Below are 55678 nucleotides of genomic sequence, written 5' to 3'. Positions count from 1 at the left end.
TTGAACCTCGGCTGGCAGGAAGTCTCCAGCGCGGTAGTCCGCCAGTTCCCGGCGCAGGATGTCGGCCAGTTCGCGGTACACCGGTTCGTCTTGTCTAGACAACTGCATGCTTAAAAAAAGCGCCCTGGGGCACCCCTCCGAAGATCAGATGAACTGCTTGCGCAGGCGTTGCGACAGGATGTCGATCAGGCTGACGACGACGATGATCACCAGCAGCACGGCGCAGGTTTGAACGAACTGAAAGGCGCGGATGTTCTCCCAGAGAATCACGCCGATGCCGCCGGCACCCACCATCCCCACCACCGTCGCCGAACGCACGTTGGCTTCGAAGCGGTACAGCGCATACGAAACCCACAGCGGCATCACTTGTGGAATCACACCGTAGATCACCTCTTGCAAGGCGCTGGCACCGGTGGCGCGAACGCCTTCGACGGGACCTGGATCAATCGCTTCCACCGCTTCGGCGAACAGCTTGGCGAGTACGCCGGTGGTGCTGATCCACAGCGCCAGGACACCGGCGAACGGCCCGAGCCCCACCGCCACCACGAACAACATGGCAAAGACCATTTCGTTGATCGAACGGAAGGCGTCCATCACCCGGCGCAGCGGTTGGTGAATCCACCAGGGGGTGATGTTTTCCGAGCAGAGAATGCCCAGCGGCACCGAGCAGACAATCGCCAGCACCGTGCCCCAGAGGGCGATTTGTACGGTGACGATCATTTCCTTGAGGTAGGCGCGCCATTCATGGAAGTCCGGCGGGAAGAAATCCGCGGCGAAGGTCGCCATGTTTCCCGAATCGCGGTACAGCGCCATCGGGTTCATTTCGGCGCCGTGCCAGGCCCAGGCCAGCAGGACCAGGAACAGCCCCCAACCGGCGTATTGCGGCCAGGTACGCTTGCCGACAGCTTCAGCGTGCAGAGTGGTCATAAGGGTTCTCTAAAATTTTCCTGAAGCATTTGCTGATGCAAAACCTGCGGGGAAACCTGTGGGAGCGAGCCTGCTCGCGAAGGCGGCGGCACATGCACCATCGACTTCGTCTGACCCACCGCTTTCGCGAGCAGGCTCACTCCCACAGTTGAGTTGCGGTGGATCAGCCGGCAGTGGCGGCAGTCTTTTTGTCGGTCTTCTCGAGCAAGGTGATGCGCTCTTGCAGCTTGGCCAGTTCGGCGTCGATCTCAGCCAACTTCTTGGCCTTGTCCGCCGCTTCGAGCTTGGTGTCGGCATTGATCGTGGTGCGCTGCTTGAACAGCTCAAGCTGACGGATCGGCAGCAGTTGGTCGTCGCTGGATTTCAGGAACTTGCCCAGTTGCATGCCTGCGAGCACGGCTTTCTCGGAATCGGTGTCGCCGTAGCTGAAGATGAAATCGCGGATCTTCTGCTTCTCGCTGTCACTCAGGGCTTTGCTCCACACCAGCGGGTCGGCGGGGATCAGCGGCGATTTCCAGATCACCTTGAGCATCGCCGCCTTGTCCGGCTGGGTGACTTCCAGGCGATCCCAGCTTTCGGTGTTGAAGGTCGCCACGTCCAGTTGCCCCTTGGCCACGCTCAAGGCGTTGACCTCATGGCTGGAGTTGAGGGTGCGTTTGAACGCGGTGGCCGCATCGACGTTGTTCTTGGCGAACACGTAGTAGCCCGGCACCAGATAACCCGAGGTGGAGTTCGGGTCGCCGTTGCCGAAGGTCAGGTTCTTGGCGTTTTTCAGCATGTCGTCGACCGAGTTGATCGGGCTGTCCTTGCGCGCGATCAACACGCTCCAGTAGCCGGCGGCGCCACTGGCGGCCGCAGTCTGGGCGAAGACTTCGCCGTTGGAACGGTCCACCGCTTCGATGGCGGCCTTGTTGCCCAACCAGGCGACGTCAACTTTGTTGAAGCGCATGCCCTGGATCAGACCGGCATAGTCGGAGGCGAAGGTGGCGTTGATCTTCAAGCCGGTTTTTTTCTGCATGTCATCGAGAAACGGCTGCCAGATACTCTTGAGGTTCTGTGACGACTCGGTGGACATGATGCCGAAGTTGATGGCTTTTTCTTCTGCCTGGGCGGTACCCAGCACACAGCTGGCGAGCAGTGCTGCGCCAGCAAAAACGCGACCGATACGGTTCAACATGGAAAGGCTTCCTGAGGGTGAACGGTTGGGAATCGAGGGGTGTTTACGCGCGCGCCAATACCAGCCGGGGCGCGGCTTCGGCGGTGCGAATCTGGTCGGAACACATCAGGCTGGTGTCGATATCGGCACCGTACAAATCATTGAGGAACTGACTGCTCAGCTCGGCGGCGCGGCCATCGAAATGAATGCGTCCGCCCTTGAGCGCCACGGCACGCGGGCAATAGCGCGTGGCGTAGTCGACTTGATGCAAGGTGACGACCACGGTCTTGCCGTCCCGGCGGTTGATGTCAGCGAGGATCTCCATGACCTTGCGCGCCGACTCCGGGTCGAGGGAGGCAATCGGCTCATCCGCCAGAATCACTTCGGCACGCTGGGTCAACGCCCGGGCAATCGCCACGCGTTGCTGCTGGCCGCCGGACAGGGTCGAGGCGCGCTGCGCCGCCAGATCGGCCAGGCCGACGCGGTCCAGGGACTCCAGGGCGAACTGTTTTTCCTCGGCATTGAACAGGCACAAATTGCCGCGCCAGCGTGGCATGCGGCCCAGGCAACCGAGCAGTACGTTGTCGAGTACGCTCAGGCGATTGACCAGGTTGAACTGTTGGAAGATGTAGCCGATATCGGCCCGCAAGCGCCGCACCTTGCCATTGAGCCGTCCGCTGGCTTGCACTTCCCGCCCCAGCACCTTGACGCTTCCGCCGTTGTTGCGGTCGCAACAGGCCAGGCCCGCGAGGTGGCGCAGCAAGGTGGACTTGCCGGAGCCGGACGCGCCGATCAGCGCGACCATCTCACCGGACGCGATGGTCAGCTCGAGGTCGACCAGTGCGGTTTTACGCGCAAAGGTCTTGTTCAGATGATCGACATGGATAGCTGCGTTCATGGGCTTCTCTGTCTGGTTGCACGGCCGTCCATGGCCGTATTTGAGTTCAACCGACTTTAGGCACGGGGCATGTCAGCCCTATGACTCGCACATGTCGCTGGATTAACTATTTGATGAAGGTTTTGTGAAAGGTTGAGACTGTAGGAGCGAGCCTGCTCGCGATGAACGTCCGGACAACGCGGGCATTCAGGCAGCACGCGTCATCGTTGACCTCCATCGCGAGCAGGTTCGCTCCTACAGGGAAACGCGCGCTCGCAATCGCGGCGCTACAAAATCAAGAAATGCACGCAGCTTCAGTGGCAACGGGGTTTGCCCCTTGTGCACGAGGCTGACCGGCAATGGCAATGACTCGAAAGGTTGGAGTACCACCTGCAGAGCGTCTTTGCTCAGGGCGTCCGCGACCTGATAGGACAACACCCGTATCACGCCGACCCCGAGCATCGCCGCATCGATGGCCGCTTCCGCCGTATTGACGGCCAACCGCGAACGAACCCGCACGGACGTCTGCGATTTGCCCGCCTCGAACACCCAGGCGCCGACAGACTCAAGGACCTCGAAGGTAATGCAGGCGTGTTCGGCCAGATCCGCAGGCCGGGTGGGCACGCCATGGGTCGCCAGGTAGTCCGGGCTTGCGCAGACTACGCGGCGCACCGCTCCCACCTGCGTGGCCATGAGGGAGCTGTCGGGTAACTCGCCAATGCGCACCGCGGCGTCGCAGTGTTCTTCCATCAGATGCACCACGCGATCGGTGAGCATCAGGTTGATCTCGATCTCGGGATAGTGCGCGAGAAATTCGGCGACCACCGGCACCAGATGCAGGCGCCCGAACACCACCGGTGCCGTAATCACCAGCTCACCTTTGGGCGAGGCGTATTCGCCGGTCGCCATGCGCTCGGCTTCTCCGATGTCCTCAAGAATGCGCCGACACGCCGCCACATAAGAAGCGCCGGCTTCGGTCAGCGACAGTTGCCGGGTGGTGCGATGCAGCAAGCGGGTATTGAGGTGCGATTCCAGCTCCGCCACTTTGCGGCTGACGGTGGCCAGCGGCATGCCAAGCCTGCGCGCGGCGCCCGACAGACTGCCAGCATCGACCACCGCGATCAGGACAGACATGGATTCAAGACGGTTCATGGCGCTCTATCAAAATATGGAAGGATGATTCCCGATCCTAGGGGATTATCCCCATTTATGCGAATGCGTAAGGTGGGGCACTCCACTCCCGCGCGCGATATCCCGTCGCACCTGCCGGAAGCCAACCCTGAAGGAGAGTGCCGTGAGCGCCCTGCCCCTATCCTCCGAAAGCACAACAGCACCCGCGCTGGCGTCACGCGGCAAGATCATCATGATGGCGATCATCGCTGGCGCGGTGATCACCAACATTTACTGCACCCAACCGATCCTGCCGTTGATTGCGTCGGATCTGGGCCTGGACCTGACGACTGTCGATCTGGTGGCCGGCGCGGCGCTGCTGGGTTTCGCCACCGGGCTGGCGCTGCTGCTGCCCATGGGCGACCGTTTTGATCGGCGCAAACTGGTGCTCGGGCAGATTGCCCTGGCCTTCTGCTTCGCCATTGCCGCAGCCGTCTCGCCCAGTGTCGGTACGTTGATTGCCGCGTCCTTCGGCCTCGGCATCGTCAGTTGCGTGCCCCAGCAGTTGGTGCCTTTCGCTGCGGTCATGTCAAAGCCCAGCGAACGTGGGCGCAACGTCGGCACGGTGGTCAGCGGCATCATGGTCGGCATCCTGCTCGGGCGCACCATTGCCGGTGTGGTGGGTGAGACCTGGGGTTGGCGTGCGGTGTATGGCGTGGAAGCGGCGTTCATGATTCCGGTGTGGTTCGCTGCGGCTGCGCTGCTGCCACAAGGCGTGCCGAGTACCAACCTGTCCTACCCGCGCCTGCTCGCATCACTGTGGCCACTGATGCGTGACAATGCGCCGATTCGCCAGTCGATGATCGTTCAGGCGCTGTTGTGGGCCTGCTTCAATGCGTTTTGGGTGAACCTGGCGGCGCTGCTGGCCCACGGTCCCTGGCAGTTGAACAGTGCCTGGGCAGGCGGCTTCGGCATCATCGGCGCCGCCGGTGCGCTGGCTGCGTCGCTCGGCGGTCGCGCTACCGACCGGTTAGGCTCGCGCAGTGTTATCGGCGCCAGTATCGGTATTGTCACGCTGGCCTACCTGCTGCTTTCCGGTGCGCAAACCTCGATGGCATTGTTGGTGCTCGGCGTGATCGTGCTGGATATCGGTGTGCAGTCGGGACTGGTGTCTAATCAGACTCGCGCGTTTGCGGTTGATCCGAAAGCACAGGGCCGCATCAATAGCCTTTACATGACGGCGACGTTCTTTGGTGGGGCGGTGGGTGCGGCGGTCAGCGGTTGGTTGATGACGCGCTATGGTTGGTCGGGGATTGTGGTCTTTGGTGTGGTGCTGGGGCTCATTGCGCTGGCCATCCACTGGATCGGCGCGCCTCGCCAGGCAGCCGCAAAGTCGACCTGATTTTTGACCTGCCTGTGATCCCCTGTGGGAGCGAGCCTGCTCGCGATGGACGTCAACGATAACGCGCCCTATCTGAATGACCGCGTTGTCTGGACGTTTTTCGCGAGCAGGCTCGCTCCCACAATGGGATCGGAAACAGGTCCGAACTCAGGTCGGCTCATAGGCCGCCTCGCCAGCAAGCCGGCTCCTACAGACATCTGCTGCAAGCAAGGTTGAGCGGTGTTTCTGTGCCCACAAAAAAGGCGACCCTCGAAGGTCGCCTTTTGCGTTACTGCCCGAACTGTCGCCCCAGACCGCCCGGCACGCCGTGAATATCGGTCTCTTCCCACGGTCCTTTCGGGCTGATCGAACGGCTCCAGCCGTTATCCCAGCGGTAATAGGTACGCTGGCGATAGAAGGTGTTGGGCTGATCGTCGAGCACATAGACACCCAGTTTCGGGTCCCAATGGCTGTTGCCCCCCGGTGGCGGCGCAAAGCTGGCGGAGGTGCGCGGCAGCGGTTTAGCGGGCTTGGCCGGGATGCCCGGTTTGCTCGGACTGGGCGAGGTGGACGGCGTGGGTTTGGGCTGCGAAGGCGGAATCGGCGGCAGGTGCGTCGACTCGGGCTGTTGGACCGCACAAGCGCTCAGCCCCAAAACAACGCTGAGCAAAGTGATACGAGCAATGGCGGTCATGGTGGCGTTTCCTGTCATTTGTCCGGGCTGTCGATGGTCAGTGTTTGCGGCGCGGTGGTGCTGCTGGCCAGTGGCTGGCTGCGACCGATCCACTCACCTGCTGTCGGTTTGCCAGCACGGGAGATGCGCGCAACCAGTTGGACTTCAGGAAAGTTCGACAGTTTCAATTGCGGCATCATCGCATCGGCATCGCCCAGTTCGACGGTTGCCGGCAGATCGGCCACGGTCAGGCGCTTGGCCGCCAGGGGTGCAGGTGGGCCGGAAGTGGCGCGGGCGAAAATGAACACGCTGTCACCGGGCTGGACCTTGGCCTTGAGGTCGGCCGCCAGATCCACCTGGACCTTGAGCAACGCGCCCGCCTTGGCCACCGGTGCCGGGGCCACTTTGCCACCACTGGCCAACAGTTTTTCGGTAGCACGGGCTATACCGCCCTGCAGTGCGATGCGGGATTGGTCTTCCGGTGGCAATTGTTCCAGCAGGCGATTCCAGTAATCGATCGCCTCCTGATAACGCTGGCCTTCGAACGCTGCGATACCCAGCAGGCCGAGGCTGGTGACTTCCTTGGGATCGGCTTTCAACGCTTCATCGGTCAGTGCCTGAGTCTTTTCCGACCACTGCTTGCCATCGGCGAAGTACTGGGCCTGGGCCCATTGTCCCAACAGTTCAGGCTGGCGCCCGGCCAGGTTGACGGTTTTTTCGAAGACCTTCGCCGCGTCGGCGGGACGATCCTGAGTCATGTAGGTGCGTCCCAGGAAGTACAGGGCCTCGGCGGAATCCGGCTGCGCCGCGACCGCACGCTCCAGGCGCCGGGTCATCTCTTCCATCGACTGTGGCGCCTGGGCGAATTCCCGGGTCAACTCGACTTTGTCACTGGCACCAAAATGCAGGTACAACCCCAGGCCCAGCACCGGGACGAGGATCGCCGCCAGCAACGGCGCCGGCTTGCCCAGTCGCGATACCCTCGGCGCAGCAACGCCTTCGGTATCGGCAAGCAACTCACGGGCGGCTTCGGCGCGACCGGCGTCCATTTGCGCAGCATCGAGAACGCCTTCTTCCTGCTGAGTCTGCAACTCAGCCACGCGTTCCTGATACAGCGCCACGTTCAGGGCAGTACGATCCTCTTCGAGCTGGGCGCGACGACTGCGCAGAACAGGGATCAGCAGAAAACTCAGGGCCACCAGAAGCAGCAAACCTGCAGCGAGCCAGAAATCAATCATTCTTGGTTTTTATCCAACAGGTGGTCGAGGCGCTCGCGCTCCTCGGCAGAAAGCGAGCCCGGGGTGCTGGCGCGTTGTACGCGACGGCGGCGGACAATCACCGCGATGATCACAAAACCGCCCAGCAGCAGGCCGGCGGGACCGAACCAGAGCAATGCGGTCTTGGCATTGAGGGCCGGTTTGTAACGGACGAAATCACCGTAGCGATCGACCATGAAGTCGATGATCTGCTGGTTGTCCTTGCCCTCGCCGAGCATGCGGTAAATCTCTTTGCGCAGGTCGGCGGCAATGGGCGCATTGGAGTCGGCGATGTCCTGATTCTGACACTTGGGGCAACGCAGCTCCTTGGTCAATTCGCGAAAACGCTCGCGATCACCTTCCTTGGCAAACTCATAGGTATCGATGGCCGCATGCGCCACCCCGGCCATGCTCAAGCCCAGCACGACAGCAGCGAGCCAGCGCTTCATGGCTTGACCTCATCGACCAGTGCCTGATATTTGGCCGCCAGTTTTTCACGCCAGACCTGTTCGTCGATCACCCCGACGAACTTGTCGCGGATGATGCCCTTGGCGTCGATGAAGAAGGTTTCCGGTGCGCCGTACACGCCGAGGTTCAGGCCCAGGGTGCCTTGATCGTCGCGGATGTCCAGTTGATACGGGTTGTGAAATTCGTTCAGCCACTTCAAGGCGGCGGCGTTGACGTCCTTGTAGTTGATGCCGTAGATCAGCACGCCTCTTTCGGCCAGCTTGTTCAGTACCGGGTGCTCGACCCGGCAGGAAATGCACCAGGTCCCCCAGACGTTGACCAGCGCCGGTTTGCCGAGGATGTCGGCGCGGGCCAGGGTCTTGTCGCCCTGCACTGCCGGCAGGGAAAACTCGGGGAACGGTTTGCCGATCATCGCCGAAGGCAACTCGGACGGGTCCAGGTACAGACCGCGATACAGGAAAACAGCGACCACCAGAAAAATCGCCAGTGGCAACAGCATCAACCATCGTTTCATGCAGTGGCTCCACTCATGCCCAGTGCTTCACGCACACGGCTTTTCACCTTGACCCGATAGCGTCGATCCAGCGCCGCCAGCACCCCGCCCAGACCGGTGAGCAAGCCACCGAACCAGATCCAGCGCACGAACGGCTTGACGTGCACCCGCACCGCCCAGGCGCCATCGCCCAGCGGTTCGCCCAGGGCAACGTAGAGGTCACGGGTGAACCCGGCGTCGATCCCGGCCTCGGTCATCACCGAGTTTTGCACGGTATAGAGGCGTTTTTCCGGGTGCAGCACGCTGACTTCCTTGCCATCGCGGATCACCCGGATGGTGCCCTTGTCGGAGGTGAAGTTCGGGCCTTCGAAGTGCTTGGCGCCTTCGAACACGAAGTGGTAACCGGCCAGGTCCATGGACTCACCCGGTGCCAGGCGCAGATCGCGCTCCGCACTGTTCTGGCTCGACAGCACCACGCCCAGGGCGCAGACCGCGATGCCCAGGTGCGCGAGCTGCATGCCCCAGTAGCTGCGGGTCAGGGTCGGCAGACCTTTGATCAGGCCTTTGTGGCGAGTCTTGTCGAAGATGTCGCGCACGCCGGCCAGCAACACCCAGGCGGCGAGCAGGAAGGTAGCGAGCACCGCCCAGTTGAAATCGCCGTAAGCGACGCCGGCCACTACCGCCATGGCGACACTGCCCAGCAATACCGGGGTCAGCATGCTCGCCAGCCATTTCACCGGGGTGTCTTTCCAGCGCACGATCACGCCGACCGCCATCACCAGCATCAGCAACGCCATCAACGGAATGAACAGCGCGTTGAAGTATGGCGGGCCCACCGACAGCTTGGCGCCGGTCATCGCATCGAGAATCAGCGGGTACAAGGTGCCGAGCAGGATCATCGAAGCCGCCACCACCAGCACCAGGTTATTGCCCAGCAGCAGGGTTTCCCGGGACCAGAGGTTGAAGCCGACCTGGCTCTTGACCACCGGCGCGCGCAGGGCGAACAGCGTCAACGATCCGCCCACCACAAACAGCAGGAAAATCAGGATGAACACCCCGCGCTCGGGGTCGGAGGCGAAAGCGTGAACCGAGGTCAGCACGCCGGAACGCACGAGGAATGTGCCCAGCAGGCTCAACGAGAACGCGGCAATGGCCAGCAACACGGTCCAGCTCTTGAACACGCCACGTTTTTCCGTGACCGCCAGCGAGTGAATCAGCGCAGTGCCCACCAGCCATGGCATGAAGGAAGCGTTTTCCACCGGGTCCCAGAACCACCAGCCGCCCCAGCCGAGTTCGTAATAGGCCCACCATGAGCCAAGGGTGATACCGATGCCGAGGAAGGCCCAGGCGACGATGGTCCATGGGCGCGACCAGCGTGCCCATGCCGCATCCAGGCGTCCCCCCATCAGCGCGGCGATGGCGAAGGCGAATGCCACCGAGAAACCGACATACCCCATGTACAGCATCGGCGGGTGCACGATCAGGCCGATGTCTTGCAGCAGCGGATTGAGATCAGCGCCATCGCTGGGTATTTGCGGCAGGATACGTTTGAACGGGTTGGAAGTGAGAATCAGGAACAGCAGGAAACCGGTGCTGATCATGCCCATCACTGCCAGCACCCGTGCCAGCATCACCTGCGGCAACTGGCGGGAGAACACCGACACCGCAAAAGTCCAGCCACCGAGGATCAGAGCCCAGAGCAGCAGCGAACCTTCGTGGGCGCCCCACACGGCGCTGAACTTGTAGTACCACGGCAAGGCACTGTTGGAGTTGCTGGCCACATAAGCGACGGAGAAATCGTCGGTCATGAACGCATAAGTCAGAACACCGAAAGCGAACAGCAGAAAGGCAAACTGGCCCCAGGCTGCCGGCTGGGCCAGGCTCATCCACAAACGGTCACCGCGCCAGGCACCGAGCAACGGCACCACGGCCTGAACCAGCGCAAAGCACAGCGCCAGAATCATGGCCAGATGGCCAAGCTCTGGAATGAAAATGCCGGAAGTCATGGATCAACCCTCCTTAGCGGGTGTTGGGGCGGATTGACCACTGTCTTTCAACGCCTTGGTCACTTCCGGGGGCATGTACTTCTCGTCGTGCTTGGCCAGCACTTCATCGGCCACCACCACGCCATCGGCATTGAGCTTGCCCAGGGCGACGATGCCCTGCCCTTCGCGGAACAGGTCCGGAAGGATGCCGCGATAGGTGATGGTCACGGACTTGTTGAAGTCGGTGACAATGAACTTCACGTCCAGCGAATCACTGGAACGTTGCAACGAACCTTTCTCGACCATGCCGCCGGCGCGAATACGCGTGTCCTGCGGGGCCTCGCCGTTGGCGATCTGCGTCGGCGTGTAAAACAGATTGATGTTTTGCTGCAGGGCGCTCAGGGCCAGGCCAACGGCAGCGCCGACCCCGACCAGAATCGCAAGAATGATGGTAAGACGCTTTTTACGCAGCGGATTCACTTGCCGTTCTCCCGGCGCAGACGACGCGCCTCTTGTTGCAAATAACGCTTGCGGGCCAGGATCGGCGCCGCCACGTTGAGGGCCAGCACCACCAGGCAGATGCCGTAGGCCGACCAGACATACAGGCCGTGATGGCCCATGGCGATGAAGTCGCCGAATGACGCAAAACTCATCGAGCGACCTCCAGGCTGTTCTGTACTTCGGCCTTGACCCAGCTGGCTCGCGCCTCGCGCTTGAGCACTTCCAGGCGCATGCGCAATAGCAACACCGCGCCGAAGAAACAGTAGAAGCCCAGCGCCGTCAGCAGCAGCGGCAGCCACATTTCGGCAGGCATCGCCGGCTTTTCGGTGAGGGTGAAGGTCGCGCCCTGGTGCAGGGTGTTCCACCACTCCACCGAGTATTTGATGATCGGGATATTGATCACGCCGACAATCGCCAACACCGCGCAAGCCTTGGCCGCGCTGTCACGATTGCTGATGGCGTTGCCCAGCGCAATGAGACCGAAGTACAGGAACAGCAGGATCAGCATAGACGTGAGTCGTGCATCCCAGACCCACCACGAGCCCCAGGTCGGTTTGCCCCAGATCGCCCCGGTGACCAGCGCCACGGCGGTCATCCAGGCACCGATGGGGGCCGCGCATTGCAGGGCGACATCGGCCAGTTTCATTTTCCACACCAGCCCGACGACACCGCACACGGCCAGCATCACGTAGATGGACTGCGCCAGCATGGCCGCCGGAACGTGAATATAGATGATGCGAAAGCTGTTGCCCTGCTGGTAGTCGGGTGGCGCGAAGGCCAGACCCCAGACCACGCCAATGCCGATCAGCAGCAACGCCGCCATGCTCAGCCACGGCAACAGTTTGCCGCTGATGCCGTAGAACCACTTGGGTGAGCCGAGCTTATGAAACCAGGTCCAGTTCATTACTGTTTCCAATCACGGTTGCTGCCCGTTATCACGAGGCAGCCAAAGGGTCTTTACTGGTCAATTTTTAACCAGACCTCATTATTCGCCGACGCTGATCTTCAGGCCAGCGGCTATTGCAAAGGGTGTCAGGGTTATCGCCAGGGCGGTCAGGCTACCCAGCCACAACAGATAACCGGTCGCCGGCATGCCCTGCAAGGCCGCCTGCAAGGCGCCACTGCCAAGAATCAACACCGGGATGTACAACGGCAATATCAGCAGAGCAAGCAACAGGCCACCGCGCTTCAAACCGACGGTCAACGCCGCGCCCACCGCACCGAGCAGGCTCAGCACCGGTGTACCGAGCAATAAGGAAAGCAGCAACACCGGCAGACAGGCGGCAGGCAAACCGAGCATCAACGCCAGCAAGGGAGCGAGCAAAACCAGTGCCAGGCCGGAAAACGACCAGTGTGCCAGCACCTTGGCCAGAACCAGAAGAGGCAGGGGGTGCGGCGAAAGGACCCACTGTTCCAGCGATCCGTCTTCGAAATCACTGCGGAAAAGCCCGTCCAGCGAGAGTAAAACCGATAAAAGGGCCGCCACCCAGACCAGTCCCGGGGACAAGGTTTGCAACAATTGAGACTCGGGGCCCACCGCCAGCGGAAACAGCGAAACGACAATGGCAAAAAACACCAACGGGTTCGCCAGTTCCGCGGGGCGGCGGAACAACAGACGGGCCTCACGGGCGACCAACAGGCCGAACACACTCATACGGCCCATTTCCCCAGATCAATGTCGCGATAGCCAGCCGGCATGCGGCTCAGCGTGTGGTGAGTGGTCAATACCACCATGCCGCCGCGTTCGCAGTGGCCGGCCAGGTGCTCCTCCAACTGCGCCACGCCTTGCTTGTCCAGCGCGGTGAAGGGCTCATCGAGAATCCACAGCGGCGGGCTGTCCAGATATAAACGCGCCAAGGCGACACGGCGCTGCTGGCCAGCGGACAGGGTATGGCAGGGAACATCTTCGAAACCACGCAACCCGACCGCCGCCAGGGCCTGCCAGATCGCTTCATGGGAGGCCGGCTGATGCAGGGCACAGAGCCAGCTCAGGTTCTCCTCCGGCGTCAGCAAGTCCTTGATCCCCGCCGCATGGCCGATCCACAGCAGGTTGCGCGCCAGCTCCGTGCGCTGTTCGTTGAGTGGCTGACCATTGAGCAACACTTGACCGGCCGTCGGGTGCATCAGCCCCGAAAGCAGGCGCAACAGGCTGGTCTTGCCACTGCCATTGGGGCCGCTGATTTGTACCATTTCGCCACTGGCCAGTCTCAAATCGAGATTTTCGAAGAGCAGCCGGAGGTCTCGCTCACAGGCAAGGGCAACGGTTTGCAGGACAGGACTGGTCAAGGGTTCACGGGCCTTATCGGTTCAAGTCGGCTCTGGCGCGGCCGTTAAAGAGAAGCAGAATAGATGTATTGGCAACCCGAGCGAGAGACTTGCGTCAAATAATTGCAATGTTTCGGGCGCCCTGTATACAACCGCGCGGCATTATACATGCCATTTCCTACTCCAAAGAGCGCATTTTCCCAAGGTTGTGACCGCGTATGACAGGCGAAATCAACATCCTCCCGCTACCGCAGACCACCCCGGCGGCCACGCGCCCGCTGGCGATCAGTGGCGAGTTGCTGAAGCTGCTGACGCCCATCGAGGGCCTGATCACCACCGGCCAGACTGCCAGGGCCGAAGTGCTGTCGCTCAAGCAGGCGGATCAGACTTTTCAGCTATTGTTGAAGGTCACTCTGGAAAGCGGGCGCCAGACCACAGTCCAGGCCACCAGCAACCTGCCGTTGGCCCAGGGCACCAGCATCGCCGTCACCCAGCCTTCGGCGGGCAATCTGGCCATTACCGTGCAACAGGCCCTCGCCTCCAGCGTTGCCACCCTCACCCGCCTCGACACCGCGCAACTGCCGGTCGGCACGCTGTTACAGGGCAAAGTGCTGACCTCCCAGGTGTTGCCGCAAGTACCGGGGCAACCGACGGTGTTTCGCTCGATGGTCAGCCTGCTCAATACCGCCCTGAGCGGCAGCACCTTGAGCATCGACAGCCCGCAGCCGTTGCGTATCGGCACCTTGCTCAGCGCCCGGGTGCAGGACACCCAGACCTTGAAGTTCGTGCCCTTGAGCAACCGCCAGGACCAATTGGCGGTGACCCAGCAACTGGTCAGTCAATCCAGCCGTCAGGGTTCGCTGAATGGCTTGCTCACGCTGTTGCAAAACCTGCCACCATCGGACCAAACCCCCAGCGACTTGCGCGCGGCTGTGGACAGGCTGCTTGCCGGCCTGCCGGACGTCCAGCAACTGAGCACACCCAAAGGCCTGGCGCAGGCGCTGGCCAACAGTGGCGCCTTCCTCGAAACCAAACTGCTGACCGGTCAAAACCCCACGCTCGCGCCCGACATGAAAGCCGATCTGCTCAAATTGATTGCGCAACTGACACCGGGGCTGCCGGCCAGTACCAATCTGAGTGCGATCATCGCCGCCAACACCCTGGCCCAGGCCATGCCGAGCTTCGTGCGCAATGCCCTGGGCATGCTCGGACAGGTCAGCGCCAAACCCTCACCGACCGACTTCCCGCTGCCCGAGCGCCTGTTGCAAAGCGCCGAAGGCGAAGACGACCTCGAACACTTGCTGCGTCTGGCGGCGGCAGCGGTTTCACGCTTGCAGAGCCATCAACTGTCTAGCCTGGAGCAGAGCGGCGTCACCAGTGATGGTCGCCTGATGAGCACTTGGCAACTGGAAATCCCGATGCGCAACCTGCAAGACATCGTGCCATTGCAGATCAAATTCCAGCGCGAAGAAACGCCAGAGAAAGAACAGCAACATGAACGTCGCGACGAGCAAGAGCCCAGGCAACAACTGTGGCGCGTCGAGCTGGCGTTCGACATGGAGCCGCTGGGGCCGATGCAGATTCAGGCACAGCTGATCAAGGGCAGCCTGTCCAGCCAGTTGTGGGCCGAACGGCCGTACACCGCCAGCCTGATCGAAAACAATCTGGCGGCATTGCGCCAACGCCTGCTGGCATCGGGCCTGAACGTCGGTGATCTCGATTGCCATCACGGCAAACCACCCCAAGGCCCGCAAACCCGTCTTGAACAACGCTGGGTCGACGAAACCGCATGAAAAACCCCAACGCCCCACGCCAGGCCATCGCCCTCCAATACGACGGCAGCCACGCCCCTACCCTTACCGCCAAGGGTGATGAAGAACTGGCCGAGGAAATCCTGCGGATTGCCCGCGACTACGAAGTGCCGATCTACGAAAACGCCGAGTTGGTGAAGCTGCTGGCGCGCATGGAGCTGGGGGACAGTATTCCGGAGGAGTTGTACCGCACGATCGCGGAGATCATTGCGTTTGCGTGGAATTTGAAGGGCAAGTTTCCGGCGGGGCAGGATCCGGATGCGCCGGTGCTTGAGAAGGACATTACCGAGCGTGGTACGGACTATTGATACCTGGACGGATTGTCCGCTTATCGCAACTGTCAGAACTGACAGTTGCGATTCTCTCTAACGCACACCTAATCTCGCCTGCCACCCTCCACTTAAAATGGGGCGCCAGTGGCGCTTTCACAGGCTGAACACCTTCGCCTGTGAGCCAACTCACCGTGGGCAGGTAACAATAATGAACACTACAAATGAAACGGCTGGCAACGACTCCCCCTTTCTTGACCCAACGTTTGGACAACAAGGGAAAATTTCGCATTCATTTCCTGGCACTAGAACTTCCCAAGTTGCTGGCGTGGCGGTGAATAAAAGCGGAAAAATTGTTGTAAGCGCTACGACATACAGCGATGACGGAAGGCAGTTTGGCTTGTTTCAAATGAATGAAAACGGCTCCATCGACACGCGATTTGGCCGCGACGGATACGTCAGAGACAACTTCTTGCCTAGTGTCGACGCATTGGGTGGCCCTATTTCTATTTTCGATGACAATAAAATTTTGCTATCTGGCTTCAACCACACCGAAGAAGGTGGATATCAGCCTGTACTGCTACGCGTAAACGAAAATGGTGAACGTGACATCAGCTTTGGTGATCGTGGCCATGTCATCGTTAACATTCCATCAACCGAGCCGCAATTAAGGAGCCTGCAAGGCAGCGACACCTCATCTTCAAATAGCATGAGCAGTACAACAGTCCAGCCCGATGGAACCATATTGTTGACTGTCCACAGTTCCGTTAAAGGGCAAGATGGTTACGGAATCATCATGCGGTTCCTGCAGAGCGGCGCTCCCGATACGAGTTTCGGCAATTCAGGTTACGTAAAATTCAAGGCAGGTGGTGATTCTGTAAAGCTGTCCGGGCACTTGGTCCAAGTAGATGGAAAGATCATCGTTTTTGGCGGAGTCCAGAAAGAACACGAGCATGGACTTATCGTCCGGTTCAACCGTGATGGGTCACCTGACAAAACTTTTGGTGCTGGTGGTTTCTCTTCTTTCAGTTATAGAGATCATTCAACCCATATCAATCAAGTCATTTTGGCGCCAAATGGACGACTAGTCGCCGCAGGTTTCGTCTACACCTACAAAGATGTTGGCTTGGGCACCAATGATTGTATGGTCATGGGATTTACGAAGGATGGTCAATACGACACTACCTTCAACTTTGGCAAACCTGCAATCTCGCAACCAAGACCTCAGAATTGCTTGTGGCTCGGAGGAACGTCGTTAATCAATCACATCACGATGACAATCGGCAATGTAATTGCCCAACCTGAAAATGGCGAAAAAAATGAATTTCTTGTAGGGAGCTATCTGGGGAATGGTTCTCTGGATCCTGGCTTTGCCGATGGCGTTGGCTGGAAAACGATTCCGGTGTTTGGCGATAGCGATGGCGCAGTTGCTTTCGCCTTGATGCCCGATAACAAACTGTTGATTGCTGGAAACAGCTGGCGGTTTACAAGCTACCAGACATCATTTGTTCGACTCGCAAGTTACTAATCACAGCAAGCGAATGCACAAAAGTATTGCCCGTAGCTGAAGTCAGGCTCGGGCAATCTTTTGATGGCAACTTAGTTCTTGTGCAACTTGCTCATCAACTCCGCCTCAGCCTGGGTCAAGCCGCAGGACTGGGTCAGTTCGTCGACGCTGGCGCCCATCCCCACCAGTCGCGCCGCCTGGGCGAACGACAGGCTTGTGGGGTCGCGCTGTTCCACGCGGGCGAGCTGGTCCGGCAGGGGCGCGACAATGGCACGTAGTTCGTGCAGGTCTTCACCCATGCGCACATTGCCGTTCTGGTAGTCATCGACCCGTTTGGCCAGGTCCTTGATGCGCTGATCACGCAGCGCATCTCCCTGGGCCTGTTGCGCGGCGATCTTGCGTTGATCGCGAATGTACGCCAGAAACATCGCCAGCGTGCCTGCCCAGAACAGGAACAGGACAATGACCGCAACCTCGAGAATCAATCAGATACTCTCCAGTTCCGACCATTCTTCTTCGCTCATCATCTTGTCCAGTTCGACCAGGATCAGCAGTTCGTTGTTCTTGTTGCACACGCCTTGAATGAACTTGGCGGATTCTTCATTACCGACGTTCGGCGCGGTTTCGATTTCCGACTGACGCAGGTAAACCACTTCGGCCACGCTGTCGACCATGATCCCGACCACTTGCTTGTCGGCTTCGATGATGACGATACGGGTGTTGTCGCTGATTTCGGCATTCATCAGGCCGAAACGCTGACGGGTGTCGATCACGGTGACTACGTTACCGCGCAGGTTGATGATGCCCAGCACGTAGCTCGGGGCACCCGGCACCGGGGCGATTTCGGTGTAGCGCAGGACTTCCTGAACGCGCATCACGTTGATGCCGTAGGTTTCGTTGTCCAGCTTGAAGGTTACCCATTGCAGGATCGGATCTTCGGACCCTTTTGCCGCCGTCGCCTTATCATTCATACCCTGACCCCTCGAAAAACCGCCGTGGCGGTGTGTGTTCTGTGCTGCGGCATTTGAATGCCGTCGCGTGTTTGTTGTGCAGTGTTCATTTCAATTTTGGGGCCGGCTTGCTGCCGCCCATGTGCTTTGCCCCACCGCTGGCGATCAACTCGGCCAGTTCGGATACGTCGAGCAACGCACACATGTGTTCAATCACCGTGCCCGCCAGCCATGGCCGCTGACCACGGTGGCTGCGCCACTTGATTTCGTTCGGGTCCAGGCGCAACGAGCGACTGACCTGATGCACCGCCAGCCCCCACTCGTAGCCCTGAACGGAAATGACGTATTGCAGGCCCTGGCGGAAGTCATCGCGATAACGGTCGGGCATGACCCAACGCGCGGTGTCCAGAACCTTCAGGTTGCCCGCCTGGCTCGGCAGGATGCCGAGGAACCACTCCGGTTGGCCGAACAGCGGCGTGAGCTCATGGCCGGCCAAAGGATAAATCGACCCCAGGCACACCAGCGGCACCGCCAGCGTCAACCCGGCAACATCGAACAACAGGCATTCGAACGGTTCGGCTGCCCAGGCCGGACGACCGTCGGTTTCCACCGGTGGCGGCGTGTTGGCGGGTGGCAGGTGAACCTCGACCACCGGGAGCACCAGCGCTTGGTGAACTTCGACAACCGCTGGCTCCGGTGTTGGCTCCACCTCGGCGGATGGAGGCACCAACGCTTGCAGCAACGGAGCGATGGTCGATACCGGCGCCAGGACAGGTGCCGGTGCTTCGACTACGACAACGGGTGTCTTCGCTGCCGGCGTGGCCACTGGAGCGGGAGCGGCCACGGCTTTCTGCGCATCCCGGGCCTGTTCTTCGAGCACTGCCGCCTGGAATTCGTCCAGCGCCGCTTCGACCTCGACCACCTGGGGAGGCGCTTCGATTGACGGAGCAAACTCCTCGGTGATGTCCTGCAGCAAGCTTTCCAGATAAGACTGAAGCGCCAGTTGCGGGCGCGACGTAGTTTTCAATGGCCGGTTCATGTGCGCACCCCACGGCTATGGCTCATCTCACGCCACCTGCGGAACGAGTTGTGCCGCCAGCAGATGCTTGAGCAACGCACGGTAGGCGAGTACGCCGCGGCTCTTGCCGTCGAATTGCGAAGGCGTCAGCCCCGCACGACTGGCATCGCGCAGGCGCGTGTCCACGGGAATGTAGCCCTGCCAGATCTCTTCCGGAAACTTGTCGCGCAGCACCCTTAGCGTGCCGAGGGACGCTTGCGTGCGACGGTCAAACAGGGTTGGCACGATGCTGAACGGCAAGGCCTGCTTGCGTGAACGGTTGATCATCGCCAGGGTGTTGACCATGCGTTCCAGGCCCTTGACCGCCAGGTGTTCGGTCTGCACCGGGATCACCAATTGCTGGCTTGCCGCCAAGGCATTGACCATCAGCACGCCGAGCAACGGCGGGCTGTCGATCACTGCGTAATCGAAGTCCTGCCACAACTGCGCCAGGCTCTTGGCAATCACCAGGCCCAGGCCACTCTGGCCTGGCGACTGGCGCTCAAGGGTGGCCAGGGCGGTGCTCGATGGCAACAGGGAAATGCGTTCGTCACTGGTGGACAGCAGCAATTGCCCGGGCAAACCCTGCGGCACGCTGCCCTTGTGCAGGAACAGGTCGTAGTTGCTGTGTTCCAGGCTGTCGGGGTCGTAGCCGAAGTAGCTGGTCATCGAGCCGTGGGGGTCCAGGTCGACCACGACCACGCGCTTGCCCGCCTCGGCCAGCAAACCGGCTAAAGCGATGGAGGAAGTGGTTTTACCGACACCACCCTTTTGATTGGCGACTGCCCAGACTCTCATTCGGATTGTTCCACCCGGCCGACCATAAGGAATCGGCCGAGAAATAGCTCAACGTGTTAATGCGGGTGACGGAGAATTGACGGCGCTCTCTCGTACCGGCGACTTGACCGGGGTCGGTGCAGTTTGTGTGCCAGCACGCTTCAAAGCAGCATCCGGTGTGGTATGAGCGGTTCCGGTCCCGGTCAGGCTGCGGCGCACGTCAAGATTGCGTGATACCACCAGCACCACGCGACGGTTGCGCGCCCGCCCTTCGGCTGTGGCGTTGTTGGCCACCGGCTGGAACTCGCCGTAGCCGACCGACGCCAGGCGACCGGGGTTCACCCCCTGCATCGCCAGCATGCGCACAATGCTCGCCGAGCGGGCCGACGACAGTTCCCAGTTGGTGGGGTATTGCGCGGTACGAATAGGCTGATCGTCGGTAAAACCTTCGACATGAATCGGATTGTCGAACGGCTTCAGAATGGCCGCGACCTTATCGATGATGTTGAACGCGATGTCGCTGGGCATGGCATCGCCGCTGCCGAACAACAGGCTGGAATTGAGTTCGATCTCGACCCACAGCTCATTGCCACGCACCGTCATCTGATTCGAACTGATCAGGTCACCGAACGCCGCGCTGATGTCGTCGGCAATGCTTTTCAGCGGATCGCTGGCCCCGGCGATGCCGGCGTCGACCTGCTCGGCATCCTTGACCAGCGGCTTGGCCGGGGTCACGGTCTTCGGACGCTCGTCACCGATCGGGATCGGCTTGAGCGCGCGTTCGGTGTCGGAGAAGACCCCGATCAGCGCCTCGGAAATGATCTTGTACTTGCCTTCGTTGACCGAAGAGATCGAGTACATCACCACGAAAAACGCGAAGAGCAAGGTGATGAAGTCGGCATAGGAAACCAGCCAACGCTCATGGTTTACATGCTCTTCATGCTGTCGGCGACGAGCCATAGTCCATTACCCCCATCAATCCATGAAGCCCTGAAGCTTCAACTCAATGGAGCGAGGGTTTTCACCTTCGGCGATCGACAGGATGCCTTCGAGCAACATTTCGCGATAACGCGACTGGCGCAGCGCAACGGATTTGAGTTTGGCGGCAATCGGCAGCAGCACCAGGTTGGCACTGGCCACACCGTAGATGGTGGCGACGAAGGCCACGGCAATGCCGCTGCCCAGTTGCGATGGATCGCCGAGGTTGCCCATGACGTGGATCAGGCCCATCACCGCACCGATGATGCCGATGGTCGGCGCATAACCGCCCATACTTTCGAACACCTTGGCCGCTTCGACGTCGCGGCTTTCCTGGGTGAAAAAATCCACTTCCAGAATACTGCGGATGGCTTCGGGTTCGGCGCCGTCCACCAGCAGTTGCAAGCCTTTGCGCGAGTAGCTGTCCGGCTCGGTGTCGGCCACCCCTTCCAGCCCGAGCAAGCCTTCCTTGCGTGCGGTCAGGCTCCAGTTGACGACGCGATCGATGCCGCCGGCCAGGTCGACACGCGGTGGAAACAGAATCCACGCCAGTATCTGCATGGCCCGTTTGAAGGCGCTCATCGGCGATTGCAGCAACGCCGCGCCGATGGTCCCGCCGAGTACGATCAAGGCTGCCGGGCCGTTGGCCAGCGCCCCGAGGTGCCCGCCTTCAAGGTAGTTGCCACCGATGATGGCGACAAACGCCATGATGATGCCGATGAGGCTGAGAACATCCATCAGATACAGGCCTCGACCAGGTGCTTGCCGATGTCGTCCAGGCTGTACACCGCGTCGGCGAGCTCGGCTTTGACGATGGCCATCGGCATGCCGTAGATCACGCAGCTGGCTTCATCCTGGGCCCAGATCGAACTGCCGCCCTGTTTCAACAGGCGCGCGCCTTCGCGGCCGTCGGCGCCCATGCCGGTCAATACCACCGCCAGAACTTTGTCACCGTAGGTTTTCGCCGCCGAACCGAAGGTGATGTCCACGCACGGTTTGTAGTTCAAACGCTCGTCGCCCGGCAAGATTTTCACCGCGCCGCGGCCGTCGATCATCATTTGCTTGCCACCGGGTGCCAGCAACGCCAGGCCCGGACGCAGGATGTCGCCGTCCTCGGCTTCCTTGACGCTGATGCGACACAGCTTGTCCAGACGCTCGGCGAAGGCCTTGGTGAAGGCTGCCGGCATGTGCTGGATCAGCACGATCGGTGCCGGGAAGTTGGCCGGCAATTGAGTCAGTACCCGCTGCAGGGCAACCGGGCCGCCCGTGGATGTGCCGATGGCCACCAGTTTGTAGGCTTTGCGCTTGGGGGCCGGCGACGAGGGTGCGGCGGCGTGAGTACGCGCCGGGATCGGTGCCGGACGCACAGGCGCGCTGCCGCCATAACTGCCGAGGCTGGAAGGCGCAGGTGCTGGTGCAGGAGCCGCTACAGGCGCCGGAGCACTGTAGGCGCTGACACGACGGTTGCTGCGCGCGATGCTGAGTATCTTCTCGCACAGCAGTTGCTTGACCTTCTCGGGGTTGCGCGAGATGTCTTCGAAATTCTTCGGCAGGAAGTCCACCGCGCCGGCGTCCAGCGCGTCGAGGGTCACCCGGGCGCCTTCGTGGGTCAGCGAGGAAAACATCAAGACCGGGGTCGGGCAGCGCTGCATGATGTGCCGCACCGCCGTGATGCCGTCCATCATCGGCATCTCGTAGTCCATGGTGATCACGTCCGGCTTGAGGGCCAGCGCCTGATCGATCGCCTCTTTTCCGTTGGTCGCCGTACCGACGACCTGGATATTCGAATCCGCTGAAAGAATTTCCGAGACGCGGCGGCGGAAAAACCCCGAATCGTCCACCACCAGGACTTTGACTGCCATAAACACTCCGTTAGATGCAGCGGGGCCTCAGTCGCCCCGCTCCACCAGAATCAAATACGCCGCGTGGCGTAACGCTTGAGCATGCTCGGAACATCGAGAATCAGCGCAATGCGACCGTCACCGGTAATGGTGGCGCCCGACATGCCCGGGGTTCCCTGGAGCATTTTGCCCAATGGCTTGATGACCACTTCTTCCTGGCCCACCAGTTGATCGACGACGAAGCCGATCCGCTGGGTGCCCACCGAAAGGATCACCACATGGCCTTCGCGCTGCTCTTCGTGAGCGGCGGAGCTGACCAGCCAGCGCTTGAGGTAGAACAACGGCAGCGCCTTGTCCCGCACGATCACCACTTCCTGGCCATCCACCACGTTGGTGGTCGACAGGTCGAGGTGGAAGATCTCGTTGACGTTCACCAGCGGGAACGCGAACGCCTGGTTGCCGAGCATGACCATCAACGTCGGCATGATCGCCAGGGTCAACGGCACCTTGATGACGATCTTCGAGCCCTGGCCCTTGGCGGAGAAAATGTTGATCGAGCCGTTGAGCTGGGAAATCTTGGTTTTCACCACGTCCATGCCCACGCCACGACCCGACACGTCGGAGATCTCGGTCTTGGTCGAGAAACCCGGGGCGAAAATCAGGTTGTAGCATTCGGTGTCGCTCAGGCGATCGGCCGCGTCCTTGTCCATCACACCGCGTTTCACCGCGATGGAACGCAGGACATTCGGGTCCATGCCTTTGCCGTCATCGGAGATCGACAGCAGGATATGGTCGCCTTCCTGTTCCGCGGCCAGGATCACCTTGCCGCCACGGGCCTTGCCCGAAGCTTCGCGCTCTTCCGGCGACTCGATGCCGTGGTCGACCGCGTTGCGCACCAAGTGGACCAGCGGATCGGCCAGGGCCTCGACGAGGTTCTTGTCGAGGTCGGTTTCTTCGCCGACCAGTTCCAGAATGATTTCTTTCTTGAGCTGGCGAGCCAGGTCGCGAACCAGGCGCGGAAAGCGCCCGAAGACTTTCTTGATCGGTTGCATCCGGGTCTTCATGACCGCGGTCTGCAGATCGGCCGTCACCACGTCGAGGTTCGACACGGCCTTGGACATGGCTTCGTCGCCACTGTTGAGACCCAGGCGCACCAGACGGTTACGCACCAGTACCAGTTCGCCGACCATGTTCATGATTTCATCGAGACGCGCGGTATCGACCCGCACGGTGGTCTCGGCTTCGCTGGCCGGTTTTTCCGCCGGCGGCGCAGCTTGGGCACGGGCTGGAGCCGGTGCGGCAGTGGGTGCTGGAGCGGGCGTTTCGGCTTTCGGCTCAGGTGCCTTGGCCGCAGGTGCAGGTGCAGCCTTGGCGACAGGGGCCGCCACCGGAGTGCTGGCGCCGGTAACGGCTGCCGATGTGCTGCCGACTTCGGTGAACTTGCCTTTGCCGTGCAATTCGTCGAGCAGCGACTCGAATTCGTGATCGGTAATCAGGTCGCTACCGGCTGCGGCGGCCGTTGGTGCCGCTGGCGTCGGCACCGAAGCAATGGCCGATTCCAGCGCCTCGACGGCAAAGTTGCCCTTGCCGTGCAATTGGTCGAGCAGCGCTTCGAATTCGTCGTCGGTAATGTCGGAACTGTCGCCCGCGGCTTTCGGAGCCTCCGGCGCGGCAGGCGCAACAGGGGCCACCACCACATCCACGGCGAACTGGCCTTTACCGTGCAACTGGTCGAGCAACGACTCGAACTCGGCATCGGTGATTTCGTCGCTGGCAACGCCATCGCCAGCAAGTTCAGGTGCAGCCGCCGGCGCCTCGGCCTGAGCCTTGACGGCGTTCAGCGAGTCCAGCAGTTGTTCGAATTCATTGTCGGTGATGTCACCCGTTTCGCTTTGTGCGACAGGCTCTTCAACCACTTCGGCAACGAGCGCAGGTGCAGCCTCGTCTGCCGTTTGCGGCTCGGCCAGACGGGCCAGTGCCGCGAGCAGTTCAGGTGTGGCCGCCGTGATCGGGCTGCGCTCGCGGACTTCGCTGAACATGCTGTTCACCGCGTCCAGTGCTTCGAGAACCACGTCCATCAGTTCCGAATCGACGCGACGTTCGCCCTTGCGCAGGATGTCGAACACGTTCTCGGCGATGTGGCAGCACTCCACCAACTCGTTGAGCTGGAGGAAGCCGGCGCCCCCTTTTACAGTGTGAAAACCGCGAAAAATTGCATTGAGCAAGTCCGCATCATCCGGCCGGCTTTCCAGCTCGACCAGTTGCTCGGACAGTTGCTCTAGAATCTCGCCGGCCTCAACCAGGAAATCCTGAAGGATCTCTTCATCGGCGCCGAAGCTCATTAATGGTGTGCTCCTAACAGGTTTAAAAACCCAAAAAACCTAAAATTCCGAACCCTAAAAACCCAGGCTGGATAGCAAATCGTCCACATCGTCCTGACCGGACACAACGTCTTCTCTTTTATCGGCATGAATCTGCGGACCTTCACCCTGAGAGAGATGTTTTTGTGGATCTTTTTCGGCAAGCATCGCATCACGGTCATGTTCGATGCCCGCAAAGCGGTCCACCTGGCTGGCCATGAGTACGAGCTTGAGCAGGTTGCTTTCAACTTCGGTGACCAGTTGGGTCACACGCTTGATCACTTGACCTGTGAGGTCCTGGTAATCCTGGGCAAGCAGGATGTCATTGAGATTGCTCGACACCGCGCGGCCGTCCTCGGCGCTGCGTGTCAGGAAGCCGTCGACCCGGCGCGCCAGTTCGCGGAACTCTTCAGCCCCGACTTCGCGACGCATGAACCGTCCCCAGTCGGTGCTCAGGGCCTGGGCTTCTTCGCTCAGGCGACTGACCAGCGGCGTGGCGTTTTCCACCAGGTCCATGGTGCGGTTGGCCGCGGCCTCGGTCAGCTTGACCACATACCCCAGACGCTCGGTGGCATCGGTGATCTGTGACACTTCCTCGGCTTGCGGCATGTGCGGGTCGATCTGGAAATTGACGATCGCACTGTGCAACTCGCGGGTGAGCTTGCCCACTTCCTGATACAGGCCGCGGTCACGGGTCTGGTTGAGCTCATGGATCAATTGCACAGCATCGCCGAACCTGCCTTTTTCAAGGCTCGCGACCAGTTCGACGGCGTGTTTTTTCAAGGTCGATTCAAAATCGCCCTGCGAAGATTCGTTATGCCCCATAGCTCCCCCGTGGCGCAGTTCAACCGATGCGTTCGAAAATCTTCTCGATTTTTTCTTTCAACGCCTGGGCCGTGAAGGGTTTGACCACATAGCCGTTTACACCGGCCTGGGCCGCTTCGATGATCTGCTCGCGCTTGGCTTCAGCGGTCACCATCAGCACCGGCAGGTGCTTGAGCTTTTCATCGGCACGCACGTGGCGCAGCAGATCGATACCGGTCATGCCAGGCATGTTCCAGTCCGTTACCAGAAAGTCGATGCTCCCGCTGTTGAGTACCGGAATGGCGGTAGTGCCATCGTCGGCCTCGACCGTGTTGGTGAACCCTAGGTCACGCAACAGGTTTTTTATGATCCGCCGCATCGTTGAGAAGTCATCAACGATGAGGATTTTCATGTTCTTGTCCAATTCGACCTCCAAGCAGACTAAAACGCGCCCAGCACCTGGACGCGCCATTTCAATCAATCTGGCAAAGCACTCGATGACTGTCTGGAGTACAGCGGATCGAGACCGGCGCGGTTCATCACCCCACCAGCCACGTCGCAGTGCCCCCACACTGCCTTCAGCGCGCTCGCCACTCTCCCAAACGCCCCCGCAAACGGGCCGCGCACTGGCTGTGTAACTGGCTGACCCGAGATTCGCTGACCCCCAGGACCTCACCGATTTCCTTGAGGTTCAACTCTTCGTCGTAGTACAGCGCCAACACCAGTCGCTCACGCTCCGGCAAATTGGCAATCGCGTCCGCCAGCGCCGCCTGGAAGCGTTCATCTTCCAGATCGCGTGACGGTTCGAGATGAGCACTCGCGCCATCCTCGTGCAGCCCTTCGTGTTCGCCGTCCTGCAACAGATCGTCGAAACTGAACAACCGGCTGCCCAGGGTGTCGTTCAAAATCCCGTAATAATCGTCGAGACTCAATTGGAGTTCGGCCGCAACTTCGTGATCTTTAGCGTCACGGCCGGTTTTAGCTTCAATCGAGCGAATGGCGTCGCTGACCATGCGGGTATTGCGGTGGACCGAACGTGGCGCCCAGTCCCCCTTGCGCACTTCGTCGAGCATGGCGCCGCGGATACGGATGCCCGCGTACGTTTCGAAACTCGCGCCTTTGCTGGCGTCGTATTTGGTCGACACTTCAAGCAGGCCGATCATCCCGGCCTGGATCAGGTCTTCGACCTGGACGCTGGCCGGCAGGCGCGCCAGCAAGTGGTAGGCAATGCGTTTGACCAGTGGCGCGTAACGCTCGATCAGCTCGTACTGCGCGTCACGCGCCGACTTCTTGTAGAGGTTGTAACCGCTGGCTGTCATAGCACCGGTCCTGCCGTCTGTTGCACGAGGCGCTCGACGAAAAACTCCAGGTGCCCGCGCGGGTTGGCCGGCAGCGGCCAGGTATCGACCTTTTGTGCGATTGCCTTGAAGGCCAGCGAGCACTTGGAACGCGGAAAGGCTTCGTAGACGGCACGTTGTTTCTGCACGGCCTTGCGTACGCTTTCGTCGTAAGGCACGGCGCCGACGTATTGCAGGGCGACGTCGAGGAAGCGGTCCGTGACCTTGGTCAACTTGGCAAACAGGTTGCGACCTTCCTGCGGGCTCTGCGCCATGTTCGCCAGGACGCGGAAGCGGTTCATGCCGTAATCGCGGTTGAGCAATTTGATCAAGGCGTAGGCGTCGGTGATCGAAGTCGGTTCGTCGCAGACCACCAGCAATACTTCCTGTGCCGCGCGCACAAAGCTGACTACCGAGTCACCAATACCCGCAGCGGTGTCGATCACCAGCACGTCGAGGTTGTCGCCGATGTCGCTGAACGCCTGGATCAGGCCGGCATGCTGCGCCGGGCTCAAATGAACCATGCTCTGGGTGCCGGACGCGGCCGGCACGATGCGGATGCCGCCAGGCCCCTGCAACAGCACGTCGCGCAGCTCGCAGCGGCCTTCGATCACGTCGGCCAGGGTACGTTTGGGTGTCAGGCCCAGCAGAACGTCGACGTTCGCCAGCCCCAGGTCGGCGTCCAGCAGCATGACGCGCCGGCCAAGCTCAGCCAAAGCCAGGGACAAGTTCACTGACACGTTAGTTTTCCCGACGCCACCTTTGCCGCCGGTCACCGCGATCACCTGTACGGGATGCATGCTGCCCATGTTATTTCTTTACCTTGTCTTGCATAGACGGAGGCCACATTACTGGCTGCGCGTTCGCAAATGGAACAATGCATGGCAGACCATCGATGTAGGTACAAAAACTATTCATTTTCACCTCAGCCTACCTGTTTGGTCGGGCTGTGGTAGATATCAGCGAACATGTCAGCCATGGCTTCTTCGCTGGGCTCTTCCTGCATTTGCACGCTAACGGCCCGACTGACCAGTTGATGACGACGCGGCAGATGCAAATCATCCGGGATCCGCGGGCCGTCGGTCAGGTAGGCCACCGGCAATTCATGGCTGATGGCCAGGCTCAACACCTCGCCCAGACTCGCCGTTTCATCCAGTTTAGTCAGGATGCAGCCAGCGAGCCCGCAACGCTTGTAACTGTGATAAGCGGCGGTTAGAACCTGTTTCTGGCTGGTGGTTGCCAGGACCAGGTAATTTTTTGACTTGATGCCACGCCCGGCCAGGCTTTCAAGCTGCATGCGCAGGGCCGGATCGCTGGCCTGCAGGCCGGCGGTATCGATCAGCACGACGCGCTTGCGCAGCAGTGGATCCAGTGCCTGCACCAGCGATTGCCCCGGATCGACGTGGGTCACCGACACATTGAGAATCCGGCCCAGGGTCTTGAGTTGCTCCTGGGCACCAATACGATAGCTGTCCATGCTCACCAGCGCGATGTTCTGTGCGCCGTATTTAAGCACGTAACGGGCAGCCAGCTTGGCCAGGGTGGTGGTCTTGCCCATGCCGGCAGGGCCGACCATGGCAATCACACCGCCCTCTTCGAGCGGTTCGACTTCCGGTGTGGCGATCATCCGCGCCAGGTGTGCCAGCAACATGCGCCAGGCCTGGCGGGGCTCTTCGATGTCGGTGATCAGCGCCAGCAAATCCCGCGACAACGGACCGGACAGGCCAATGCGTTGCAGGCGGCGCCAGAGGTTCGCCTGGTCCGGACGGCTGCCCTGCAGCTGGTTCCACGCTAAAGAGCCCAGCTGAACTTCAAGCAGCTCCCGCAGGCCGTTGAGCTCGAAGCGCATCGAGTCGAACACGCGCTGATCAACCGCAGGCGCAGCAACAGGGGCCGGCGCAGGGCGACGGGGCTCGGCGTAGGTCGGTTCGATCAGCGGCTCGGCGGCGGTGAGCGGCAGGCCTGCGAACAACTGGCGATTGGTGGCGTTGTCGCTCTCGCCTTCGCTGCGCAGGCTCAATTCGGCCTGGGCGGTGACGATCCGCGACTGAGTCTTGCGCAGCTCGTCTTCGAGTTCCATGTTCGGAACGCGCGGAGCCAGCGCCGACAGTTTGTAATCCAGGGCAGCCGTCAGCTCGACACCACCGGCGATCCGGCGGTTGCCAATGATGGCGGCATCCGCGCCCAGCTCATCACGAACCAGTTTCATGGCCTGACGCATATCGGCGGCGAAAAAACGCTTAACTTGCATAAACCACTACCTCAGCCGTTGGGCCCTACTGTCGCAACGATGGTCACTTGCTTGTTGTCAGGTATTTCCTGATAGGCCAACACATGCAAACCCGGGACTGCCAGCCGGCCAAATCGCGAGAGCATCGCGCGAACCGGACCGGCCACCAGCAGAATCACCGGTTGACCTTGCATCTCCTGACGCTGAGCCGCATCGATCAACGAGCGCTGCAGCTTCTCGGCCATGCTTGGCTCCAGCAGAACGCCCTCTTCCGAGCCTTGTCCTGCCTTCTGCAGACTATTGAGCAATATTTGTTCCAACCTTGGCTCCAGCGTGATGACTGGCAGCTCCGAGTCAGTGCCTACAATGCTTTGCACGATGGCGCGGGAAACGCCGACGCGCACCGCGGCCACCAATGCGGCAGTATCTTGACTCTTGGAGGCGTTGTTGGCGATGGCTTCGGCGATGCTGCGAATATCGCGTACCGGCACCTGTTCGGCCAACAAGGCCTGCAAAACCTTGAGCAATTGCGACAGCGACAGCACGCCCGGCACCAGTTCTTCGGCCAGTTTCGGCGAGTTTTTCGCCAGCAATTGCATGAGTTGCTGCACTTCCTCGTGACCAATCAGCTCGCTGGAGTGCTTGTACAGAATCTGGTTCAAGTGGGTTGCCACCACGGTACTGGCATCGACCACGGTATAGCCCAGCGATTGTGCCTGGGCACGCTGGCTGATTTCGATCCACACCGCCTCCAGCCCGAAAGCCGGGTCTCTGGCGGTGATGCCGTTGAGCGAGCCGTAGACCTGCCCCGGGTTGATCGCCAGTTCGCGGTCCGGGTAAATCTCCGCTTCCGCGAGGATCACCCCCATCAGGGTCAGGCGATAGGCACTCGGCGCCAGATCGAGGTTGTCGCGGATATGCACGGTCGGCATCAGGAAGCCCAGGTCCTGAGACAGCTTCTTGCGCACGCCCTTGATCCGCGCCAGCAATTGACCGCCCTGGTTGCGGTCCACCAGCGGAATCAGGCGATAACCCACTTCCAGGCCGATCATGTCGATCGGCGTCACGTCATCCCAGCCCAGCTCCTTGGTTTCCTGGGCGCGGGCCGGCGATGGCAGCAGCTCCTGCTGACGCTTGACCTCTTGTGCAGCGTGGACCTTGATGGCGTTCTGTTTCTTCCAGAACAGGTACGCGCCACCCGCCGCCAGCGCCGCCATGCTCAGGAAGGACACATGCGGCATGCCAGGCACCAGACCCATCACCGCCATCAAGCCGGCAGCCACGGCCAGCGCCTTGGGCGAGGCGAACATCTGGCGATTGATCTGCTTGCCCATGTCTTCCGAACCGGAAGCACGGGTCACCATGATCGCGGCAGCAGTGGACAACAGCAGTGATGGCAATTGCGCCACCAAACCGTCACCAATGGTCAGCAATGCGTAAACCTTGCCGGCATCGGCGAAGGACATGTTGTGCTGGAAGATACCGACGGCCATGCCGCCGATCAGGTTGATGAACAGAATCAGCAGGCCGGCGATGGCGTCACCGCGCACGAACTTGCTGGCACCGTCCATGGAACCGTAGAACTCGGCTTCCTGGGCGACTTCTACACGACGGGCCTTGGCCTGGTTCTGATCGATCAGACCGGCATTGAGGTCGGCGTCGATCGCCATTTGCTTGCCGGGCATCGCGTCGAGGGTGAAACGCGCGCTCACCTCGGAAATCCGCCCGGCGCCCTTGGTCACCACGACGAAGTTGATGATCATCAGAATCGCGAACACCACGATACCGACCACGTAGTTACCGCCGATCACCACCTCACCGAAGGCCTGGATCACCTTGCCGGCGGCGGCGTGACCGTCCTGACCATGAAGCATCACCACCCGCGTGGAGGCCACGTTAAGCGCCAGGCGCAGCAGGGTCGCCACCAGCAGAATGGTCGGGAACACCGCGAAATCCAGCGGCCGCAAGGCGTAGACGCAGACCAGCAACACGACAATCGACAGGGCGATGTTGAAGGTGAAAAACACGTCCAGCAGGAACGGCGGGACCGGCAACATCATCATCGCCAACATGACCAGCAACAACAGCGGCACGCCCAGATTGCCTCGACTGAGGTCTGCCATGTGCGTGCGAGTACTGTTGAGTAACTGAGAGCGATCCACCGGTAATCCCCGTGCCTTTAAAGCAAACTTTTGACGCCTGAAGCGGGCGCACAGGGGCTACTGCAAGAAGCTTTCCAACTTTTGCGGGGGTTTGAATTAGAGAGGTTTACATGAAGATTTGTGTTGCCTGGACGGGCCTCATCGCGGGCAAGCCTTGCTCCCACAATATTGTGCCGTCCACAAAACCTGTGGGAGCCGGGCTTGCCCGCGATGAGGCCGGAACTGACAACGAAAGAATCAGGAATCGCGACGCAGATCAGGCGGAATCGGCAAATCATCCTTCAACGGATCCGGCCGCTTGCCCTTGCCGGCCTTGTACTGGCGAATCTGATAGACATACGCCAGCACCTGCGCCACCGCGAGATACAACCCACCTGGAATTTCCTGCTCCAGCTCCGTGGAGTAGTAAATCGACCGCGCCAGCGCCGGCGATTCCAGCAGCAAAATTTCGTTGGCCACCGCGATTTCACGAATCTTCAGCGCCAAAAAGTCACTGCCCTTGGCAATCAACATCGGCGCGCCGCTCTTGTCCGGGTCGTACTTGAGTGCTACGGCGTAGTGGGTCGGGTTGGTGATGACCACGTCGGCGTCGGGAATGGCGGCCATCATTCGGCGCTGGGACATTTCGCGCTGCAGCTGGCGAATCCGTTGCTTGACCTCGGGCCGCCCTTCCTGGTCCTTGTGCTCGTCGCGCACTTCCTGCTTGGTCATCTTCAGTTTGTTGATGCTTTCCCACAACTGAAGCGGTACGTCCACCGCGGCAATGATAATCAGCCCGCAGGCCATCCACAGGGTGCTCCAGCCGACCACTTGCAGGCTATGAGTGACCGCTCGATCCAACGGTTCATGGGCGATGCGCAGCAGGTCGTCGATGTCTCCCGACAACACCACCAGCGCCACGAACAGGACAATGAAAAACTTCGCCAGGGCTTTGAGCAGCTCGGTCAGGGCTTTGGCCGAGAACATGCGCTTGAGGCCCGCACCGGGGTTCATGCGGCTGAATTTGGGGGCCATGCTGCCGGCGGAGAACAGCCAGCCACCCAGGGAGATAGGGCCGATCAACGCGGCCAGCAGCAAGGTGATCATTACCGGCTGAATCGCCAGCAAGGCAATCTTCCCGGAATGCAGCAGGTAGGTGCTCATCGAGCGCTGGTCCAGCACCACGTCCCGCGACAGGGAAAAATTCAGGCGCATCAGGTCCATCAGGTCCTGGGCCAGTGCCCCACCGAAAATCAGCAGCGCGCCAGCACCGGCAAGCATGATCGCCAGGGTGTTCAGCTCTTTGGAGCGCGCAATCTCGCCCTTCTCACGGGCGTCCTTTTTCTTTTTCTCCGTGGGGTCTTCTGTTTTGTCCTGACCGCTTTCGCTCTCTGCCATGACTCAGCGCGCCTGTGCCAGTTCGCGTAAAAACTGCAAGGCCTCGCTGGCCAGCGGTTGATACTGATTGAGAATGTCCGCCAGCCCGACCCAGACGATAAACAGTCCGAGTACCAGGGTGAGCGGGAAGCCGACGGAGAAGATGTTCAGTTGCGGTGCCGCCCGGGTCATCACGCCAAACGCGATGTTGACCACCAGCAGCGCGGTGATCGCCGGCAGCACCAGCAGCAACGCCGCGCCCAGTACCCAGCCGAGCTTGCCGGCCAGTTCCCAGAAATGATTGACCATCAAGCCGCTGCCCACCGGCAACGTGGTGAAACTCTCGGTGAGCACTTCGAAGACCACCAGATGGCCATTCATGGCCAGGAACATCAGGGTCACCAGCATGGTGAAGAACTGCCCGATCACCGCCACCGACACGCCGTTGGTGGGGTCGACCATCGAGGCGAAGCCCATGCCCATCTGAATGGCGACGATCTGCCCCGCCACCACGAAGGCCTGGAAGAACAGTTGCAGTGAGAAACCGAGTACCGCGCCGATGAGGATCTGCTCGGCAATGAGCAGCAATCCGCTCAAGTCCAGCGCATTTACCGGCGGCATGGGCGGCAGGTTCGGGGCGATGACCACCGTAATGGCCAGGGCGAAATACAGGCGAATGCGCTTGGGCACCAGTGAGGTGCCGAACACCGGCATGACCGTCAGCAAGGCGCCGATGCGGAACAGCGGCAACATGAAGCTCGCCACCCAGGTGCTGATCTGGGTATCGGTCAGCTGAAGCAGCGACGACATGGCTTAGCCGATGACCTGCGGAATACTGCCGTACAACTGCAGGATGTACTCCATGAAGGTCTGCACCAGCCACGGGCCGGCCACGATCAGCGTCACCAGCATCACCAGCAGGCGCGGCAGGAAGCTCAAGGTCTGTTCGTTGATCTGGGTGGCGGCCTGGAACATCGCCACGATCAGGCCCACCAGCAGACTCGGAATCACCAGCACCGCCACCATCATGGTGGTCAGCCACAGGGCTTCACGGAAGATATCGACGGCGACTTCTGGCGTCATGGCGATACACCACCAAAGCTACTGGCGAGGGTGCCGATGATCAGCGCCCAGCCATCGACCAGCACGAACAGCATGATCTTGAACGGCAGGGAAATAATCAGCGGCGACAGCATCATCATACCCATGGCCATCAGCACACTGGCCACGACCAGGTCGATGATCAGGAACGGAATGAAGATCATGAAACCGATCTGGAAGGCGGTTTTCAGCTCCGAGGTCACGAACGCCGGCACCAGAATGGTCAGCGGCGCCTGATCCGGGCTCGCAATGTCGGTGCGCTTGGACAGGCGCATGAACAGCTCCAGGTCACTGGTGCGGGTCTGGGCGAGCATGAAGTCCTTGATCGGCACCTGGGCCTTGGCCACGGCGTCCTGAGCCGTCATTTTTTCCGCCAGATACGGCTGCAAGGCGTCCTGGTTAACCCGGTCGAACACCGGCGCCATGATGAACAGGGTCAGGAACAGCGCCATGCCCGTGAGGATCTGGTTCGACGGTGTCTGTTGCAGGCCCAGGGCCTGGCGCAGGATCGAGAAGACGATGATGATCCGGGTGAAACTGGTCATCAGCATGACGAACGCCGGGATGAAACTCAGCGCAGTCATGATCAGCAGGATTTGCAGGCTGACCGAATATTCCTGGGCGCCCTGTGCGTTGGTGCCCAGGGTGATCGCCGGGATCGACAGCGGATCGGCGGCGAACGCCAGCGGCGCGACCAGCAGCAGGGCCAGCGTCAAGACGATGCGTAGCGCACCCATTACTTCTTATCCTTCTGATCCTTGCCGAGCATCTTCAACAGATGCTGGGCAAACTCCGGAGTCGCTTTGTCGGCGGTGGCCGGCACTTCAATCGGCTCTTTAAGCACATGCAGCGCGGTGATCGTGCCAGGGCTGAGACCGAGCAGGATCTGCTCGTTGCCGACCTGCACCAGCATCAAACGGTCACGCGGGCCGAGGGCGCGGGAACCGATCAGCTCGATCACCTGCCCCTTGCCGGCCGGCCCTGCCTGCTGCACCCGGCGCAACAGCCAGGCGAGGAAGAAGATCAACCCCAGCACCAGCAGCAAGCCGAACACCAGCTGCGTCAATTGCCCGGCCACGCCGCTGTTGACCGCCGGTGCCGCGGCAGTAGCGGCTGTCGCGACAGGCTCGGCCGCCAGCACGCTGAACGGCAACGCCAACAGACCCCAAAGAAGCTTTTTCACTCAGCGCAACTTCTTGATGCGTTCGCTTGGGCTGATCACGTCGGTCAGGCGGATGCCGAACTTCTCGTTGACCACCACCACTTCGCCATGGGCGATCAGCGTGCCGTTGACCAGCACGTCCAGCGGCTCACCAGCCAGGCGATCGAGCTCGATCACCGAACCCTGGTTGAGTTGCAGCAGGTTGCGAATGTTGATGTCGGTGCTGCCCACTTCCATGGAAATCGACACCGGGATATCGAGGATCACGTCCAGGTTCGGCCCTTCCAGGCTGACCGGATCGTTGTTTCTCGGCACGCTGCCGAATTCTTCCATCGGCAGGCGGCTGGAGCCCGGAACGCCGGAATCGGCGGCCAGCAGTGCATCGATGTCGGCCTGGCCGGCATCACCGGTTTCTTCCAGGGCCGCGGCCCATTCGTCAGCCAGCGCCTGGTCGTCCTGGGTATTCATATCGTTAGCCATCAATTTGTCCTCGACGAGCAACTGCTCGATCACAAGCAGTCATTTCAAATAGGGTTGGTGTGCCGGTCAGCGGCGCTCGATCGGTTCGATCACCTGCAACGCGAGGTTGCCTTTGTGCGAGCCCATCTTGACCTTGAAGGCCGGCACGCCGTTGGCGCGCATGATCATGTCTTCCGGCATTTCCACCGGGATGATGTCCCCCGGCTGCATGTGCAGGATGTCGCGCAATTTCAACTGGCGACGGGCCACAGTGGCGCCGATCGGCACGTCGACATCCAGCACGTCCTGACGCAAGGCATTGACCCAGCGCTCGTCCTGATCGTCGAGGTCCGACTGGAAGCCGGCGTCGAGCATTTCGCGCACCGGTTCGATCATCGAATACGGCATGGTCACGTGCAGATCGCCGCCACCGCCATCGAGTTCGATGTGGAAGGTCGACACCACAATGGCTTCGCTCGGACCGACGATGTTGGCCATGGCCGGGTTCACTTCCGAGTTGATGTACTCGAAATTCACTTCCATGATCGCCTGCCAGGCTTCCTTCAAGTCGATGAAGGCCTGCTCCAGCACCATGCGCACCACGCGCAATTCGGTCGGGGTGAATTCCCGCCCTTCGATCTTGGCGTGACGGCCGTCGCCACCGAAGAAGTTGTCCACCAGTTTGAACACCAGTTTGGCGTCGAGGATGAACAGCGCTGTACCGCGCAGCGGTTTGATCTTGACCAGGTTGAGACTGGTCGGCACGTACAGCGAATGCACGTATTCGCCGAACTTCATCACCTGCACGCCACCGACCGCCACGTCCGCCGAACGGCGCAGCATGTTGAACATGCTGATGCGCGTGTAGCGGGCGAACCGTTCGTTGATCATCTCCAGGGTCGGCATGCGTCCGCGGACGATGCGATCCTGGCTGGTCAGGTCGTAGCTTTTGACGGTGCCGGGTTCGGCAATGTTATCGGTCTGTACCAGACCATCGTCCACGCCATGCAACAGCGCGTCGATCTCATCCTGGGACAGCAGGTCCTGCACGGCCATGTCGTGTTCCTACTGCAGTACGAAATTAGTGAAAAGCAACTGTTCGACGACCACTTTGCCGAGTTCTTTCTGCGCGACTTCCTGGACGCTGGCCGTGGCTTTCTGACGCAACATTTCCTGGCCGACCGGCGAGGCGAGCGTGGCGAAGTCCTGTCCGGAGAACAGCATGACCAGGTTATTGCGGATCACCGGCATGTGTACCTTGAGCGCGTCCAGATCCGCCTGATTGCGCGCGAGCATGGTGATGCTCACCTGCATGTAGCGCTGACGGCCGTTCTGGTTGAAGTTGGCGACAAACGCCGGCGCCATCGATTCGAAAATCGCCGGCTGCTTGCCCACCGGAGCGATTTCGGCCGCGGCGACAGGCTTGCTCTGGGCGCTGTGCATGAAGTACCAGGTCGCCCCCACGGACACACCGATCGCCAGCAGCAGGGCCAGCACGATCAGGATAATCAGCTTGAATTTGCCTTTGGTTGCGGGGTCTTTTACTACTGCGTCGCTCTTCGCCATGCCAATAATCCGTCACTATTCGGGTTTTCACAGTCGCACGGATAGGCAAGAGCAAGTGTTATGCCAGAACGGTTGGGAGGGGGATGGATGGACTGGCCACCACTTTAAGACCAGCGCAAAACCACTGTGGGAGCGTGCCTGCTCGCGAAAGCGGAATAACAGTCGAAAAAGATGTGACTGTTAATGCCCCTTCGCGAGCAGGATCACTCCCACAGGGTTAGCATTCAGGCCAATCAGGCGTAGTAGTCGACGGCGCTGGAGCCGATCACGCTGGTCACCGGGGCGGCGACTTCGGCGACGCCCTGTACCGGTTCGTCATCCATGCCATCGAGGCGGCCACCGCTGGCACTGGTTCGCCCGCTTTGTCTCTGTTGAGCCTGCTCCTGCCCCTGCTGCGAACCCCGGGACTGGTCGGACACATTGACGTCGACCTGGCCCATGCCCTGCTGCGCGAACATGTCACGCAAGCGATGCATCTGGCCGTCCAGCGCTTCGCGAACGCCGGGGTGTGCACTCATGAATGTCACTTGGGTCTGTTGGTCCGGAACCATGTTCACCCGAATGTCGAGGCGCCCCAGCTCGGCCGGCTGCAACTGGATATCCGCCGCCTTGAGATTGGCGCTGGACAGGTACATGACCCGATTCACGACTTCCTCCGTCCAGCCGCTCTGATGCATGGCAATCGGCTGGTTCACCGGTACCGCGTTGGCAGTTTTCGGCGTAGCCGCCTGGGTCAGCGCCGCCAGACGGTTGGCGAAGTCGTCCACCCGGGTATCGCTGCTGGCAGATTTGAGATCCTTGAGACCGTCATCGATCAGGCCGCTGAACGCCTTGTCGCCACCCTGGCTGGTGCTGTCCTTGTCGGCCTGCACGTCGAGCATGTTGGCCATGCCCGCGGCAAAGTTCTGCGCCGGGGTCTGCTCGCCATCGGCCTGCGCCTGGGCAGGCGTTGGTGCGGCTTTGGGTTGTGCCTGGCTGGACGCGGAAACGTGGCCGCTCTGCTCCATGGCCAGGCGCACGGCGGGCAGCGCGTCGAGCGGATCGGCTTCAGGGTCGAAATCGGTGTCGGTGGTGGCGACCGCTGGCGTTGTTGCGGCGACAGCCGCGGCAACCGGTGCCTGGTCCGGTTTCGGTTCGGCTTCCACCACGGGCGTCGTGGCCGGGACTGGCGCGGTGACAACTGGCTGAACGGACTGAAGCAAGGCAGGATCGAGCGCCGGATCGACAGGTGCAGTGTCAACGACCGGAGTCTGGGCGGTGTCCGCCGGGTCCTCGCTCGCCGCCTTGTCACCAGCCTGCGCCGGTTTGTCGGCGGGCAAGGTTTTGCCGCTATCGGCAACGGCCGGTTCCGGGGCGGCAGATTCGTCGTCGGCGACATCCTTCTTGCCGGCACCGTCCGGGGCTTTGTCACGTACCGGCCTGGCCGAACCATCAGCCGCTACGTCAGGTTTGTTCTGACCTTGCCTGGCATACACTTGAGCGAAGCTTGCGGCCTTGTCCCCAGGCTCGGCGGGCAGCGCCGTGGAATTGGCGGAGGCGGCCTGAGTCTTGGCCTGCGTGGCGGCCTGAAGAAGAATGTTAGGGGTAACGGGCATTTAACGGTCTCCGCTGCACTGGGATCGTAGGTACAGTTGGGAGAGTTGACTGCAAAGGTCGCGCCAGTTTTGCTCGAGCGTGATCAATAAGGCCGAACGGTCGTGATGGCCGAGAGAGAACGCTGCCGTTCTTCTTCATAAAGTGGCCGGATAAGGGCGAACTCACGGGCAACATCAGCGATCAGGGCTTCAATGCCTGAAAGGTTTCGCGCCTTGGCCCGTTGCTCCAGGTCATGACACAGCCCGGCCAGGCGAGTGGCGCCCATGTTGCTGCTGCTGCCCTTGAAGCTGTGCGCGGTCTCGAGTATCTGCGTGGCGTCGGCCGCCACGGTCAATTGCTGCAACCGTTCTTCGGAGTCTGCGAGGAAGGTCTCGACCAATGTCGAAAACTCATCCTCCATGACTTCCCGCAACGCGCTCAGCACGTTTGGGTCCAGATGTGTGTCAGCCACTTGTTCACTCCTTGATCAAGAATGTGCGGATTATGCCAGAGCCTTCCAGAAAAACTCCACGCGGGCACTTCGACCATCGTCGGACCAACTGGCATTACGCCCCAACTGACGGATCAGACTGACGCCGCGTCCCGACAAACGGACAGGATCGATCGGACGCTCCATCACCCGATCGACATCAAATCCGACGCCGCTGTCCTCGACGCGTATCACCAGGCAACCACCCTCATCTTGTGGCGTGACCTCCAGATGCACTCGCACATAACCGTCCTGCAGGCCGTCCAGCCGTGAATTGCGCTGCTGGTAATAACGGGCGAAACCCGCGAGATCACGCTTGAGACTGGAATCCAGCCCCAGCACGCCATGTTCCAGAGCGTTGGAGTACAGCTCTGCCAGAACGCTGTACAGGGCCCCGCTCTGCGCCCGCAGACCGTGAACCTCGAGTAGCAGTTGCAACAGGTATGGCAGCGGATTGAAACGCTTGAGCGTGGCGGCACGAAACTCGAAACTCACCGACCAGTCCAGCGGACAGGACTGACCACTGTCGGAATAGACCGGAACGGGCGGACTCAGGTGAGCCGGATCCAACAGGCTGATTTCGACCATGCTGACATCGTCCCGGGCTTCGCCGCGAAAATCCCGTAGCGCCTGCTCGATTTCCTCGAACAACGCATCGGGCTGACGATTGGCCGCGAACACTTGCTGCAACCGCTGCACGCCAAACAGCTGATCATTGGCATCGCAGGTATCGATCACTCCGTCGGACAACAAAAACACCCGATCACCGAGCGCCATCGGAAACACTTCAGTGCGGTCATCAAAGGTTTGCGGACTCAACACCCCCAGGGGCAAATGCCGGGCCGTCAGGGGCGTTCGCTCCCCCGTGGCGATGCTGTGCAGATAGCCGTCCGGCATGCCACCGTTCCAGACCTCCACCGAACGACGCTGGAAGCTCAGGCACAGCAGCGTTGCGCAACAGAACATGTCCACCGGCAGGATGCGTTTGAGCTTGGCATTCATCTCGCGCAAGGTTTCCGCCAGGCCATAGCCCTTGGCGGTCATGCCGTAAAAGACTTCGGCCAGGGGCATCGCGCCAACCGCGGCCGGCAAACCATGGCCGGTGAAATCACCGAGCAACACATGCATGTCGCCCGACGGGGTGAACGCCGCCAACAGCAAATCACCGTTGAACAGCGCATAAGGTGATTGCAGATAGCGAATGTTGGGGGCGTTCAGACAGCCGGAATGGGCCACTTTGTCGAACACGGCCTTGGCCACCCGCTGCTCGTTGAGCAAATAGTCGTGATGCCGGGCGATCTGGTCACGCTGCTGCAGCACGGTCGCCTGCAGCCGCCGCAATCGGTCCATCGCCTTGATCTTGGCGGCGAGGATCACCTGGTTGTACGGTTTCGCCAGAAAATCGTCACCCCCGACCTCCAGGCAACGGGCCAAGGCTTCGCTTTCGGACAGCGAGGTGAGAAAGATGATCGGCACCAGGGTTTCCCCGGCCAGTTCCTTGATTTGTCGGGCCGCCTCGAAACCGTCCATCACCGGCATCATCGCGTCCATCAACACCAGTTGCGGCCGTTGCTGGCGAAACGCCTCGACCGCTTCGGCACCGTTGGCAGCCGTCAGCACCTGATGGCCCTGGCGCCGGACGATACTCGACAACAGCATGCGATCAGCCGCGCTGTCTTCAGCGATCAGTATCGTCAGCGATTCGAGTGCAGACTGCACGGCGATCAACTGATGTCGAACAGTTTGTCGAAATTGGAGATGGCGAGGATTTTCCTCACGTCGGAACTGCTGTTGACTACGCGGATATCGGCGTCGTCGCCGCCGGCGTGATCGCGCAACAGGAGCAGCATGCCCAGTGCGGAACTGTCGAGGTAGGTGGCCTCTTTCAGGTCGATCACGACCTCTGCGAGATCCTTGTCTTCGTAGGACTCTCGAAATTCCTGGTGCTTGGCGAAATCGAATCGTCCCTTGACCGATATCGTCAGTTTTTGCCCATTCGCAGAGACTTCTGTAACGACTGACATGTCATGGCTTCCTTGTCGTTGGTAAACCTGCTTGTTCAAGGTTTAGCAGTTGGTAGAGGTTGGGGCAAGGTTAGGAATTGTGGCGCCCATCAGATCGCCATCGCGGGCAAGCCTTGCTCCCACAGAGGCTCGACGCGAACCTGTGGGAGCAAGGCTTGCCCGCGATGAACGATAACGCGGATTCAATACTGATCCTGCCGCGGCAAGCGCTGGGACAATTCATCCAGCAGCTTTTGCTCGCGCTTGTCTTCCAGCGCCCGCGCCTCATCCATGTACCGCTGAACCAGTTTGCGCAAGCCTTCGACCCGGGCGAACGCCTGCTGCCAAGTGTCCCGCGCCTTGTTCAGGTTGTTCTGGTGCCAGGCCAGGCTCTGGCGCTGCTGATCGATGGCCGTGCCCAATTGTGCGAGGAAACCCTGATACCCCAGCAGCCATTGGCCCGATACGCCGCCGCTGCCGCGTACGATCCACTGTTCCTGATAGTCGAGACGAAAGGCTTCGAGGTCGTCGAGCTTGCTTTGCGCCAGACGCACCTGCCCCTGGAAATGACCCAGGCGCTGGACTGCGGTTTTCTCCGCCTTCTCGGCCATTTCCACCACGGGCGCCAGGCGCCCTGCCCGAGTCTGGGCCATGGTCGGTTAACCGCCCGCCGCGGGCGCGAAAATCGACGCGAGATACGCTTCGCTTTCGCCCAGGCTGATGCTGTCGTTGAGGCCCTGACGCAGGTACTTGACCAGTTGCGGTTGCAGGGAAATCGCCAGGTCGGTTTCGCGATCCCCACCGGCGACGTAGGCGCCAACGCTGATCAGGTCCCGACTCTGCTGATAGCGCGACCACAATTGCTTGAAGTACTGCGCGCGGGTCATGTGCTCCGGCGACACTACCGCCGGCATGACCCGGCTGATGGACGCCTCGATATCGATGGCCGGGTAATGCCCTTCCTCGGCCAGTCGCCGCGACAGCACGATGTGCCCGTCGAGCACGCCTCGCGCCGAGTCGGCAATCGGGTCCTGCTGGTCATCGCCTTCGGACAGCACGGTATAGAACGCGGTGATCGAACCGCCGCCCTTCTCGGCATTGCCGGCCCGCTCCACCAGTTTCGGCAACTTGGCGAACACCGACGGCGGATAGCCCTTGGTTGCCGGCGGCTCGCCGATGGCCAGGGCGATTTCCCGCTGGGCCTGGGCGAAACGGGTCAACGAGTCCATCAGCAACAGGACGTTCTTGCCCTTGTCGCGGAAGTACTCGGCGATACGCGTGCAATACATGGCGGCGCGCAGACGCATCAGCGGCGCATCGTCCGCCGGCGATGCCACCACCACCGAACGCTTGAGCCCTTCTTCACCGAGGATGTGCTCGATGAATTCTTTAACTTCACGACCCCGCTCACCGATCAGCCCGACGACGATAATGTCGGCCTCGGTAAAGCGGGTCATCATGCCCAGCAACACCGACTTACCGACACCGGTACCGGCAAACAGGCCAAGCCGCTGGCCGCGACCGACCGTCAACATCCCGTTGATGCAACGGATGCCCACGTCCAGCGGCTCACTGATCGGCTCACGCTTGAGCGGGTTGATGGTCGGGCCGTCCATCGGCACCCAATCCTCGGCCTTCATCCCGCCCTTGCCGTCCAGCGCACGACCGGCGCCATCGAGCACCCGCCCGAGCATGCTCATGCCCATGGGCAAGCGGCCGCTGTCCAACAGCGGAACCACCCGGGCGCCGGGCGCAATACCGGCGACGCTGCCGACCGGCATCAGGAAGACCTTGCTGCCAGAGAAGCCCATGACTTCGGCTTCAACCTGCACCGGGTGATAGCTGTCGTCGTTGATGACCATGCAGCGACTGCCCATGGCCGCGCGCAAGCCTTCGGCTTCGAGGGTCAGGCCGACCATGCGCAGCAGGCGGCCTTCGAGGATCGGTGCGCCTTCCAATTGCGTGGCCTCGGCATAACTGCTCAGGCGCTTGGCGAAACTGGTGCGTTCAAGGCGCATCGGGAATGTCCGCGGCCGGCTTGCTTTCGATGGGCAGTTCAAGGCTCACGTCCGGTGCGGCCGGGTGCAGAGCCTGTTCGTGCAACTGATCGAACAGCTTGTCCATCACCCGCACGACGCGGGTTTCCACCGTGGCATCGATCCGGCTGTGCTCGGTCTCGACCCGGCAGCCGCCCGGCAACAGCGCCTCGTCTTCGACGATGCGCCAGGTTTCTTCATGGCGCTCGCGCAGGGCTTTGACCTGTTGGAAATCCTGCGGATTGATGTACAGGCGCACATTGCCCACGCCCAACGGCAGCAGCTTGAGGGCTTCGCGCATGACGTGTTCGATTTGCGTCGAGTCGATGGCCAGTTCGCGCTGGATCACCTGTTTGGTGACGTGCTGCACGAGGTCGACCAAGGACTTTTCAATCAGTGTGTCCTGTTCGGCGATGGGCTCGAACAGGTGCGCCATCAATTGCTCAAGCCCCGCGATCTTGGCCGCCAGCGCCACTTCGGCTTCCTGGCGAACCTTGAGCGTGGTGCTGTGGAATCCTTCTTTCTCACCCACCGCGAAACCTTCGTTGTAGGCTTCCTGGCGAATGCTTTCGAGTTCTTCGAGGGTCAGTGGCTGGACTTCCTCCAGCGGCACTTCTTCCATTTCCGGCGGTTCGGGTTCCGGCTCCGGCTCAGGCTCCGGTGCCGGCGGGTCGAAGCTGGGCAGTGCCCAGGTATCGAAACCACTGACATCCCTGGCCCGGATCAGGTCAGTGGGTTCATCATCATGCTTGGCCATGGTGTTAAATCATTTCCTCGCCGCCTTTGCCGCCGAGAACGATTTCTCCGGCTTCGGCCATACGACGGGCGATGGTGAGGATTTCCTTCTGCGCGGTTTCCACGTCGCTGACGCGCACCGGGCCCTTGGCTTCGAGGTCGTCGCGCAACAGTTCGGCCGCACGCTTGGACATGTTCTTGAAGATTTTCTCTTTGACGTTTTCGTCCGACCCCTTGAGGGCCAGCACGAGCACGTCGGAGGACACTTCGCGCAGCAATGCCTGGATACCCCGGTCGTCGACGTCGGCCAGGTTGTTGAACACGAACATGAGGTCTTCGATCTGACCGGACAGGTCTTCGTCGACTTCGCGGATCGAGTCCATGAGCTGGCCTTCGATCGAGCTGTCGAGGAAGTTCATGATGTCGGCCGCGCGCTTGATACCACCCAAGGTAGTGCGCGAAGCATTCGAGTTGCCGGAGAACTGCTTCTCGAGAATCTGGTTGAGTTCTTTCAGGGCCGCCGGCTGTACGGTGTTGAGCGAGGACACCCGCAAAATGATGTCCAGGCGCACCTTGTGGTCGAAGTTGCCGAGCACTTCGCCGGCCTGGTCCGGATCGAGATACGCCACTACGATCGCCTGGATCTGCGGGTGTTCGTAACGGATCACGTCGGCGACGGCGCGCGGCTCCATCCACTTCAGGCTGTCGAGGCCACTGGTGTTGCCACCCAGCAGGATGCGGTCGATCAGGCCGTTGGCCTTGTCCTCGCCCAGGGCCTGGGTGAGCATCTTGCGCACATAGTCGTCGGAGCCGACGCCCAGGCTGGTCTGGTCGCCGACGATGTCGACGAACTCGCTCATCACCTGCTCGACCTGCTCACGGTGCACGTTACCCATCTGTGCCATGGCCACGCCCACACGCTGGACCTCTTTGGGCCCCATGTGGCGCAGTACCTGGGCGGCGTCGGTAGAACCCAGGGACAGCAGCAGAATCGCGGCTTTGTCGACCTTGGTCAGTTTGGCGGCAATGGCTCGGTTATCACTCATCTGCGTTAATCCACTCTTTCACGACCTGGGCCACACGCCCCGGGTCTTCAGCCACCAGACTCTTGATTGCGTTCAACTGAGCGTCATAACCTTCGCTCGGGCTCGGCAGCAGGATACTGGTCGGGCCACCGAGGCTGACGCGGTCGTTGGCCAGTTCGCCGTCCAGGCCGCCCATGCCACCCAGCTCGACGTCGCTGCCGATACCCACCAGCTGCTTGCCCTTGCCGCCACCGGTGATGTTGTTGAGCACCGGGCGCAGCACGCCGAATACCAGCACCAGAATGAACAAGACACCCAGCACTTGCTTGACGATGTCCCAGAACCACGGCTGGGAGTAGAACGGAATGTCGGCAATCACTTCGCCACGATCGGCGGAGAACGGCATGTTGATCACGCTGACGCTGTCGCCACGGCTGGCGTCGAAACCGACCGCATCCTGGACCAGGCGGGTGAAACGTGCCAGTTCATCGGCGGTCCATGGCGCACGGGTGGTTTCGCCATTGGCCGGGTTGACCTTGACCTGATCATCCACCACCACCGACACCGACAGGCGATTCAAACGGCCCTGCTGCTGCTTGGTGTGGCTGATGGAACGGTCGAGTTCGAAGTTCTTGGTCGATTGTGAACGCTTGTCCGCCGGGTACGGTGCCAGCATTGGCTGACCGGTGGCCGGGTCCATGATTTGCTGGCCGTTGGCATCGATCAATGGCTGGCCTGGCTGCACCATGCCCGCTGCCGCAGTGGCACCACCGGTGGTTTGCGGCGCGGAAGCCGGCGACGGTGGCTGGTTGCTCAAGGCACCCGGCACACCTTGCGGGCCATTGCTGGCGGTGCGTTGTTCATTGACCGACTGCTCGCTGCGCAATGCCGGTTGGTCCGGGTTGAACTGCTCGGAGGTCGATTCGACGGCACTGAAGTCTACATCGGCAGACACTTCAGCCTTGTAGCGGTCGTTGCCCAGCACCGGTTGCAGGATGTTGTGCACACGCTGGGTGAGCATGCTTTCCATGCGACGGCTGTAGTCGAATTGCTTGCCGGCCATGGTCAGCTCGGAGTTCTCCGCCTGATCGGAGAGCAGGTTGCCCTTCTGGTCGACCACGGTGATCTGCGACTTGCTGAGTTCAGGAACGCTGGTCGCCACCAGATTGATGATGGCCACGACCTGGCCCGGCTCCAGCGAACGACCGGAATAGAGTTCAACCAGAACCGACGCGCTTGGCTTGCGCTCATCGCGCACGAACACCGAACTCTTCGGAATCGCCAGGTGCACGCGAGCACCCTTGACGTTGTTCAAACTGGAGATGGTCCGGGCCAGTTCGCCTTCGAGGCCACGACGATAGCGGGTGGCTTCCATGAACTGGCTGGTACCCAGGCCCTGGTCCTTGTCGAGAATCTCGAAACCGATGTTGCCGTCGCTGGGAGTGACACCAGCGGCCGCCAGTTTCAGGCGCGCACGGGACAAATCATCGGCCTTGACCAGCAAGGCACCGGAATTGGGTTCTACGGTGTAAGGAATATCGGCAGAGGCCAGGGTGTCCATGACCTGTTTGGCGTCCATACCGGCAAGGCTGCCATACAGCGGACGGTAGTCCGGCTGCTGGGACCACAACACCACGGCAAAGCCAATCGCCACGCTCGCGGCCAGGCCGACCAACAGGCCCACCTGACGCAACATGGTCATCTCGGAAAGGTTTTCCAGGAAAGACAACCCGAACAGCGGCGGTTTGCCGTCTATCGGTGTGGCCTTGGCCGGAACGTTATCGGCGACTGCTTCTGCCATGACTCAATCTCGTCCTTAAACCGGCATCTGCATGATGTCTTGGTAAGCCTGAACCAGCTTGTTGCGTACTTGGGTCAACGCCTGGAAAGACACACTGGCCTTCTGCGAGGAAATCATCACGTCCGTCAGGTCAACGCCGCTCTTGCCGATCTCGAAGGCATTGGCCAACTGACTGGACGCCTGCTGGGTATCGTTCACTTTATTGACGGCCTGACCGAGCATGTCGGAAAAGCTGCTGCCATTCAGTTCAGGGACGGCGGCAGTCGATTTCGGCGCAGACATCGCATCCATTTGCATGGAACGCATGTCCAGCATCAACCGATTGAATTCAATACCTTGGCTCATGGTCTCTCTCTTTGACGAAGCTACGTCGATGGCGACCCGCAATTTTTTTGACACTCACTCGGCGGGTAGTGAGGTGTTAGCAACAAGGGTGCCAGCTCCGTGACTGCGTCCTACAAAAGCCATTCCCTGCGTTGCCATGACCGTGAATTGCCGCAAATCCATTGTGGGCGCGAGCCTGCTCGCGAAGGCGGTGTGACAGACACACAAATGTCGACTGACATTCCCTCTTCGCGAGCAGGCTCGCTCCCACAGTGGTTTGACCCGCGTCAACTTTCAGGTAGCGAACAGATAGGCTTCCACGTCCATTCCGGCGTCGCGCATCTGCGCCAGCTTGTAACGCAAGGTCCTTGGGCTGATGCCAAGCTTTTGCGCGGCCTCCTTGCGGCGGCCACGCTCGATGCGCAGGGTGTCAATGATCATTTGGAACTCGCGGCGACGCAGATCATCGCCCAAAGCCCCGGCAGACTCGGCTTCAACCTCCACGGCCCGCGCCGGCACGAGTGTCGGCAATGGCGCACAGGCAACCGGCCCGGACAGACAGAAGTCCTGGGGCTGGATCAAACCGCCCTGCTGCAGGATCAATGCGCGCTGAATCGCGTTGTCCAGTTCGCGCACATTCCCCGGCCACGGATAACCGATCAGGCACGCCTGCGCCTCGGGCGACAGCCGTGCCGCGGCATGCTTCATTTTATTGGCGTGTTTGGCCAGCAGGCGCTCGGCCAGCGGCAGGATGTCGGCAGTGCGCTCGCGCAGCGGGCGCCAGGCCAACGGAAATACAGACAGGCGATAGTAAAGATCTTCACGGAAACGCCCCGCCGCCACTTCACCGGCCAGGTCACGGTTGGTGGTCGCAACCACGCGAATGTCCAGGGCGATCGGCTTGCGCGCCCCTACCCGCTCGACCTCGCGTTCTTGCAGTACACGCAGCAGTTTGGCTTGCAGGCCGAGGGGCATTTCGGAAATTTCATCGAGCAGGAGGGTCCCGCCATTGGCCTGCTCGAACTTGCCGGCCTGTGCTGCTATGGCGCCGGTGAACGAGCCTTTTTCGTGACCGAACAGCGTGGCTTCGAGCATGTTGTCCGGGATCGCCGCACAGTTGATCGCAATGAACGGCTGGCTGGCGCGATGAGAGTGCTGGTGGATGTAGCGCGCCAGCACCTCTTTGCCCGTCCCGGATTCGCCGGAGATCAACACCGTGGAATCACTGCGCGCCACCCGCGCGGCCAATTCCAGCAGTTGCGCACTGGCCGGCTCAAAAGCTACCGGCCCTTCGCTGTCGGCGGTGCCGAGGCTGCCCAGGGCATGGCGCGCGACCAGATCGAGCAAGGCCCTGGGTTCGAATGGCTTGACCAGATAATCCGCTGCGCCCTGACGCATCGCATCGACCGCCCGCTCCACCGCTCCGTGTGCCGTCATCAGCAACACCGGCAGTTGCGGCTGGCGCGCCCGCAGCAAGGCAAGCAACTGATGACCATCCATGCCCGGCATGTTGACGTCGCTGACCACCAGATTGAACGCCTCGCTTTCGACCGCGACCAAGGCCTCTTCTGCCGAACCGACAGCCTTGTAATCGTGGCCGGCGAGCAACAGCGTATCGGCCAGTGCTTCGCGCAAAGCCCGGTCATCCTCGACCAGTAGAACCTTGATACCCATGACCTTCACTCCGCTCCCTGAGCGCCACTGAACAACGGCAGGATCACCTGCGCACAGGTGCCGCGACCGAGCCGCGAGCGCAAATGCAATTGTCCCTGATGAGCACGGGCAACCGCCTTGACCACGGTCAGCCCCAGGCCGGTTCCGGTGGCCTTGGTGGTGAAAAACGGCTCGCCCAGACGCGCCAGCACGGCGCGGTCGATACCGCTGCCGCTGTCGCTGATGCACACGCGCAGGTGGTTGTCGCGGGCATACAGATGAACCTTCAAGCGCACGTCACCGGTGCTGGCTTGAATGGCGTTTTCGATGAGATTGAGGAGGGCTCCGACCAGGGTGTCGCGATTGCACAGCAACTCGCCGGCATGGCTGTCGCACTGCCAGCGGATCGGCAACGCCTGCACATGGGTCAGCGCCGACGCCTGCAGCGTTTGCATAAGTTGCTTGGGGGTTATGCGGTCGGTCAATGGCAGCTCACCGCGGGCGAACACCAACATATCGCGCACTTGATGCTCGAGCTCATGCAGGCGCTCCTTGAGGCGCCCGGCAAAACGTTGCTGGGTCTCGACGGGCAGTGCCTGCTCGGTCAAATGACTGGCGTAAAGCAAGGCGGCGGACAAGGGTGTGCGAATCTGATGAGCCAGCGAAGCAACCATCCGGCCCAGGGACGACAGTCGCTCATGGCGGGCCAGTTGATCCTGGAGGTGTCGGGTTTCGGTCAGGTCATTCAACAGCACAAGCTGACCCGGTTCGGCATCCAGCGAACGCGTGGCAATCGACAGGCGCCGCCCATCCTTGAGGGAGATTTCATGACCGTCGTCTTCGCGAGGCGCAAAACAGCGAGCAATGACGTGACGCCACAACTCACCTTCGAGCGGCAGACCCAGCAGTTCGCAGGCCGCCGGATTGGCTTCGCGCACGATGCCCTGAGCGTCGATGACGATGACGCCACCGGGCAACAGGTCGAGCAGATTTTGCAGACGGTTGGCCAGGCGCTCTTTTTCCGCCAGCTCCTGCATGCGCTGAGCACTGACCACGGCCAGCTCGCCCTTGAGCTCGGTAACCCGGGCTTCGAGCATGCTGTAGGAACTGGTCAATTGGCTCGACATCTGGTTGAACAGGGCGAAAGCCTGCTCGAGGCCAAGCCTGCTTGCCTGCTCTACGGACGACGATTGCCCCAAGGTATCTGGAGCAGGAGACATCTGGGCGGCTTGGGGCATCGTGCTCTCTCGCTTGGCTGACCGTCAGTGAAACGGAACGTTGCGAGGGACGTAGCAATACCCGTGCCTAAAAAAAACCGCTTATAAATGAGGAGGTTGAAAAACAGGCGTCAATCATCCGCCTGTTCATCTCCGTCACGACGGCTCATGCCGTACTTGCGCATCTTTTCCACCAGCGTGGTGCGGCGGATACGCAGCCGTTCGGCAGCGCGCGCCACGATACCGTTGGCATCATCCAGCGCCTGCTGAATCAGCCCCTGCTCCAGACCGCCGAGGTAGTCCTTCAGGTCCAGGCCTTCCGGCGGCAGCATGGCATTGGCGGTGAAGTCCGGGGTATGACCATTGATGGCCACCCGCTCTTCGAGATCGCTGCGCAGGCTGTCGACCATTTGCTCGTCTTCATCGTCGACGTAACGGAATTTCTTCGGCAGTTCGACCACGCCGATCACCCCGTACGGATGCATGATCGCCATGCGCTCCACCAGGTTGGCCAGTTCGCGGACGTTGCCCGGCCAGCCATGACGGCACAGGGACATGATGGCTGCGGAGTTGAAGCGGATCGAACCACGCTTCTCGTGCTCCATGCGCGAGATCAACTCGTTCATCAGCAACGGAATGTCTTCGACACGCTCGCGAAGCGGCGCCATCTCGATCGGGAACACATTCAGGCGGTAGTACAGGTCTTCGCGGAACGTGCCGATCTCGATCATGCTTTCGAGATTCTTGTGGGTCGCCGCAATGATGCGTACATCGACGCTTTGGGTCTTGTTGCTGCCCACGCGTTCGAAGGTGCGCTCCTGCAACACGCGCAGCAACTTGACCTGCATCGGCAGCGGCATGTCGCCGATTTCATCGAGGAACAGGGTACCGCCGTTGGCCAGCTCGAAACGCCCGGCACGGCTGGTGATCGCTCCGGTGAAGGCGCCCTTCTCGTGACCGAACAATTCGCTTTCCAGCAGCTCGGCCGGAATCGCCCCGCAATTGACCGGCACGAACGGTGCCTCACGACGCTTGGAATGGTAATGCAGGTTGCGCGCGACCACTTCCTTGCCGGTCCCGGACTCGCCCAGGATCAACACGCTGGCATCGGTATCGGCGACTTGCTGCATCATCTGGCGGACGTGCTGGATCGCCCGGCTGGTGCCGACGAGGCTGCGGAAAAGATTGGGTTCGCGATGACGACCGCGCTCGCGGGCCTGGTCATACATCTCGCGGTAGACCTGGGCGCGGTGCAGCGAGTCGAGCAACTTGCTGTAGCTGGGTGGCATTTCGAGGGTCGAAAGCACCCGGCGACGCTGGTCCTCCGGCAGGTCAATGGAAGAATTATCGCCCATTAACAAAACCGGAAGGAACTCATCCCATGTCGAGAGTGTCTTTAGCAAGCCCAGAAGCGCCCCAGGAGCATTGACCGTCCCGATGAGGACACAGATTACTTCGCGACTAGATGACAATGAGCCGACAGCCTGCTGCCAATCGTGGCTCCCGCAGGGCAAATTTTCTTCGCCGAGAAAATTTAAAATCACCGCCAGGTCGCGGCGGCGGACGCTATCGTCATCTATCAGCAGAATTTTGGTTTCACGCCACATGCAATAGCAACTTCCCTAGTCAACTCAATGCCCAAAATGCTGGGGCAAGCTACACGCTTGCAGGCAAGATCATGCCTGAAGACGACTGAAATCTGGAACCAGCCACTAGTTAAGTCAAAAAACCGTGCACAGTCAAATTTATGGCGCACTATGTTTGGATTAACCGAGGATTAATTAACCAAACAGATGGTAAACCTTTGCAGCCTTCTGTGCTTGGGAGATCTGCGACATCTCATCGACTATCGCCTGCCTCTCCCCTGTCGCCGCGTCAAGAAGCTGCTTGTACACCCCCAGCAATTCCTCAAGATTATCGCGCAACTCGACTTCGCTCACCGAAGACTCACTCATGACATCCTCCATGCAGGAACGGCAATCCAGGTCCAATTGACCAATGGCTTCCCAGTTTCGCTCGGCCAATGCATCGACCAGGCCGGCGCGCGCTTGTTCGATTCGCTGCAATACAGGACTCATGGTGTTCTCCTTAAAACTGCGGACCCGGTGTAGCAATAGCGTCCCAACCGTCTTTGACGGTGCGAAGCAAATCGGCGACTTCGTCAAGGATCACTGGATCTGTCTTGAGGTTGGCCTCGGTCAAACGCTTCATCATGTAGGTGTAGAGGTTATCCAGCTCACCCACCGATTCGGCCTGGTTTTCCAGATCCAGCCCCTCACGCAGGCCACCGATGATGCCGATGGCCTTGCCGATCAGTATCCCTTTGTTCGGGATATCCTTGCGCTCCATGGCACCCTTGGCCTGAGCGATACGATCCAGACCACCCTCCATCAGCATCTGCACCAGACGGTGGGGGCTGGCTTCGGAAGTCTGCGCCTGGGCGCCAATCTTCTGGTATTGGCGAAGGGCTAACATTGGATTCATGTTGTACCTCATCTGAATGCTTTGGTTCGTATAAACAGCGTATCGACGACGCGTCAAAAAACTTTAGATGCATATGCAAAAAGCCCGGAACGCTCAAAACGTTGCCGGGCTTTTGGCGCTAACGGATGATCAGCTGTTCTTCTGCTGCGCGGTGATGGCTTCGAACATCGACGTGATGTTGCTGGCCGTGGCCTTGAGCTTGCCGACCAGGGTGTCCATGTCGTTGTACTTTTTGGTCAGCACGGCCGTCAGCGTTTCTACACGACGATCGAGCGCCTCCTGATCGGCAGCCAGCTTGGAGGCTGTCTTGTTCAGACTGGTGCTGCGCTGATCGAGAATGCCACCGGTTTGAGTGAACGGGGTGATCGCCTTGGTCATGCGCGACAGAAGGCCGTTAGTGCCCGTGAACATCTCCTGGACCTCACCGCCCAGTTTCTTGTCATTCATCGCGACGTTGAATTTGGTGCTGTCGAAATCCAGTGCACCGGTCTTCTGGTTGGTGGTGATCCCCAACTGCGCGAGCACCGTGAGCTTGTCGCCGGCACCGGTTTCCGACAGAGGTCCGCGAATGGTGGACAGAATCGAGCGCCCCAGCGCATCCCCCGTCAACGCCGCTGAAACCGGATTGCCATTGGCATCGACCGAAGGCGTGGTCAACTTCGTGATGCCATTGACGATGGCATTGTAGGAGTCCACGAATTTCTGGATCGAAGCCTTCAGGCCATCGTTATTGCTTGCCACGGAAACCGTCGTCGAACCCGTCGCCGTCAGGTTCAGCGTCAAGCCGGAAACCGCCTTGTCGACCGAATTGGTCTTGCTGGTCAACGCCATGCCGTCAATGGTGAAGTTGGCATCGACAGCCAGTGCGCCGATGGTGCCGGCGGACGTGAGGGACATCGGAGAACCGCTGGTGCCGATGACGTTACTTCCATCGATGGCCAGCTCTGCAATGCCGCTAACGGAAATATCCGAGCCTGCCCCGGTATTGGTCGATCCCAGCACCAGGCGCGAACCAAAGGAGTCGGTGACGATGTTGGCACTGACGCCCGCGAGCTTGAGCGAACTGTCAGCGTTGATCGAGTCACGGACCGATTGCAGTGTCGCACCGCTGCCAACACTGACGTTGTAGTTTTTGCCGCTCTGACTGATGGTCAGCGTGCCCGCGTTAATCGCGCTGCTCGCACCACCGACAAAAGCAGCGCTGGCCACTTTGGACGAAGTGGCGAGATTGCCGACGTTAACGTTGTAGGTGCCGCCAACGGCCGTGTTGCTGGCGGTGGCCGTCAGGATTTTCACATCGGCGGAAGTCGCGGCATAGCCTGGAAACTGCGGGCTGGTTGTGCTGCCCAGATCAGTCATGGACTTGTTGAACGCAGCCATCAAGGATTTCAAGGTGCCAATACCGGAGATGCTTGCGGTGTTAGCTGAAGTCCCACGGGTGATCTGACCTTGCTTGGCCGCTTTATCAGAATCGACCAGTGCCTTGACGATAGCGGTGGTATCGAGGCCGGAACCTAAGCCCAGACCCGGTAAAATTGGACTTGCCATGTAGATCTCCCTTCAGTGTCTCGCCGGTCTTTTGACCACTACAACGCCCAAAAGAACATAGCAACAAAATTCGTGCCAGCGATCAGACTTTCGCGCTGAACAACAGGCTGCTTGCATCATTCAAACTATTGGCCAGTTTCAGGACTTCTTCGTTGGGGATCTGGCGGATCACCTCACCGGATTCACTGGCAATCACTTTGACTACAACTTTGCCGGAGGGCTCATCAATCGAGAACTCCAGGTTACGCTTGACCGATTGCACGAACTTTTCGATTTCCTGAACGGCCATCTTCAGTTTTTCCTGCTCGGCCTGATCGCTCTTGCTTTCATCCTTGACGGCACCCACGGGTGCGGACTCTGCCAGAGACTTATGCGCAGGCTTATCAGCAACAGTTGTCGTCGCCTGCTGGGGCGCCGGATAAGACAAGTTCAGCTTGACGCTCATATCCATGTCCATCACCTCTTAAAGTAAAAAGCGAGAGAGCACGACAAGCGCACTCCCCCGCCAAAAACTAACCCGGCTATTACTGAAGCAGTTTCAGTACAGCGGATGGCAGTTGGTTGGCTTGAGCCAGGATCGAGGTGGAAGCTTGTTGCAGAGTTTGTTGCTTGGTCAGCTGTGCAGTTTCAGCAGCGAAGTCGGTATCTTGTACGCGACCCAGTGCAGCACTGGCGTTTTCGTTGATGTTCTGCAGGTTGGAGATGGTGCTGGTCAGACGGTTTTGGGCAGCACCCAGGTCCGCACGGCTGGTGTTGATGGTTTTCAGTGCAGCGTCGATGGCGACGATTGCAGCGGCGCTGCTGGCTTCTGCAGTGGCGCTGTCGTTACCGGTGATGGCTACGGCGCCGGAGTCAACGCTCAGGGTGGCAGCATCGAAGCCGCTGTCCAGAGTGATGGTGATCTGGTTGGTTGCGCCAGTGTTGGAACCGACCTGGAAGGTCATGGTGCCAGCAGTGCCGTCGATCAGGTTCTTGCCGTTCAGGTTGGTCGACTTGGCGATACGAGTCAGCTCGTCCGACATGGTTGCGAACTCTTTGTTCAGAGCAGCGCGGTCGTCGGTACCGTTGGAGTCGTTTCGGGATTGAACAGCCAGTTCACGCATACGCTGCAGAATGTTGGTCTGCTCTTGCATCGCGCCTTCAGCGGTCTGAGCGATCGAGATACCGTCGTTGGCGTTTTTGATCGCCATGGTCTGACCACGGATCTGCGAAGTCATACGGGTAGCGATTTGCAGGCCGGCGGCGTCGTCTTTGGAGCTGTTGATTTTCAGGCCGGAAGACAGGCGAGTCATCGAAGTCGACAGAGCATCAGAAGCCTTGTTCAGGTTTTTCTGTACGTTCAACGATGTAACGTTAGTGTTTACGGTTAAAGCCATGACGAATTCCTCGTTGGTTGGGTACTGCGGCTTCCGGCCCTGGCAACCGCCGGGTATGGCCTAGAGAACCTTCGTAATAGTTATCGTCGGGTTTGCAACTTGCTTTAGGGGATTTTCAAAAAAAACTGCCATCACGTTGCCACCCCCCGTAAATAAAGGGCTTGGCAGCAATCGAGCAGCAAAAAAATGACGTCATGGAAATGCCGGCGACAGATTGGCGAGGGCTCGCCCGCGCCGGCAGAAGGGAAATTGTTTAAAAGGACAGACTGTCCGTCAGCAACTGGACCAATTCATATTCCAGATAATCAGCCAGCGCCAACCAGTTTTGCGCTTCCTGACATTCCAGCAGGCTACCGAGCACGGCCAGCCACCGCCGCTGAACGCCTTCAGGCGCAACGTCGAAGGATGCCTGTATCGCAGTGGCCAGCTCGATCATCACCAGACCGGCTTCCACATCACGCCCTAAACGGAACATCACTGCGCAGCGTTGTGCCTCGCTGACAAAGGACTCTACCGCACTCATACCGCCAGCTCCGGATGAAACGACGTGCCGGCGATCATCGCCCCGGCCCGACTGCTGTTATAGAAATGC

General features: G+C 60.4%; 61 protein-coding genes (2 of these 61 only partly in view). 4 read left to right on the top strand and 57 right to left on the bottom strand.

Annotated elements, in window-relative coordinates; translation table 11 throughout:
- The 5 genes from phnF to BJ917_RS27650 form a co-directional block, all read right to left on the bottom strand.
- Positions 1 to 108: the 5' portion of a phosphonate metabolism transcriptional regulator PhnF gene (gene phnF, locus BJ917_RS27675; protein WP_121105595.1), read on the bottom strand. Its footprint begins 597 nt before the window's first position; only the first 108 of its 705 coding nucleotides appear in the window; it begins with the start codon at positions 106 to 108; its stop codon lies off the left edge, out of view.
- A gap of 36 nt (positions 109 to 144) precedes the next feature.
- Positions 145 to 927, bottom strand: a complete 783-nt coding sequence (phnE, locus tag BJ917_RS27670) for a phosphonate ABC transporter, permease protein PhnE (protein ID WP_034146313.1) — start codon at positions 925 to 927, stop codon at positions 145 to 147.
- 163 nt (positions 928 to 1090) lie between these two features.
- A complete protein-coding gene (gene phnD, locus BJ917_RS27660; RefSeq protein ID WP_121105593.1) occupies positions 1091 to 2104 on the bottom strand; it encodes a phosphonate ABC transporter substrate-binding protein in 1014 nt (337 codons plus the stop codon).
- Between the two features lie 43 nt (positions 2105 to 2147).
- Positions 2148 to 2981 carry a phosphonate ABC transporter ATP-binding protein gene (gene phnC, locus BJ917_RS27655; protein ID WP_096509598.1) on the bottom strand — a complete coding sequence of 278 codons (834 nt, stop codon included), beginning with the start codon at positions 2979 to 2981 and terminating at the stop codon, positions 2148 to 2150.
- Positions 2982 to 3215: 234 nt separating this feature from the next.
- Positions 3216 to 4112, bottom strand: coding sequence for a LysR family transcriptional regulator (locus BJ917_RS27650; RefSeq protein ID WP_096509597.1), 897 nt, complete (start codon positions 4110 to 4112; stop codon positions 3216 to 3218).
- A gap of 142 nt (positions 4113 to 4254) precedes the next feature.
- On the opposite strand from BJ917_RS27650, the gene BJ917_RS27645 reads away from it, so the two are divergent.
- On the top strand, positions 4255 to 5472 hold the full coding sequence (locus tag BJ917_RS27645; protein ID WP_256658580.1) for an MFS transporter: 1218 nt from the start codon (positions 4255 to 4257) through the stop codon (positions 5470 to 5472).
- 268 nt (positions 5473 to 5740) lie between these two features.
- On the opposite strand, the gene BJ917_RS27635 is transcribed toward BJ917_RS27645, so the two are convergent.
- From BJ917_RS27635 to ccmA, 10 genes are all read right to left on the bottom strand, one after another.
- Positions 5741 to 6145, bottom strand: coding sequence for a hypothetical protein (locus tag BJ917_RS27635; RefSeq protein WP_096509596.1), 405 nt, complete (start codon positions 6143 to 6145; stop codon positions 5741 to 5743).
- A gap of 14 nt (positions 6146 to 6159) precedes the next feature.
- The gene (gene ccmI, locus BJ917_RS27630) at positions 6160 to 7362 is read right to left on the bottom strand and encodes a c-type cytochrome biogenesis protein CcmI (RefSeq protein ID WP_096509595.1); all 1203 of its coding nucleotides are present in this window, start codon (positions 7360 to 7362) and stop codon (positions 6160 to 6162) included.
- Complete coding sequence (locus tag BJ917_RS27625) at positions 7359 to 7829, bottom strand: cytochrome c-type biogenesis protein (RefSeq protein WP_121105589.1); 471 nt, start codon at positions 7827 to 7829, stop codon at positions 7359 to 7361. Before BJ917_RS27625 ends, ccmI begins: the two co-directional genes overlap by 4 nt.
- Positions 7826 to 8362, bottom strand: a complete 537-nt coding sequence (locus tag BJ917_RS27620) for a DsbE family thiol:disulfide interchange protein (protein ID WP_121105587.1) — start codon at positions 8360 to 8362, stop codon at positions 7826 to 7828. The genes BJ917_RS27625 and BJ917_RS27620 overlap by 4 nt, the downstream gene beginning before the upstream one ends.
- Positions 8359 to 10347 (bottom strand): heme lyase CcmF/NrfE family subunit, encoded by a 1989-nt coding sequence (locus tag BJ917_RS27615; RefSeq protein WP_096509592.1) that lies wholly within the window; start codon positions 10345 to 10347, stop codon positions 8359 to 8361. The genes BJ917_RS27620 and BJ917_RS27615 overlap by 4 nt, the downstream gene beginning before the upstream one ends.
- A 3-nt stretch (positions 10348 to 10350) precedes the next feature.
- Positions 10351 to 10806 (bottom strand): cytochrome c maturation protein CcmE, encoded by a 456-nt coding sequence (gene ccmE / locus BJ917_RS27610; RefSeq protein ID WP_096509591.1) that lies wholly within the window; start codon positions 10804 to 10806, stop codon positions 10351 to 10353.
- Entirely contained in the window at positions 10803 to 10979 is a 177-nt protein-coding gene (gene ccmD / locus BJ917_RS27605; RefSeq protein WP_057398391.1) for a heme exporter protein CcmD, read from the bottom strand. Before ccmD ends, ccmE begins: the two co-directional genes overlap by 4 nt.
- Positions 10976 to 11731, bottom strand: coding sequence for a heme ABC transporter permease (locus tag BJ917_RS27600; RefSeq protein ID WP_096509590.1), 756 nt, complete (start codon positions 11729 to 11731; stop codon positions 10976 to 10978). Before BJ917_RS27600 ends, ccmD begins: the two co-directional genes overlap by 4 nt.
- An 81-nt stretch (positions 11732 to 11812) precedes the next feature.
- Positions 11813 to 12481 (bottom strand): heme exporter protein CcmB, encoded by a 669-nt coding sequence (ccmB, locus tag BJ917_RS27595; protein WP_096515229.1) that lies wholly within the window; start codon positions 12479 to 12481, stop codon positions 11813 to 11815.
- Positions 12478 to 13113, bottom strand: coding sequence for a cytochrome c biogenesis heme-transporting ATPase CcmA (ccmA, locus tag BJ917_RS27590; RefSeq protein ID WP_096509589.1), 636 nt, complete (start codon positions 13111 to 13113; stop codon positions 12478 to 12480). The genes ccmB and ccmA overlap by 4 nt, the downstream gene beginning before the upstream one ends.
- Before the next feature lie 197 nt (positions 13114 to 13310).
- On the opposite strand from ccmA, the gene BJ917_RS27585 reads away from it, so the two are divergent.
- The 3 genes from BJ917_RS27585 to BJ917_RS27575 all read left to right on the top strand — a co-directional run bounded on the left by BJ917_RS27585 (position 13311) and on the right by BJ917_RS27575 (position 16700).
- The gene (locus BJ917_RS27585; RefSeq protein ID WP_121105585.1) at positions 13311 to 14885 is read left to right on the top strand and encodes a flagellar hook-length control protein FliK; all 1575 of its coding nucleotides are present in this window, start codon (positions 13311 to 13313) and stop codon (positions 14883 to 14885) included.
- Positions 14882 to 15211 (top strand): EscU/YscU/HrcU family type III secretion system export apparatus switch protein, encoded by a 330-nt coding sequence (locus BJ917_RS27580; RefSeq protein WP_121105583.1) that lies wholly within the window; start codon positions 14882 to 14884, stop codon positions 15209 to 15211. The genes BJ917_RS27585 and BJ917_RS27580 overlap by 4 nt, the downstream gene beginning before the upstream one ends.
- A 172-nt stretch (positions 15212 to 15383) precedes the next feature.
- Positions 15384 to 16700, top strand: a complete 1317-nt coding sequence (locus tag BJ917_RS27575) for a hypothetical protein (RefSeq protein ID WP_158602494.1) — start codon at positions 15384 to 15386, stop codon at positions 16698 to 16700.
- A gap of 71 nt (positions 16701 to 16771) precedes the next feature.
- On the opposite strand, the gene BJ917_RS27570 is transcribed toward BJ917_RS27575, so the two are convergent.
- The 42 genes from BJ917_RS27570 to BJ917_RS27365 form a co-directional block, all read right to left on the bottom strand.
- Positions 16772 to 17164, bottom strand: a complete 393-nt coding sequence (locus BJ917_RS27570) for a DUF2802 domain-containing protein (RefSeq protein ID WP_121105579.1) — start codon at positions 17162 to 17164, stop codon at positions 16772 to 16774.
- Positions 17165 to 17650, bottom strand: a complete 486-nt coding sequence (locus tag BJ917_RS27565) for a chemotaxis protein CheW (protein WP_007980742.1) — start codon at positions 17648 to 17650, stop codon at positions 17165 to 17167.
- Positions 17651 to 17735: 85 nt separating this feature from the next.
- Positions 17736 to 18668, bottom strand: a complete 933-nt coding sequence (locus BJ917_RS27560) for a CheW domain-containing protein (protein WP_121105577.1) — start codon at positions 18666 to 18668, stop codon at positions 17736 to 17738.
- Positions 18669 to 18695: 27 nt separating this feature from the next.
- Entirely contained in the window at positions 18696 to 19484 is a 789-nt protein-coding gene (locus tag BJ917_RS27555) for a ParA family protein (protein ID WP_121105575.1), read from the bottom strand.
- Between the two features lie 48 nt (positions 19485 to 19532).
- Positions 19533 to 20423, bottom strand: a complete 891-nt coding sequence (gene motD / locus BJ917_RS27550; RefSeq protein WP_096509582.1) for a flagellar motor protein MotD — start codon at positions 20421 to 20423, stop codon at positions 19533 to 19535.
- A gap of 15 nt (positions 20424 to 20438) precedes the next feature.
- Positions 20439 to 21179 carry a flagellar motor protein gene (locus BJ917_RS27545; RefSeq protein ID WP_096509581.1) on the bottom strand — a complete coding sequence of 247 codons (741 nt, stop codon included), beginning with the start codon at positions 21177 to 21179 and terminating at the stop codon, positions 20439 to 20441.
- The gene (locus BJ917_RS27540) at positions 21179 to 22303 is read right to left on the bottom strand and encodes a chemotaxis response regulator protein-glutamate methylesterase (RefSeq protein ID WP_096509580.1); all 1125 of its coding nucleotides are present in this window, start codon (positions 22301 to 22303) and stop codon (positions 21179 to 21181) included. The genes BJ917_RS27545 and BJ917_RS27540 overlap by 1 nt, the downstream gene beginning before the upstream one ends.
- Positions 22304 to 22353: 50 nt before the next feature.
- On the bottom strand, positions 22354 to 24624 hold the full coding sequence (locus tag BJ917_RS27535; RefSeq protein ID WP_121105573.1) for a chemotaxis protein CheA: 2271 nt from the start codon (positions 24622 to 24624) through the stop codon (positions 22354 to 22356).
- A 54-nt stretch (positions 24625 to 24678) separates the two neighbouring features.
- Positions 24679 to 25467 (bottom strand): protein phosphatase CheZ, encoded by a 789-nt coding sequence (locus BJ917_RS27530; protein WP_096509578.1) that lies wholly within the window; start codon positions 25465 to 25467, stop codon positions 24679 to 24681.
- A 19-nt stretch (positions 25468 to 25486) separates the two neighbouring features.
- Complete coding sequence (locus BJ917_RS27525) at positions 25487 to 25858, bottom strand: chemotaxis response regulator CheY (RefSeq protein ID WP_003183998.1); 372 nt, start codon at positions 25856 to 25858, stop codon at positions 25487 to 25489.
- Between the two features lie 166 nt (positions 25859 to 26024).
- Positions 26025 to 26765, bottom strand: coding sequence for an RNA polymerase sigma factor FliA (fliA, locus tag BJ917_RS27520; protein ID WP_007894214.1), 741 nt, complete (start codon positions 26763 to 26765; stop codon positions 26025 to 26027).
- Positions 26762 to 27592, bottom strand: coding sequence for a flagellar synthesis regulator FleN (fleN, locus tag BJ917_RS27515; protein ID WP_008001746.1), 831 nt, complete (start codon positions 27590 to 27592; stop codon positions 26762 to 26764). The genes fliA and fleN overlap by 4 nt, the downstream gene beginning before the upstream one ends.
- Before the next feature lie 116 nt (positions 27593 to 27708).
- Positions 27709 to 29034 (bottom strand): flagellar biosynthesis protein FlhF, encoded by a 1326-nt coding sequence (gene flhF / locus BJ917_RS27510; RefSeq protein WP_096509577.1) that lies wholly within the window; start codon positions 29032 to 29034, stop codon positions 27709 to 27711.
- Positions 29035 to 29045: 11 nt separating this feature from the next.
- The gene (gene flhA, locus BJ917_RS27505) at positions 29046 to 31136 is read right to left on the bottom strand and encodes a flagellar biosynthesis protein FlhA (protein WP_372237768.1); all 2091 of its coding nucleotides are present in this window, start codon (positions 31134 to 31136) and stop codon (positions 29046 to 29048) included.
- Between the two features lie 276 nt (positions 31137 to 31412).
- Positions 31413 to 32552, bottom strand: a complete 1140-nt coding sequence (gene flhB, locus BJ917_RS27500) for a flagellar biosynthesis protein FlhB (RefSeq protein ID WP_121105569.1) — start codon at positions 32550 to 32552, stop codon at positions 31413 to 31415.
- 3 nt (positions 32553 to 32555) lie between these two features.
- Positions 32556 to 33341, bottom strand: coding sequence for a flagellar biosynthetic protein FliR (fliR, locus tag BJ917_RS27495; RefSeq protein ID WP_096509574.1), 786 nt, complete (start codon positions 33339 to 33341; stop codon positions 32556 to 32558).
- Between the two features lie 3 nt (positions 33342 to 33344).
- A complete protein-coding gene (gene fliQ, locus BJ917_RS27490) occupies positions 33345 to 33614 on the bottom strand; it encodes a flagellar biosynthesis protein FliQ (protein WP_096509573.1) in 270 nt (89 codons plus the stop codon).
- Entirely contained in the window at positions 33611 to 34369 is a 759-nt protein-coding gene (gene fliP, locus BJ917_RS27485) for a flagellar type III secretion system pore protein FliP (protein WP_121105567.1), read from the bottom strand. The genes fliQ and fliP overlap by 4 nt, the downstream gene beginning before the upstream one ends.
- Positions 34369 to 34815, bottom strand: a complete 447-nt coding sequence (gene fliO / locus BJ917_RS27480; protein ID WP_096509571.1) for a flagellar biosynthetic protein FliO — start codon at positions 34813 to 34815, stop codon at positions 34369 to 34371. Before fliO ends, fliP begins: the two co-directional genes overlap by 1 nt.
- A complete protein-coding gene (fliN, locus tag BJ917_RS27475) occupies positions 34816 to 35274 on the bottom strand; it encodes a flagellar motor switch protein FliN (RefSeq protein ID WP_096515226.1) in 459 nt (152 codons plus the stop codon).
- 66 nt (positions 35275 to 35340) lie between these two features.
- Entirely contained in the window at positions 35341 to 36309 is a 969-nt protein-coding gene (gene fliM, locus BJ917_RS27470) for a flagellar motor switch protein FliM (RefSeq protein WP_096509570.1), read from the bottom strand.
- 9 nt (positions 36310 to 36318) lie between these two features.
- Positions 36319 to 36819, bottom strand: a complete 501-nt coding sequence (gene fliL / locus BJ917_RS27465; RefSeq protein ID WP_096509569.1) for a flagellar basal body-associated protein FliL — start codon at positions 36817 to 36819, stop codon at positions 36319 to 36321.
- 233 nt (positions 36820 to 37052) lie between these two features.
- Positions 37053 to 38414 (bottom strand): flagellar hook-length control protein FliK, encoded by a 1362-nt coding sequence (locus BJ917_RS27460; RefSeq protein WP_121105565.1) that lies wholly within the window; start codon positions 38412 to 38414, stop codon positions 37053 to 37055.
- Positions 38415 to 38497: 83 nt separating this feature from the next.
- Positions 38498 to 38866, bottom strand: a complete 369-nt coding sequence (locus BJ917_RS27455; protein ID WP_096509567.1) for an Hpt domain-containing protein — start codon at positions 38864 to 38866, stop codon at positions 38498 to 38500.
- A 30-nt stretch (positions 38867 to 38896) separates the two neighbouring features.
- Positions 38897 to 40603: a fused response regulator/phosphatase gene (locus BJ917_RS27450; protein ID WP_121105669.1), complete on the bottom strand. Its 1707-nt coding sequence runs from the start codon at positions 40601 to 40603 to the stop codon at positions 38897 to 38899.
- A 5-nt stretch (positions 40604 to 40608) separates the two neighbouring features.
- The gene (locus BJ917_RS27445) at positions 40609 to 40908 is read right to left on the bottom strand and encodes an STAS domain-containing protein (RefSeq protein WP_096509566.1); all 300 of its coding nucleotides are present in this window, start codon (positions 40906 to 40908) and stop codon (positions 40609 to 40611) included.
- 182 nt (positions 40909 to 41090) lie between these two features.
- On the bottom strand, positions 41091 to 41540 hold the full coding sequence (gene fliJ, locus BJ917_RS27440; RefSeq protein ID WP_121105563.1) for a flagellar export protein FliJ: 450 nt from the start codon (positions 41538 to 41540) through the stop codon (positions 41091 to 41093).
- 6 nt (positions 41541 to 41546) lie between these two features.
- Entirely contained in the window at positions 41547 to 42905 is a 1359-nt protein-coding gene (gene fliI / locus BJ917_RS27435; RefSeq protein ID WP_096509564.1) for a flagellar protein export ATPase FliI, read from the bottom strand.
- A complete protein-coding gene (gene fliH, locus BJ917_RS27430; protein ID WP_121105561.1) occupies positions 42895 to 43680 on the bottom strand; it encodes a flagellar assembly protein FliH in 786 nt (261 codons plus the stop codon). The genes fliI and fliH overlap by 11 nt, the downstream gene beginning before the upstream one ends.
- A 4-nt stretch (positions 43681 to 43684) precedes the next feature.
- Complete coding sequence (gene fliG / locus BJ917_RS27425; protein ID WP_096509562.1) at positions 43685 to 44704, bottom strand: flagellar motor switch protein FliG; 1020 nt, start codon at positions 44702 to 44704, stop codon at positions 43685 to 43687.
- Positions 44697 to 46484 (bottom strand): flagellar basal-body MS-ring/collar protein FliF, encoded by a 1788-nt coding sequence (fliF, locus tag BJ917_RS27420; RefSeq protein WP_121105559.1) that lies wholly within the window; start codon positions 46482 to 46484, stop codon positions 44697 to 44699. The genes fliG and fliF overlap by 8 nt, the downstream gene beginning before the upstream one ends.
- A 15-nt stretch (positions 46485 to 46499) precedes the next feature.
- The gene (gene fliE / locus BJ917_RS27415; RefSeq protein WP_084320560.1) at positions 46500 to 46829 is read right to left on the bottom strand and encodes a flagellar hook-basal body complex protein FliE; all 330 of its coding nucleotides are present in this window, start codon (positions 46827 to 46829) and stop codon (positions 46500 to 46502) included.
- Between the two features lie 273 nt (positions 46830 to 47102).
- Positions 47103 to 48482 carry a sigma-54 dependent transcriptional regulator gene (locus BJ917_RS27410; protein WP_096509560.1) on the bottom strand — a complete coding sequence of 460 codons (1380 nt, stop codon included), beginning with the start codon at positions 48480 to 48482 and terminating at the stop codon, positions 47103 to 47105.
- A gap of 5 nt (positions 48483 to 48487) precedes the next feature.
- Entirely contained in the window at positions 48488 to 49681 is a 1194-nt protein-coding gene (locus BJ917_RS27405; RefSeq protein WP_177435618.1) for a PAS domain-containing sensor histidine kinase, read from the bottom strand.
- A 128-nt stretch (positions 49682 to 49809) separates the two neighbouring features.
- Positions 49810 to 51285: a sigma-54 dependent transcriptional regulator gene (locus tag BJ917_RS27400; RefSeq protein ID WP_077045767.1), complete on the bottom strand. Its 1476-nt coding sequence runs from the start codon at positions 51283 to 51285 to the stop codon at positions 49810 to 49812.
- Positions 51286 to 51459: 174 nt separating this feature from the next.
- Positions 51460 to 51756, bottom strand: a complete 297-nt coding sequence (locus tag BJ917_RS27395) for a flagellar protein FliT (protein ID WP_121105555.1) — start codon at positions 51754 to 51756, stop codon at positions 51460 to 51462.
- Between the two features lie 10 nt (positions 51757 to 51766).
- Positions 51767 to 52162 (bottom strand): flagellar export chaperone FliS, encoded by a 396-nt coding sequence (gene fliS, locus BJ917_RS27390; RefSeq protein ID WP_096509557.1) that lies wholly within the window; start codon positions 52160 to 52162, stop codon positions 51767 to 51769.
- A gap of 129 nt (positions 52163 to 52291) precedes the next feature.
- Positions 52292 to 53710 carry a flagellar filament capping protein FliD gene (gene fliD / locus BJ917_RS27385; RefSeq protein ID WP_096509556.1) on the bottom strand — a complete coding sequence of 473 codons (1419 nt, stop codon included), beginning with the start codon at positions 53708 to 53710 and terminating at the stop codon, positions 52292 to 52294.
- A gap of 82 nt (positions 53711 to 53792) precedes the next feature.
- Positions 53793 to 54161: a flagellar protein FlaG gene (locus tag BJ917_RS27380; RefSeq protein ID WP_096509555.1), complete on the bottom strand. Its 369-nt coding sequence runs from the start codon at positions 54159 to 54161 to the stop codon at positions 53793 to 53795.
- A gap of 73 nt (positions 54162 to 54234) precedes the next feature.
- Entirely contained in the window at positions 54235 to 55086 is an 852-nt protein-coding gene (locus BJ917_RS27375; RefSeq protein WP_096509554.1) for a flagellin domain-containing protein, read from the bottom strand.
- 253 nt (positions 55087 to 55339) lie between these two features.
- A complete protein-coding gene (locus BJ917_RS27370; protein ID WP_121105552.1) occupies positions 55340 to 55609 on the bottom strand; it encodes a hypothetical protein in 270 nt (89 codons plus the stop codon).
- Positions 55606 to 55678 carry the final stretch of a motility associated factor glycosyltransferase family protein gene (locus BJ917_RS27365; protein WP_121105550.1) on the bottom strand. It continues 1220 nt past the right edge of the window, so only the last 73 of its 1293 coding nucleotides appear in the window; the start codon falls outside the window, past its right edge; the stop codon is at positions 55606 to 55608. The genes BJ917_RS27370 and BJ917_RS27365 overlap by 4 nt, the downstream gene beginning before the upstream one ends.

This window comes from Pseudomonas sp. WPR_5_2, from assembly GCF_003634475.1.
GTDB lineage: Bacteria > Pseudomonadota > Gammaproteobacteria > Pseudomonadales > Pseudomonadaceae > Aquipseudomonas > Aquipseudomonas izuensis.
This window is presented reverse-complemented; position numbering and strand designations above follow the sequence as displayed.

What these genes read in the sequence shown, in the direction of transcription:
- flhA (WP_372237768.1), bottom strand. Translation starts at nt 31,136, where the DNA reads ATGGCAGACCTCAGTCGAGGCAATCTGGGCGTGCCGCTGTTGTTGCTG.
- BJ917_RS27405 (WP_177435618.1), bottom strand. Translation starts at nt 49,681, where the DNA reads ATGTCTCCTGCTCCAGATACCTTGGGGCAATCGTCGTCCGTAGAGCAG.
- fliI (WP_096509564.1), bottom strand. Translation starts at nt 42,905, where the DNA reads ATGCGCCTTGAACGCACCAGTTTCGCCAAGCGCCTGAGCAGTTATGCC.
- fliD (WP_096509556.1), bottom strand. Translation starts at nt 53,710, where the DNA reads ATGGCAAGTCCAATTTTACCGGGTCTGGGCTTAGGTTCCGGCCTCGAT.
- BJ917_RS27560 (WP_121105577.1), bottom strand. Translation starts at nt 18,668, where the DNA reads ATGAACCGGCCATTGAAAACTACGTCGCGCCCGCAACTGGCGCTTCAG.
- flhB (WP_121105569.1), bottom strand. Translation starts at nt 32,552, where the DNA reads ATGGCAGAGAGCGAAAGCGGTCAGGACAAAACAGAAGACCCCACGGAG.
- BJ917_RS27555 (WP_121105575.1), bottom strand. Translation starts at nt 19,484, where the DNA reads ATGAGAGTCTGGGCAGTCGCCAATCAAAAGGGTGGTGTCGGTAAAACC.
- motD (WP_096509582.1), bottom strand. Translation starts at nt 20,423, where the DNA reads ATGGCTCGTCGCCGACAGCATGAAGAGCATGTAAACCATGAGCGTTGG.
- BJ917_RS27620 (WP_121105587.1), bottom strand. Translation starts at nt 8,362, where the DNA reads ATGAAACGATGGTTGATGCTGTTGCCACTGGCGATTTTTCTGGTGGTC.
- BJ917_RS27585 (WP_121105585.1), top strand. Translation starts at nt 13,311, where the DNA reads ATGACAGGCGAAATCAACATCCTCCCGCTACCGCAGACCACCCCGGCG.
- BJ917_RS27525 (WP_003183998.1), bottom strand. Translation starts at nt 25,858, where the DNA reads ATGAAAATCCTCATCGTTGATGACTTCTCAACGATGCGGCGGATCATA.
- phnC (WP_096509598.1), bottom strand. Translation starts at nt 2,981, where the DNA reads ATGAACGCAGCTATCCATGTCGATCATCTGAACAAGACCTTTGCGCGT.
- fliP (WP_121105567.1), bottom strand. Translation starts at nt 34,369, where the DNA reads ATGGGTGCGCTACGCATCGTCTTGACGCTGGCCCTGCTGCTGGTCGCG.
- BJ917_RS27600 (WP_096509590.1), bottom strand. Translation starts at nt 11,731, where the DNA reads ATGAACTGGACCTGGTTTCATAAGCTCGGCTCACCCAAGTGGTTCTAC.
- fliN (WP_096515226.1), bottom strand. Translation starts at nt 35,274, where the DNA reads ATGGCTAACGATATGAATACCCAGGACGACCAGGCGCTGGCTGACGAA.
- ccmD (WP_057398391.1), bottom strand. Translation starts at nt 10,979, where the DNA reads ATGAGTTTTGCGTCATTCGGCGACTTCATCGCCATGGGCCATCACGGC.
- BJ917_RS27370 (WP_121105552.1), bottom strand. Translation starts at nt 55,609, where the DNA reads ATGAGTGCGGTAGAGTCCTTTGTCAGCGAGGCACAACGCTGCGCAGTG.
- BJ917_RS27460 (WP_121105565.1), bottom strand. Translation starts at nt 38,414, where the DNA reads ATGCCCGTTACCCCTAACATTCTTCTTCAGGCCGCCACGCAGGCCAAG.
- fliM (WP_096509570.1), bottom strand. Translation starts at nt 36,309, where the DNA reads ATGGCCGTGCAGGACCTGCTGTCCCAGGATGAGATCGACGCGCTGTTG.
- fliE (WP_084320560.1), bottom strand. Translation starts at nt 46,829, where the DNA reads ATGAGCCAAGGTATTGAATTCAATCGGTTGATGCTGGACATGCGTTCC.
- BJ917_RS27535 (WP_121105573.1), bottom strand. Translation starts at nt 24,624, where the DNA reads ATGAGCTTCGGCGCCGATGAAGAGATCCTTCAGGATTTCCTGGTTGAG.
- BJ917_RS27565 (WP_007980742.1), bottom strand. Translation starts at nt 17,650, where the DNA reads ATGAATGATAAGGCGACGGCGGCAAAAGGGTCCGAAGATCCGATCCTG.
- BJ917_RS27650 (WP_096509597.1), bottom strand. Translation starts at nt 4,112, where the DNA reads ATGAACCGTCTTGAATCCATGTCTGTCCTGATCGCGGTGGTCGATGCT.
- ccmB (WP_096515229.1), bottom strand. Translation starts at nt 12,481, where the DNA reads ATGAGTGTGTTCGGCCTGTTGGTCGCCCGTGAGGCCCGTCTGTTGTTC.
- BJ917_RS27400 (WP_077045767.1), bottom strand. Translation starts at nt 51,285, where the DNA reads ATGTGGCGTGAAACCAAAATTCTGCTGATAGATGACGATAGCGTCCGC.
- fliA (WP_007894214.1), bottom strand. Translation starts at nt 26,765, where the DNA reads ATGACAGCCAGCGGTTACAACCTCTACAAGAAGTCGGCGCGTGACGCG.
- BJ917_RS27575 (WP_158602494.1), top strand. Translation starts at nt 15,384, where the DNA reads ATGAACACTACAAATGAAACGGCTGGCAACGACTCCCCCTTTCTTGAC.
- BJ917_RS27540 (WP_096509580.1), bottom strand. Translation starts at nt 22,303, where the DNA reads ATGGCAGTCAAAGTCCTGGTGGTGGACGATTCGGGGTTTTTCCGCCGC.
- fliJ (WP_121105563.1), bottom strand. Translation starts at nt 41,540, where the DNA reads ATGGCCCAGACTCGGGCAGGGCGCCTGGCGCCCGTGGTGGAAATGGCC.
- fliS (WP_096509557.1), bottom strand. Translation starts at nt 52,162, where the DNA reads ATGAATCCAATGTTAGCCCTTCGCCAATACCAGAAGATTGGCGCCCAG.
- BJ917_RS27635 (WP_096509596.1), bottom strand. Translation starts at nt 6,145, where the DNA reads ATGACCGCCATTGCTCGTATCACTTTGCTCAGCGTTGTTTTGGGGCTG.
- BJ917_RS27410 (WP_096509560.1), bottom strand. Translation starts at nt 48,482, where the DNA reads ATGGGTATCAAGGTTCTACTGGTCGAGGATGACCGGGCTTTGCGCGAA.
- flhF (WP_096509577.1), bottom strand. Translation starts at nt 29,034, where the DNA reads ATGCAAGTTAAGCGTTTTTTCGCCGCCGATATGCGTCAGGCCATGAAA.
- fliH (WP_121105561.1), bottom strand. Translation starts at nt 43,680, where the DNA reads ATGGCCAAGCATGATGATGAACCCACTGACCTGATCCGGGCCAGGGAT.
- BJ917_RS27615 (WP_096509592.1), bottom strand. Translation starts at nt 10,347, where the DNA reads ATGACTTCCGGCATTTTCATTCCAGAGCTTGGCCATCTGGCCATGATT.
- phnD (WP_121105593.1), bottom strand. Translation starts at nt 2,104, where the DNA reads ATGTTGAACCGTATCGGTCGCGTTTTTGCTGGCGCAGCACTGCTCGCC.
- fleN (WP_008001746.1), bottom strand. Translation starts at nt 27,592, where the DNA reads ATGGGCAGCATGCATCCCGTACAGGTGATCGCGGTGACCGGCGGCAAA.
- BJ917_RS27445 (WP_096509566.1), bottom strand. Translation starts at nt 40,908, where the DNA reads ATGTCAGTCGTTACAGAAGTCTCTGCGAATGGGCAAAAACTGACGATA.
- BJ917_RS27395 (WP_121105555.1), bottom strand. Translation starts at nt 51,756, where the DNA reads ATGAGTCCTGTATTGCAGCGAATCGAACAAGCGCGCGCCGGCCTGGTC.
- BJ917_RS27380 (WP_096509555.1), bottom strand. Translation starts at nt 54,161, where the DNA reads ATGGATATGAGCGTCAAGCTGAACTTGTCTTATCCGGCGCCCCAGCAG.
- BJ917_RS27545 (WP_096509581.1), bottom strand. Translation starts at nt 21,179, where the DNA reads ATGGATGTTCTCAGCCTCATCGGCATCATCATGGCGTTTGTCGCCATC.
- fliL (WP_096509569.1), bottom strand. Translation starts at nt 36,819, where the DNA reads ATGGCGAAGAGCGACGCAGTAGTAAAAGACCCCGCAACCAAAGGCAAA.
- ccmI (WP_096509595.1), bottom strand. Translation starts at nt 7,362, where the DNA reads ATGATTGATTTCTGGCTCGCTGCAGGTTTGCTGCTTCTGGTGGCCCTG.
- fliR (WP_096509574.1), bottom strand. Translation starts at nt 33,341, where the DNA reads ATGTCGTCGCTGCTTCAGCTGACCGATACCCAGATCAGCACCTGGGTG.
- BJ917_RS27580 (WP_121105583.1), top strand. Translation starts at nt 14,882, where the DNA reads ATGAAAAACCCCAACGCCCCACGCCAGGCCATCGCCCTCCAATACGAC.
- BJ917_RS27530 (WP_096509578.1), bottom strand. Translation starts at nt 25,467, where the DNA reads ATGGGGCATAACGAATCTTCGCAGGGCGATTTTGAATCGACCTTGAAA.
- BJ917_RS27625 (WP_121105589.1), bottom strand. Translation starts at nt 7,829, where the DNA reads ATGAAGCGCTGGCTCGCTGCTGTCGTGCTGGGCTTGAGCATGGCCGGG.
- phnE (WP_034146313.1), bottom strand. Translation starts at nt 927, where the DNA reads ATGACCACTCTGCACGCTGAAGCTGTCGGCAAGCGTACCTGGCCGCAA.
- fliG (WP_096509562.1), bottom strand. Translation starts at nt 44,704, where the DNA reads ATGAGTGATAACCGAGCCATTGCCGCCAAACTGACCAAGGTCGACAAA.
- BJ917_RS27375 (WP_096509554.1), bottom strand. Translation starts at nt 55,086, where the DNA reads ATGGCTTTAACCGTAAACACTAACGTTACATCGTTGAACGTACAGAAA.
- fliQ (WP_096509573.1), bottom strand. Translation starts at nt 33,614, where the DNA reads ATGACGCCAGAAGTCGCCGTCGATATCTTCCGTGAAGCCCTGTGGCTG.
- fliF (WP_121105559.1), bottom strand. Translation starts at nt 46,484, where the DNA reads ATGGCAGAAGCAGTCGCCGATAACGTTCCGGCCAAGGCCACACCGATA.